The 57,671-nt window shown below is 38.4% G+C and carries 44 protein-coding genes and 3 tRNA genes (1 of these 47 running past the window's edge); 33 read left to right on the top strand and 14 right to left on the bottom strand.

Annotated features, from left to right (window positions below; translation table 11 throughout):
• Nucleotides 1–1,386, bottom strand: the beginning of a protein-coding gene (gene ileS / locus EYS08_RS20875) for an isoleucine--tRNA ligase (protein ID WP_131031925.1). Its footprint begins 2,016 nt before the window's first position; the window shows 1,386 of its 3,402 coding nt (coding positions 1–1,386); its start codon is at nt 1,384–1,386; its stop codon lies beyond the left edge, outside the window.
• Nucleotides 1,387–1,470: 84 nt separating this feature from the next.
• Here ileS and EYS08_RS20870 point away from each other — a divergent pair, with 84 nt between their 5' ends.
• The 8 genes from EYS08_RS20870 (at nt 1,471) to EYS08_RS20835 (ending at nt 8,216) form a co-directional block, all read left to right on the top strand.
• On the top strand, nt 1,471–1,659 hold the full coding sequence (locus EYS08_RS20870; RefSeq protein WP_131031924.1) for a hypothetical protein: 189 nt from the start codon (nt 1,471–1,473) through the stop codon (nt 1,657–1,659).
• Entirely contained in the window at nt 1,656–1,928 is a 273-nt protein-coding gene (locus tag EYS08_RS20865) for an isoleucyl-tRNA synthetase (RefSeq protein ID WP_208745922.1), read from the top strand. The genes EYS08_RS20870 and EYS08_RS20865 overlap by 4 nt, the downstream gene beginning before the upstream one ends.
• Nucleotides 1,929–2,040: 112 nt before the next feature.
• The gene (locus EYS08_RS20860) at nt 2,041–2,706 is read left to right on the top strand and encodes a DUF6134 family protein (RefSeq protein ID WP_131031923.1); all 666 of its coding nucleotides are present in this window, start codon (nt 2,041–2,043) and stop codon (nt 2,704–2,706) included.
• A 1-nt stretch (nt 2,707) separates the two neighbouring features.
• A complete protein-coding gene (locus EYS08_RS20855; RefSeq protein WP_131031922.1) occupies nt 2,708–3,712 on the top strand; it encodes an SDR family NAD(P)-dependent oxidoreductase in 1,005 nt (334 codons plus the stop codon).
• Between the two features lie 128 nt (nt 3,713–3,840).
• Nucleotides 3,841–4,632, top strand: a complete 792-nt coding sequence (locus tag EYS08_RS20850; protein WP_131031921.1) for an SDR family NAD(P)-dependent oxidoreductase — start codon at nt 3,841–3,843, stop codon at nt 4,630–4,632.
• Between the two features lie 199 nt (nt 4,633–4,831).
• Nucleotides 4,832–5,398, top strand: coding sequence for an RNA polymerase sigma-70 factor (locus EYS08_RS20845; protein ID WP_208745921.1), 567 nt, complete (start codon nt 4,832–4,834; stop codon nt 5,396–5,398).
• 4 nt (nt 5,399–5,402) lie between these two features.
• Nucleotides 5,403–6,353 carry a FecR family protein gene (locus EYS08_RS20840; protein ID WP_131031920.1) on the top strand — a complete coding sequence of 317 codons (951 nt, stop codon included), beginning with the start codon at nt 5,403–5,405 and terminating at the stop codon, nt 6,351–6,353.
• 6 nt (nt 6,354–6,359) lie between these two features.
• Nucleotides 6,360–8,216 (top strand): STN and carboxypeptidase regulatory-like domain-containing protein, encoded by a 1,857-nt coding sequence (locus tag EYS08_RS20835; protein ID WP_131031919.1) that lies wholly within the window; start codon nt 6,360–6,362, stop codon nt 8,214–8,216.
• A gap of 267 nt (nt 8,217–8,483) precedes the next feature.
• On the opposite strand, the gene EYS08_RS20830 is transcribed toward EYS08_RS20835, so the two are convergent.
• Nucleotides 8,484–10,835: an efflux RND transporter permease subunit gene (locus EYS08_RS20830; RefSeq protein ID WP_244216008.1), complete on the bottom strand. Its 2,352-nt coding sequence runs from the start codon at nt 10,833–10,835 to the stop codon at nt 8,484–8,486.
• Nucleotides 10,836–10,956: 121 nt separating this feature from the next.
• Here EYS08_RS20830 and recO point away from each other — a divergent pair, with 121 nt between their 5' ends.
• The 7 genes from recO (at nt 10,957) to EYS08_RS20795 (ending at nt 15,270) form a co-directional block, all read left to right on the top strand.
• Complete coding sequence (recO, locus tag EYS08_RS20825; RefSeq protein WP_131031918.1) at nt 10,957–11,682, top strand: DNA repair protein RecO; 726 nt, start codon at nt 10,957–10,959, stop codon at nt 11,680–11,682.
• A 95-nt stretch (nt 11,683–11,777) separates the two neighbouring features.
• Nucleotides 11,778–11,855, top strand: a tRNA-Val gene (locus EYS08_RS20820).
• A gap of 55 nt (nt 11,856–11,910) precedes the next feature.
• Nucleotides 11,911–11,985, top strand: a tRNA-Val gene (locus tag EYS08_RS20815).
• A gap of 114 nt (nt 11,986–12,099) precedes the next feature.
• The gene (locus tag EYS08_RS26695) at nt 12,100–12,351 is read left to right on the top strand and encodes a GIY-YIG nuclease family protein (RefSeq protein WP_131031937.1); all 252 of its coding nucleotides are present in this window, start codon (nt 12,100–12,102) and stop codon (nt 12,349–12,351) included.
• A 333-nt stretch (nt 12,352–12,684) separates the two neighbouring features.
• Nucleotides 12,685–13,596 carry a UbiA prenyltransferase family protein gene (locus EYS08_RS20805; RefSeq protein ID WP_131031917.1) on the top strand — a complete coding sequence of 304 codons (912 nt, stop codon included), beginning with the start codon at nt 12,685–12,687 and terminating at the stop codon, nt 13,594–13,596.
• Between the two features lie 79 nt (nt 13,597–13,675).
• The gene (locus EYS08_RS20800) at nt 13,676–14,299 is read left to right on the top strand and encodes a class I SAM-dependent methyltransferase (RefSeq protein WP_131031916.1); all 624 of its coding nucleotides are present in this window, start codon (nt 13,676–13,678) and stop codon (nt 14,297–14,299) included.
• Between the two features lie 74 nt (nt 14,300–14,373).
• A complete protein-coding gene (locus EYS08_RS20795) occupies nt 14,374–15,270 on the top strand; it encodes an NAD(P)/FAD-dependent oxidoreductase (protein ID WP_131031915.1) in 897 nt (298 codons plus the stop codon).
• Between the two features lie 14 nt (nt 15,271–15,284).
• On the opposite strand, the gene EYS08_RS25865 is transcribed toward EYS08_RS20795, so the two are convergent.
• Complete coding sequence (locus tag EYS08_RS25865) at nt 15,285–15,449, bottom strand: hypothetical protein (protein ID WP_165456533.1); 165 nt, start codon at nt 15,447–15,449, stop codon at nt 15,285–15,287.
• A gap of 209 nt (nt 15,450–15,658) precedes the next feature.
• Entirely contained in the window at nt 15,659–17,110 is a 1,452-nt protein-coding gene (locus EYS08_RS20790; protein WP_131031914.1) for an amino acid permease, read from the bottom strand.
• Nucleotides 17,111–17,703: 593 nt separating this feature from the next.
• On the opposite strand from EYS08_RS20790, the gene EYS08_RS20785 reads away from it, so the two are divergent.
• The 4 genes from EYS08_RS20785 (at nt 17,704) to EYS08_RS20770 (ending at nt 23,071) form a co-directional block, all read left to right on the top strand.
• A complete protein-coding gene (locus EYS08_RS20785; protein ID WP_055903176.1) occupies nt 17,704–18,039 on the top strand; it encodes a PadR family transcriptional regulator in 336 nt (111 codons plus the stop codon).
• Nucleotides 18,040–18,053: 14 nt separating this feature from the next.
• Nucleotides 18,054–19,793 carry a PspC domain-containing protein gene (locus tag EYS08_RS20780; RefSeq protein WP_131031913.1) on the top strand — a complete coding sequence of 580 codons (1,740 nt, stop codon included), beginning with the start codon at nt 18,054–18,056 and terminating at the stop codon, nt 19,791–19,793.
• A 187-nt stretch (nt 19,794–19,980) separates the two neighbouring features.
• On the top strand, nt 19,981–22,434 hold the full coding sequence (locus EYS08_RS20775; protein ID WP_131031912.1) for an outer membrane beta-barrel family protein: 2,454 nt from the start codon (nt 19,981–19,983) through the stop codon (nt 22,432–22,434).
• Nucleotides 22,435–22,708: 274 nt separating this feature from the next.
• Complete coding sequence (locus EYS08_RS20770; RefSeq protein ID WP_131031911.1) at nt 22,709–23,071, top strand: hypothetical protein; 363 nt, start codon at nt 22,709–22,711, stop codon at nt 23,069–23,071.
• Nucleotides 23,072–23,290: 219 nt separating this feature from the next.
• On the opposite strand, the gene EYS08_RS20765 is transcribed toward EYS08_RS20770, so the two are convergent.
• Both EYS08_RS20765 and EYS08_RS20760 read right to left on the bottom strand, forming a co-directional pair.
• Nucleotides 23,291–23,896: a hypothetical protein gene (locus tag EYS08_RS20765; protein WP_131031910.1), complete on the bottom strand. Its 606-nt coding sequence runs from the start codon at nt 23,894–23,896 to the stop codon at nt 23,291–23,293.
• Between the two features lie 270 nt (nt 23,897–24,166).
• Nucleotides 24,167–24,820, bottom strand: coding sequence for a hypothetical protein (locus tag EYS08_RS20760; RefSeq protein ID WP_131031909.1), 654 nt, complete (start codon nt 24,818–24,820; stop codon nt 24,167–24,169).
• A 521-nt stretch (nt 24,821–25,341) separates the two neighbouring features.
• Between EYS08_RS20760 and EYS08_RS20755 the strand changes: the two genes are divergently transcribed.
• Nucleotides 25,342–25,917 carry a dihydrofolate reductase family protein gene (locus tag EYS08_RS20755; RefSeq protein ID WP_131031908.1) on the top strand — a complete coding sequence of 192 codons (576 nt, stop codon included), beginning with the start codon at nt 25,342–25,344 and terminating at the stop codon, nt 25,915–25,917.
• 410 nt (nt 25,918–26,327) lie between these two features.
• Here EYS08_RS20755 and EYS08_RS20750 read toward each other — a convergent pair whose 3' ends face one another.
• The 5 genes from EYS08_RS20750 to EYS08_RS20730 all read right to left on the bottom strand — a co-directional run bounded on the left by EYS08_RS20750 (nt 26,328) and on the right by EYS08_RS20730 (nt 30,999).
• Nucleotides 26,328–26,519: a hypothetical protein gene (locus EYS08_RS20750; protein ID WP_131031907.1), complete on the bottom strand. Its 192-nt coding sequence runs from the start codon at nt 26,517–26,519 to the stop codon at nt 26,328–26,330.
• 378 nt (nt 26,520–26,897) lie between these two features.
• Nucleotides 26,898–27,974, bottom strand: a complete 1,077-nt coding sequence (locus EYS08_RS20745) for an FISUMP domain-containing protein (protein WP_131031906.1) — start codon at nt 27,972–27,974, stop codon at nt 26,898–26,900.
• 493 nt (nt 27,975–28,467) lie between these two features.
• Nucleotides 28,468–29,511, bottom strand: a complete 1,044-nt coding sequence (locus EYS08_RS20740; RefSeq protein ID WP_131031905.1) for an SMI1/KNR4 family protein — start codon at nt 29,509–29,511, stop codon at nt 28,468–28,470.
• A 151-nt stretch (nt 29,512–29,662) separates the two neighbouring features.
• Nucleotides 29,663–30,295: a hypothetical protein gene (locus EYS08_RS26145; RefSeq protein ID WP_208745920.1), complete on the bottom strand. Its 633-nt coding sequence runs from the start codon at nt 30,293–30,295 to the stop codon at nt 29,663–29,665.
• Nucleotides 30,296–30,669: 374 nt separating this feature from the next.
• The gene (locus EYS08_RS20730) at nt 30,670–30,999 is read right to left on the bottom strand and encodes a hypothetical protein (RefSeq protein ID WP_131031904.1); all 330 of its coding nucleotides are present in this window, start codon (nt 30,997–30,999) and stop codon (nt 30,670–30,672) included.
• 119 nt (nt 31,000–31,118) lie between these two features.
• Between EYS08_RS20730 and EYS08_RS20725 the strand changes: the two genes are divergently transcribed.
• The 13 genes from EYS08_RS20725 (at nt 31,119) to EYS08_RS20665 (ending at nt 52,907) form a co-directional block, all read left to right on the top strand.
• Nucleotides 31,119–31,191 (top strand) — tRNA-Lys (locus tag EYS08_RS20725).
• Between the two features lie 44 nt (nt 31,192–31,235).
• On the top strand, nt 31,236–32,057 hold the full coding sequence (locus EYS08_RS20720) for a class I SAM-dependent methyltransferase (protein WP_131031903.1): 822 nt from the start codon (nt 31,236–31,238) through the stop codon (nt 32,055–32,057).
• A gap of 201 nt (nt 32,058–32,258) precedes the next feature.
• On the top strand, nt 32,259–34,340 hold the full coding sequence (locus EYS08_RS20715; protein ID WP_131031902.1) for an FUSC family protein: 2,082 nt from the start codon (nt 32,259–32,261) through the stop codon (nt 34,338–34,340).
• Nucleotides 34,341–35,101: 761 nt separating this feature from the next.
• A complete protein-coding gene (locus tag EYS08_RS20710; RefSeq protein WP_131031901.1) occupies nt 35,102–35,761 on the top strand; it encodes a GDSL-type esterase/lipase family protein in 660 nt (219 codons plus the stop codon).
• A gap of 555 nt (nt 35,762–36,316) precedes the next feature.
• Nucleotides 36,317–39,235: a ligand-binding sensor domain-containing protein gene (locus tag EYS08_RS20705; RefSeq protein ID WP_131031900.1), complete on the top strand. Its 2,919-nt coding sequence runs from the start codon at nt 36,317–36,319 to the stop codon at nt 39,233–39,235.
• Nucleotides 39,236–39,496: 261 nt separating this feature from the next.
• The gene (locus tag EYS08_RS20700) at nt 39,497–42,640 is read left to right on the top strand and encodes a SusC/RagA family TonB-linked outer membrane protein (protein ID WP_131031899.1); all 3,144 of its coding nucleotides are present in this window, start codon (nt 39,497–39,499) and stop codon (nt 42,638–42,640) included.
• A gap of 11 nt (nt 42,641–42,651) precedes the next feature.
• Nucleotides 42,652–44,178, top strand: coding sequence for a RagB/SusD family nutrient uptake outer membrane protein (locus EYS08_RS20695; RefSeq protein ID WP_131031898.1), 1,527 nt, complete (start codon nt 42,652–42,654; stop codon nt 44,176–44,178).
• 86 nt (nt 44,179–44,264) lie between these two features.
• Entirely contained in the window at nt 44,265–45,671 is a 1,407-nt protein-coding gene (locus EYS08_RS20690; protein ID WP_131031897.1) for a glycoside hydrolase family 30 protein, read from the top strand.
• An 18-nt stretch (nt 45,672–45,689) separates the two neighbouring features.
• Nucleotides 45,690–47,441 carry a cellulase family glycosylhydrolase gene (locus EYS08_RS20685; RefSeq protein ID WP_131031896.1) on the top strand — a complete coding sequence of 584 codons (1,752 nt, stop codon included), beginning with the start codon at nt 45,690–45,692 and terminating at the stop codon, nt 47,439–47,441.
• 13 nt (nt 47,442–47,454) lie between these two features.
• Nucleotides 47,455–48,654, top strand: coding sequence for a multiheme c-type cytochrome (locus EYS08_RS20680; protein WP_131031895.1), 1,200 nt, complete (start codon nt 47,455–47,457; stop codon nt 48,652–48,654).
• 96 nt (nt 48,655–48,750) lie between these two features.
• The gene (locus EYS08_RS20675) at nt 48,751–51,075 is read left to right on the top strand and encodes a TonB-dependent receptor (protein ID WP_131031894.1); all 2,325 of its coding nucleotides are present in this window, start codon (nt 48,751–48,753) and stop codon (nt 51,073–51,075) included.
• A gap of 4 nt (nt 51,076–51,079) precedes the next feature.
• Nucleotides 51,080–51,889 carry a DUF4249 domain-containing protein gene (locus EYS08_RS20670; protein ID WP_165456532.1) on the top strand — a complete coding sequence of 270 codons (810 nt, stop codon included), beginning with the start codon at nt 51,080–51,082 and terminating at the stop codon, nt 51,887–51,889.
• Nucleotides 51,890–51,950: 61 nt separating this feature from the next.
• Nucleotides 51,951–52,907, top strand: coding sequence for a 2-hydroxyacid dehydrogenase (locus tag EYS08_RS20665; RefSeq protein WP_131031892.1), 957 nt, complete (start codon nt 51,951–51,953; stop codon nt 52,905–52,907).
• Nucleotides 52,908–53,052: 145 nt separating this feature from the next.
• Here the strand turns inward: EYS08_RS20665 and EYS08_RS20660 are convergent, their stop codons facing one another.
• The 3 genes from EYS08_RS20660 to EYS08_RS26140 all read right to left on the bottom strand — a co-directional run.
• Nucleotides 53,053–55,779, bottom strand: coding sequence for an alpha-2-macroglobulin family protein (locus tag EYS08_RS20660; RefSeq protein WP_244216007.1), 2,727 nt, complete (start codon nt 55,777–55,779; stop codon nt 53,053–53,055).
• A gap of 321 nt (nt 55,780–56,100) precedes the next feature.
• Entirely contained in the window at nt 56,101–56,733 is a 633-nt protein-coding gene (locus EYS08_RS20655) for a nitroreductase family protein (RefSeq protein WP_131031891.1), read from the bottom strand.
• Between the two features lie 656 nt (nt 56,734–57,389).
• Nucleotides 57,390–57,671: hypothetical protein (locus tag EYS08_RS26140; RefSeq protein WP_208745913.1), on the bottom strand; the 282-nt coding region annotated here is incomplete at its 5' end.

The raw sequence follows: 57,671 nt of genomic DNA, 5'->3' as shown, positions 1-57,671 counted from the left end.
ATATAAAAGTGGCTCATCAGTTCTCCAACTGTGTGGGTAACTGTGAACATATTTTTCTACCTTAAAAGCTTTATTTTCTTCTTTTAATAAAATAGCAATTTCTACATCAACCGATTTTTCGGGTGCTTCGGCAGCATTATAATATTCGTTTTTTACATATTTGCCTGCAAAAGGGCCAACATGTTTAGTGAATTTACCCTGTAAATCTACTAATGGAACAGGGGTGTCATTCTCGTCTAATACCAACATTGGTGGTACTTCTGGAATGGCTTCTTTAGCTACTTTAGCATCATCTGCACCAAAAGTAGGGGCAGTATGAACAATACCGGTACCATCCTCAGTAGTTACGAAATCTCCAGGAATTACTCTAAATGCATTTTCAGGATTTTGGTATGGTAAGGCGTAAGTTAAAAGTTGTTCGTATCTAATGCCAACCAACTTGCTTCCTTTGCACTCGGCAAGTATTTGGTAAGGAATTTTTTTGTCACCAGCTTTAAAATTTGTAAAATCTTCAACTTCATTGCTTTCAAAGAAAACTTTACTAAACTGCTTGCCAACCAGGTTTTTTGCCAAAATTACATTTGTTGGCAAGAATGTGTATTGGTTAAACGTTTTGACTAAAACATAGTCGATTTTTGGTCCAACCGTTAAAGCAGTGTTTGATGGTAAAGTCCATGGAGTTGTTGTCCATGCCATCAGATAAACATCTCCAAATGCTTGTAAAAAAGGAGGTAACGTATCCGCTATAGCCTTAAATTGAGCTACAATTGTCGTATCGGTAACATCGCGATACGCACCAGGCTGATTTACCTCATGCGAACTCAATCCTGTCCCGGCTTTTGGAGAATAGGGTTGGATAGTATAGCCTTTATAGATTAATCCTTTATCGTAAATCTGCTTCAAAAGCCACCACACCGATTCCATGTATTTCGACTTATAGGTAATGTATGGATCATCCATATCTACCCAATAGCCCATTTTTTCAGTCAGGTCGTTCCACACATCAGTGTAGCGCATTACTGTTTTTTTACAGGCTTCGTTATAGTCTTCAATGGAAATGGTTTTACCAATATCTTCTTTGGTAATCCCTAATTCCTTTTCAGTTCCAAGCTCAACAGGTAGCCCATGTGTATCCCAACCAGCTTTTCTTTTAACCTGATAACCCTTAATTGTTTTATAGCGGCAAAAAATATCCTTAATTGCACGCGCCATTACGTGGTGGATCCCCGGCATGCCATTAGCAGACGGTGGGCCTTCGTAAAAAGTAAACGGATTAGATTTAGGACGGGAAGAAATACTTTTTTCAAAGATATTTTCCTTTTTCCAAAAATCCAGTATTTCTTGCCCTATTTTGGCAAGTTCCAATTGTTTAAATTCGCTATACATCAATCAAGTACCTCAAAAAATTAAAGGTTGCAAAGTTAACAGAATTGACTGAATTTTGGTAGTTTTGATGTAAATACTTTTAATGTGAAATTATTTAATATCGGGCTTACATTGATGATTGTTGCCGTAATTGCCTTGCCAATTGTTGCGGTAATAAACCCTTCAGACCGGGATTTTGTACTTTATGCTTTTTATTTCTGCGGCTTGCTCGAACTAATCGGGCTTATTTTTGTTTTAATCCATATTGTAACACTAAAAAGAAAGAACCCATGATTAAGCTCTTAAAATTGCAGAAAGCCGTTTTTATCCTCATAGCTGGCATACTTTCTTTTATTGCCTATAAAATTTTGGATGCAAATGAGGTAATAGGAAGTATCTATTTACAGATGTTGGCAGGGGTGCTGGTTATTATTGGTGCGCTGTGGCTGTTGTATCCCATTTTATTTGCCAAAAAGGATAATGATGGTAATGCCGAAATCATTACCGATCCAACGGTCGAAGTTCCGGTAGATGAAGAGGATAAAAAGCCTGCATCCGAATAAACCTTACCTCATAGCCTTTGGGTTTAAACCCAAGCCATAAAAAAAATAAAATCCACGTAGGGGTAAATTTCCTGTGAGTTGTATTAGCTCTAAATAACAAATAGAGATAACTATGATTCCTGCATTAATTATTTGGCTCTGCAAGAAATATTTTGCTCCAAAAACCTACAAAACATTCTCTTCCAAAAGCCCAATCAATCCGAAAAGTGTTGCTTCGGTGCTCTTTCTTATCTGTTCATTTTCATCAGCTTTTGCACAGCAAAGTAAATTTAACATCAAGCGTAATGGCGAAGTAATCGGCCAGATGTATTTCCAGCAGAAAGACGATGGCGATAATGTTTATCTAAAAATAACTTCGAAAGTACAAACCCGTTTCGTTTTCAAAATTGATGTAGAAACGGAAGATGTAGCACATTTTAAAAATGGCAAACTCCTTTGCTCAAATGTAAATCGGGTAGTAAATGGCAATGCAAAAGAGGCTAAGAAAACGAGCTGGGTAAATAATGTTTACCAACTTAAAACCAGCGATAAAACCAGTACAATAAATCAGCCCATCAGTTATAATATGATGCTCTTGTATACTAAAGAGCCTGTTAATATCCCCGAAATTTACTCAGATAACTTTCAGTGTTTTATTCCCATTCAGAGAAACGGGGCACACCAGTATCGGATTAATCTTCCCGATGGGAATTATAACGACTACCATTTTGAAAACGGAATATGTAAACTGGTAGTTGTAAATCACTCCTTGTACACCATTAGAATGGAAAGGGTTTAATATGGAAACAGTAGCAAATAAATACCTGAGGGTTTTGGTTACGGGGGCATCAGGCTTTATCGGCCGAAAGTTAAGTTTTACCCTTGCAGAGATGGGCTACGATGTAGTAGCACTTTGTAGAAATGTCAAGCATCCCTTTCTTATTCAGCACCGAAATATCCAGTTTGTAAAAGGTGATGTTTTGGATCCTGAAAGTTTAGAAAGAGCCATGAAAGATTGTTATCAGGTTTACCATACGGCAGCCATGGCCAAAATGTGGTGCCGGAATGAGCAGGATTTTTACGATGTGAATGTAATTGGAACAAGAAATGTGCTCAGCTGTGCATTAAAATTGGGTATAGAAAAAGTTGTACATACCTCAACTTGCGGGGTGTGGGGACCAACACTTAATCTGCCGGTTTCAGAAAACGACCCAAGGGCAGTCGGCTTCCCGATCAACTATGAACGCACAAAATACCTCGCTGAATTAGAGGTGAAAGAATTTGTAAAAAAGGGATTGGAAGTGGTAATTGTGAACCCATCAAGAGTATACGGCGACGGACCGATAACTGATAGTAATACGGTTAGTAAAATGGTTACGGGTTATATAAAGGGTACATGGCATTTTATTCCTGGCGATGGAAAGGCGATTGCTAATTATGCTTTTGTAGATGATGTGGTAGATGGACATATTGCAGCCATGCAAAATGGCAGGAATGGCGAACGGTATATTTTGGGCGGTGTTGATGTTTCTTTTAATGGGTTTTTTAGCACATTAAGACAGATCACAGGTGAAAAAAGAAGTTTGTATAAAATCCCGGTAGACATTATTAAAGCTTACAGTTTGCTGGAGGCTTTAAAATCGAAATTTTTTAACCTTACCCCATTTTTTCTGCCAGAGTTTGCCGATAGGTTAAAATGTAATCAGCAATATTCGAGCAATAAAGCCATTGCCGAACTAAATTATCGGATAACGCCTTTTGCAATAGGTTTAGGTAAAACCATTAATCACTTTAAACATAATTAAATGCATTAACCACAACCAGTCCCGATTTTCGGGAGATAAAGAGCATGCACACGGGTAGGATTTTTGAGGCTTGGCAACCAAATCCGTGTTCATCTGTGTAAAACTGTGGCTAAAAACAACTAATATACATGAAAGAACTAAGCGTATTAATTACAGGTGCAAGCGAGGGCTTGGGGAAATCTTTCGCTATCGAATCGGCCAAACGTGGTTTAGGTTTGGTGTTGGTTTCGTTACCCAATAGTGGGCTGGAGCATTTAGCAAATTACCTGCGTGTAAACTTTAACAGTAAGGTATTTTGTATCGAAATGGATTTGACCAAAAACACTTCCGCAAGCGAAATTTTTGAAAAATTAAGCGCTCATAACATCGAGGTGAATGTTTTGATCAATAATGCGGGTTTAGGGAACTGGAGTTGGTTTGAAGATAAAAATGTCGATTTTTACAGAACACAGATCGACCTCAATATTACCAATACCGTTTTGCTTACTCGGTTATTTTTAAATCATATCGATAAAAGTGAGGCAAGCTATATTTTAAATGTTGGCAGTTTAGGCGGACATTTTATCGTTCCAAAAAAACAGGTTTATGGGGCAACCAAATCTTTTATCGGTTATTTTACCCGTTGTTTGCAGCTCGAATTAAGCGGTACAAATGTGCACATTAGTTTACTTAGTCCTGGTGGCATTAATACGAAACCCGAACTGTTGGTAATGAACAATGAATTAAAGGGTTTTGCAAAAGCGACGATTTTAGAAGCCGATTATGTTGCGAAAACAGCAATGGATGGTATGTTGAAAGGGAAAAAAGAAATTATACCGGGTTTTGCAAATCGTTTTTTGGTGGTGTTGGATAAAATTATACCGGGCTTTTTAAAAGAAATTATAATTAGGCGTAAATTGAAAGCGATTTTAACAACATAGCAATTAAATATTAACCACAGATAAAAAGGATAAACACAGATAGTGTTTTGTCTAAAAAGATGTTGGCTTAAACAAAGCGTTGGCCAGTCTCAGCGTAGTCGAAGACGCTTTCGCTGAGTTATGTAAATGACTAACCCGCATCCGTGTTTATCAGTGTCCATCTGTGGTTAATATAAAAATAGAAACATCATTAACAAGTTTGGAAAATAAGGATACCAATCTTATCGGATTAATTAAAAGCGGTAATAAACAGGCTTTCGACGAAGTGTTTTTAAAGCATTTCAAAAACCTGCATGCCTATGCTTTTGCGATAATCAAAGAAAAAGATGATGCCGAAGAAATTGTTCAGAATGTGTTTGTGCGCATCTGGACGAAGAGAGCGCAACTTAAAACAGATGGGTTTTTAAAACCACTCCTTTATCGTTCGGTGCACAACGAAAGTTTAAACTACCTCAAACATCAAAAAGTGAGATCGAATTTTAATGTTCACTATGCCGATGCCGTGAAAAACGATACAGGAAACTTAAATACAGAGATCATGGCAACAGAACTGCAAAGGAATATCCATCTGGCAATAAATGAGCTGCCCGAAAAATGCAGAAATGTATTTCAGTTGAGCCGGTTCGACCAGATGAAATATCAGGAAATTGCCGATGCACTAAATATTTCTATCAAAACGGTAGAAAACCAGATGGGGAAGGCCTTAAAAATTTTGCGCCTTAGGGTAGTAGATTTTTTAATCCTCATTTTTATTTTATTGAAATAAGCCCATGGATAAAAACTATACACCTATTAACGATGATTTGCTTGCAAAATACTTGCTTGGAGAGGCTACTGTGCCCGAAAGTAAGCAGGTTGAAGCGTGGGCAGCATCAAATCCTGATCACTTGAAACAGTTAGAAGATTGCAGGACGATACTAGAGAAAAGTAAACTGCAGATTGATCTTGGAATTGACGAGCATCAGGCTTTAGATCGGTTAAATGTCCGTTTAGAAACCGAAAAAAAAACAATCAGCTATACATTTATTTTACGTTGGGTTGCTGTGGTATTTATATTTTTTAGCGTCGGATTATTTTTATACAACAATTTAATCGGTAGTAAAATAAACGTAAATAGTGGCAAAAATACTTTAACGCAGGTATTGCCCGACGGTTCCACAGCAATCCTGAATAAACAATCTGAACTTTCTTTCGTGGGAGGATTTTTTAATAAAACCCGCGATGTTAAACTAAGGGGTGAAGCTTTTTTTAAAGTTAGCGCCGATAAGTCGAAACCATTTATCATTAGTGTTAACGATGTTCAGGTAACTGTTGTAGGCACCGCGTTTAATGTAAAAAGCGATGGGGCAGCTGTTGTCGTAATTGTAGAAAGTGGAGTCGTTAAGGTGAACAACCGAAATGATAGTGTACGTTTAACTGCTGGAGAGAAGGTAGAAGTAAGTCAAAATCAGCGGCATTTATCTAAAGGAGAAAATCAGGGTAAGTTGTATAATTACTATTATTCGAATGAATTGGTTTGTGATGGCACACCGCTTAGCGAACTAGTTGCCGTACTTAATCAAAAATTTAAATCCAATATCGTTATTGCAAATCCTGCATTAAAAACACTTCCTATAAGCACAACCTTTAAAAACGAATCGCTTAAAGAAACCTTGAATGTGATTGCCGAAACTTTTAAAATAAAAATAGAGTATGGGCAGGGTATAATTAAACTTAAATAAAAACCAATGCGTACGCTCAGAATAACTGTTATTTTTCTCCTTTTTTTCAGTTCCTTAATAAAAGCACAATCCAATCTATCCAGAAATATCTCACTTAATATTGAACAGCAAAAATTGAGTGCTGTATTGGCGATGATAGAAGAGAAAGGTGGCTTCAGGTTTTCTTACAACAGCAATATATTGCCGGTAGATAGTTTGATCAGTATCCACGAAAATAACCTGAATATTGCCGAAACACTGGATAAAATATTAAATCATAGGTTCGAATACCGCCAATCGGGTAATTTTGTAATAATCAGGTATGCACCGCTCGAACTGGTTTTGCTGGTTAACGAATCGGTCGGTAATCCCGAACTTTATACCATTACGGGCCAGGTTGTAGATAAACAGACCAATAAACCAATCCAAGATGCCAGTATTTATGAACGAAACCTGTTGGTTTCCGAAATATCGGATGGGAACGGTTATTTTTCGATGCGGTTAAAAAACATTACACAGCCTATATCGCTAACAGTAAGTAAAGAAAATTATAAATCGACCGTTACCCATTTTCTGGCCGAGGTGAACATTACCAATAAAAAAGAAAATCCAGGAGAAAGGTTTATCAGCGGCAATTTGGGCGATATAGAAAATACCTGGCTTGGTAATGCTTTGGTTACCGCACAACAAAAAATCCAGTCGATCAATATCGGTGGTTTTATCTCAAAAGCCCCGTTTCAGTTTTCGCTTATTCCTAGTTTAAACTCACATGGCTCATTAAGCGGCCAGGTGGTGAATAAATTTTCGCTTAATGTTATTGGCGCTTATAGCGCAGGGGTAGATGGAGGAGAAATTGGTTTTGTTTTTAATATTGACAAGAGTAATGTGCAGTATTTTCAATTTGCTGGGGCCTTTAATCTAGTCGGGGGGGATGTTCGTGGAGCGCAGATTGCTGGCCTGTTTAATTATGTTATAGGCGATGTTAGGGCGGCTCAGATCGCCTTGGCTTATAACCGCGTAGGTAAGAGTTTCGAAGGTTTTCAATTAGGTGGAATTTATAACCGCGTTAATGAGGATGTAAAAGGTATACAACTTTCCTTAGGTCTTAATGCCATAGGCGGAACCTTAAAAGGCTTTCAAACTGGGGCTTTAAACTTGGTTAGCAAAGATACCAAGGGTGTTCAAATTGGAGTTGGAGGTAATGTAGTAAGCGGTAGAACAAGTGGAATACAGATTGGCGGCATTGCCAACATCAATAAAGAAAGCAGTGGTGTAAACCTGGCCACGCTCACAAATTTTACCGGACAAACTGCTAGTGGATTGCAGATTGGCGCAATTAATTACGCTAAAAATTTAAAAGGAGCCCAAATTGGGATATTAAATGTTTCAAATGAAAATGATGGTTATTCAATTGGGTTGATCAATATTGCATTAAAAGGTTATCATAAATTTAGTTTCAGTACCAATGAAAGCACTAATTTTAATGTGGCTTATAAAGGTGGCAGCAAACGTTTATACAATATGTTAATGTTTGGCACGAACAAAAAATCAGCTGAGAAAATATATACCGGCGGCTTAGGTTTTGGAAAGGAAATGAAATTGTTTAAAAGCGTTTCTTTAAACCCAGAAATAAGTAGCCAGTATGTTTACCAGGGGAGCTGGGATTACCTCAATCTGCTGAATAAATTTGAGCTGCCAATAAATATCAGGATAAATAAATGGCTGGCCGTACAAGGCGGTCCATCGGTTAATGTTTATTACACCAAACAAAACACCAAAATTGGTGAATTTGGATTGTTGCAGGAAAAACATAAAGATTTCTCTTTTAACGATCCGAGATATACGGGATGGTTGGGTTGGAATGTGGGATTGGTGATTTTGTAGATTAATGGATCTATAGCTGACTTATATTTTTGTTATAGAGGGGCTGTTATTTGCTACTTTTTCTTACGCGATCGTCATCCTGATCCCCATGCCTCGGTATGTGTCTCCACGGACCGAAAACATAACTGATGGTTCGTGAGGACACGAACCATGGGAGAATTTTTATCTAAAATAAAATTGCCTTGGGTTTAAACCCAAGGCAATGAATGGTATTTATTCTGTTTCAGATTAGGCACCCTGAACTCCAAACTGAAAACTCCCAACTGATTAATGGTCAAACTCACCAGCATTCCTTGCCGATTCTTCATCAGATACCAGTTTCCTTACTTTCTTTTTATCTAACCATAATACCAGTGCTGGTAATAAAGTTAAATTGAAAATTAAAGCGACCAATAAGGTTATGGATAGGAGCAGGCCAAGTACTACCGTTCCTCCGAAAGTAGATGCCGTAAAAATTCCGAAGCCGAAGAATAAGATTAAGGCGATGTGTGTCATGCTCACGCCTGTTTCCGTAATTGTATCTGTAATTACTTTAGGTACGCTGAAATTGGTCAGGTTTAATTCCTGCTGGTAACGGGTTAAGAAATAAATGGTCTGATCGGAAGCTAAACCAAATGCAATGGTAAAAATTAATATGGTTGAAGGTTTTAAGGAAATTCCAAAATAACCCATAATCCCTGCGGTAATAATTAGCGGAACAATGTTGGGCAACAGTGAAATAAACATAATACCCAAACTCTTAAATTGTGCCAACCTTAAAAGGGAAATCAATACAATGGCAAGGGCTATACTTTCTACTAAATGCTTTAACATATAATCCGTTCCTTTAGAAAAGATAATGCTCGATCCCGTAAGTTCTACATCAAATTTAGATGGGGGCAAAATACTGTCGATACGCGGTTTCAATTCGGCCATAATGGCGTCTAAACGTTTTGAGCCAACATCAGCCATTTGAAAACTGATCCTTGTACTCTGATTACCCTTGCTGATAAAGTTGGTTAACAAACTTGCATTTCCTTTACCGCCATTGGCAATGTAGGCCAGGATAAAATTCTTTTCTAAATTATCCGGTAAACGAAAAAAGGTAGAATCATTATTATAAAAGGCTTGGGTAGCATACTTTAAGCCCATATTAACCGAAATAGAACGCGAAAACTCAGGATAGGAAGAAATCATTTTTTCCAGTTTTTCCATTCTTTTCAGATTGGTTAAATTGAAAACGCCGTTCTTTTTCTTCGTATCTACGCTTACTTCTAAGGGTAAAATACCTTCGAAATTTTTCTCAAAGAACTTTAAATCCGTTAAAATTTCGGAGTTTTTAGGCAGATCATCAACCACATAACCATTAACATTGATTTTCATCACACCAATAAAGGCAATGATGGATATGATAATCGTTCCCATATAAATCAATCCACTTTTGTGCTGCACCAGCGTATCGGTTTTGACTAATAATTTATGCAAAAATCCTTCTTCAATGTGGTTTTGTGCCTTAAGTTTAGGCGCTGGCAAATAACTGAAGATAATTGGAATTAAACATAAACACATTAACCAGGTAATCATTACGTTTATAGAGGCTACACTGCCAAATTGCATCAATAGCTCACTGCCTGTAAAATACAATACACCAAAGCCAATGGCTGCGGTAATGTTCGCAATTAGCGTTGTGATGGCAATTCTTTCTATGGTTACGCTCAAAGCACGTTGTTTATCGCCGTCTTTTCTAAGTTCATTCTGGTATTTATTCAGTAACAAAATACTGTTTGGAATACCGATGATCACAATAAGCGGTGGAATCAGCCCTGTTAAAATAGTAAGTTCGAAACCAAATAGTACCAATGTGCCGATACTCCAGATAACACCCATCACAACCACTAAAATAGGGAAGAATACGGCATAAAATTTCTTGAAGAAAAACAATAAGATTAGCGCAGAAACCAAAATAGATAAGCCCAAAAACAATACAAATTCGTTACTTACCAATTTACTTACCGCGGTACGGATATAAGGTAAACCTGAAATATGTACCTGTATCTTTGTTGCGGCCTGGAAAGCTTTGGCTTTGGCTTCAATTTCTTTTAAAATAGGGTTACGCTCAGCAGTATTTAAGATTTTAGTGTCAAAAGTAATAGCCATTAAGGTGGCATTCTGACGGTTGTAAACCAGTCCTTCGAAAAAAGGATTGCTATAAATGGTGTTCTTGATCGAATCCATCTCAGTGTCAGTTTTAACCAAACCACCAGGAAGCGGCTTTAAAACAAATTTTTGGTTTACAGTATCTTTTTCCAGTTGAAAAATCCTTCCTGATGATAAAACCTGTTTAATGCCTTTTAATTTCTGAATATCGTTAGAAAGCTGGACCCATTGGTTGTAAACTTCTTTTTTAAAAATATCAGGCGATTGTATTCCCACCACCATTACACTTCCATCTTCGCCAAAGGTCTTTTTAAAGGCGTTGTATTTTACGAATGCACTATCGGTAACGGGCAGAATTTTACTTCCTGTATAGGAGAGTTTTACATTTTTGGCCTGATAAGCCATGAAAATTGTACCTAATAAAAAAAATACGATGATTGCGATACGGTTCTGAAGAATGAATCTCGATAGCTTAACCCACATGTGCAGCTTAGTTTAATAATAATATTAACGGCAAAACTAATCTTATTTGTAAAACGTGATTACTTTTTGCGCAATTAAATTTGCACAAATAACATACTTTTGAAAAAAATGTTTTAACCTGATGTTGCACAAAGTTAGAGGCATTGTTTTAAAGACCACCAATTACAGTGAAAGCAGTGTAGTAGTGCAGGTGCTTACCGATAAATTCGGCATGCAGTCTTATCTCATTAATGGCGTTAAAAAGCCAAAAGCGAAGATTAAGATGAACATGCTGCAATCGCTCCATTTGTTGGATATGGTGGTTTATCATAAAGCAAATACCAATATTCAAAGGATATCTGAAGTTCGGCAAACGCCTGTTTTTAAAAGCATCCCTTACGATATGATTAAAACCAGTATCGTTATTTTTTTAAATGAGGTATTGTATAAAAGCATCAGGCAACAATCAGCCGATGAGAGTTTATTCGATTATATTTTTAATTCGATTGCCTGGTTTGATGAAATTGAAGAGATCAATCCCAATTTTCATTTGTCGTTTTTATTAAAACTTACCCGTTTTTTAGGTTTTTCGCCTAATGAGAAAAGAAGAAACGACCAGATTTATTTCGATCTGCAGGAGGGAGAGTTTACTTCCAGACTGCCAATCCACTCCAATTATCTCCTATTAGAAGATGCCATCGGGTTTATTTCGCTTTTTAATACACCACTCGAAAAAATTTCTGAAATAAAAATGAGCAACACGCAGCGACGATTTCTGTTAGATAAGATATTGGTTTTCTATACCTTACATACGGCGTCGTTCGGGGTGGTACAATCGCACAAAATCCTCGAAACTTTATTAAGTTGAAAAAAAAGAAAAAAAGATTTGCAGAACAGTTTTATAGCGCTATATTTGCATTCCCAAACGGAGGATGGGACATTAAGTTTGACAAAATTATAAAAGGGAAATTAGCTCAGCTGGTTCAGAGCACCTCGTTTACACCGAGGGGGTCGGGGGTTCGAACCCCTCATTTCCCACCAAGCCTTTCAGCACAACTGAAAGGCTTTTTTATAAAACTTTGAAATACATCCAATAGGGAAATTAGCTCAGCTGGTTCAGAGCACCTCGTTTACACCGAGGGGGTCGGGGGTTCGAACCCCTCATTTCCCACACCTAAAAGTCTTCAATAATATTGAAGACTTTTTTTTATTCTTATAGAAATCACCGTCCTATTAAGATTTCTAAAAACAATAGACATCCCGAAATAAATGATAATTATTAAAGATATTTTATACTTATATTCTTTTCTCCAAAATTAGCGATAAATATTATATCGGTTCTACTATTAATCCTAACGGAACGGTTAAAAAACACAATACCAACCATTCAGGTTTTACCGGACATACTGGCGATTGGTTTATTGTATGGTTCGAGATTTTCGATAACTTAAGAGATGCAAGGATTAAGGAAAGCCAGATCAAAAAATGGAAAAGTAGGGTTATGATAGAAAAATTGATTGCATCAATTGGTTTATAGCACCTCCTTTATACCGAGGGAGGCGTCCCGATTCGGATCGGGATCATTTCCCACTGAAGCCTTTCAGTACAACTAAAAGGCTTTTTTTGTGCTGTCATTCTGAACGCAGTGAAGAATCCTTGACGCCTAAAAATACCACCTGTGATTGATTCCTTTCCTTTGAAGTCCAAGATCGCTCCCTAAAGATTCTTCACTGCGTTCAGAATGACAATTTTGAGTTAAATTGCCAAACAATACTATTAGGTGCCAATAACGAGCATCAATTATTTTAACCAATATTATTTACCTTATTCAATTATATATCCGAAATTGCCAGTTGAAAAATTGCGGTAAATGTTTGGTAAAGTTATCAGGTTCATTTTTTTTGGAAACTACTTCGTGGGCATTTTAGCTGTTGCCTTAACGCTCGAAGCTACTTTCCAATTGAGGTTGCCACTTAACTCTTTAAATTATTACCTGCTGTTGTTTCTAGCGCCAACCATCTATTATACTTACGCTTACAACAAGGTTTCTATCAAACCATCTGCAACTAACCCACGCAATCAATGGTATTTCAAACATAAAACATTCATCAACTGGAGTCAGGCTATACTTTTTATTATCTGTATGCTGTTGGCTATAAACCTGCTTTATCAAAACTTTCAGCATATTCTAGCCCTGCCAATCGGTTATTGGGTAGCTATATTCATTATCATCATTGCAGGAGGATTATACTATGGTTTGTTGCCCAGATCTTTCCTCCAATTTAATCTGCGGAACACAGGCTGGTTAAAAGCTTTTGTAATCGGTTTTGTATGGGCCTGCTGTGCCAATGTGCTGCCGTTGATTATGCTTAAAATTGAAACTGGGGTTGGCTACCATGATTCTGTACTGTGGACCTGGCTATTTATTAAAAACTGGATGTTCTGCACCGTAAATGCAATCATTTTTGATATTAAGGATTATCCAACCGATGCCAATAAACATTTAAGAACATTCGTAGTACGTTATGGTCTGCGCAGAACAATTTTCAGTATCCTGATTCCATTGCTGATTATAGGTTTAGTTTCTTTAGGTATATTTGCGCGTTACAAAGGTTTTGGATGGCCACAGGTTTTATTTAACGTGTTGCCTTTTATCATGACCATTTACGTGGCCTATTCCATGCACCGAAGAAAAAACATCCTTTATTATCTGATGGTAATTGATGGACTTATTTTGTTTAAGGCGATATGTGGAATAATCGGGATGCAGTTTGTGCGATAGGGGTTAATTGTTTAAATCGGTTAACTGGTTAATCGGTGGTATGTCAATTAACCAATTTCAACAATTAAACAGTTAACCAATGAATAACAACTACGATAAAATTGCTGGTCATTATGATGCTTTAAGCCGTTTGGTGTTTTTTAAATCGCAGGTTAATGCGCAGATCAATCAACTTCCATATATTCAGGAGGGTAACAGTATATTGATTGTAGGTGGTGGAACAGGATGGATTCTGGAAGAGCTCTCGAAGATTTGTACCGGATTAAAGATTGTTTATGTAGAAATATCTGCTAAAATGATTGCGCTTTCTCAAAAACGAAACTATAAAAATAATCACGTTGAATTTGTAAATATTGGTATTGAGGATTTTAAAACTGATGTATTATTTGATGCAATTTTAACGCCCTTTCTGTTTGATAACTTTGCGGAACAACGCGCTGCAAAGGTGTTTGAACAGTTAAATGAGTATTTAAAGAAAGATGGATTATGGTTCCTGGTCGATTTTTCGCTCAACAAAACCAACGGGAACTGGTGGAAATGGTTGTTGCTCAGATCGATGTATGGCTTTTTTAAATTACTGGATATAGTAGAAGCGCATCAGCTTATCGATATGAATCCTTACTTCCTCAAAGCCAGTTATCTGACTGTTGAGGAGCGCTTGTATTATGGTGGCTTTATTAAGGCTACAATCTTCCGAAAATAAAAATGACATTCATTTAATGCAATAATGTTGCGTTTGATAATTCATTTCGGATCTTTGTAGTAAAAGATTTAGATATGGATTTTGATGTAATCATAATTGGTGGAAGCTACGCTGGCTTATCTGCTGCTTTAACTCTGGGTAGGTCAACCAGAAATGTATTGGTAATCGATGCTGGTAAACCTTGCAACAGGCAAACCCCGCATTCGCATAATTTTTTAACGCACGATGGCCATAAGCCTGCGGATATTTCTAAAGCTGCGAAGGCCGAAGTATTGAAATATCCAACTATTAGATTTTTGGAAGGGAAAGCTACTTCGACCAAACAAATAGATGGAGGTTTTAATGTTGGCGTAGAAAACGGCGAAAATTTTACTACACGAAAAATATTGTTGGCCACAGGTTTAAAAGATGTGCTGCCTGATATTAAAGGTTTGGCTGAGTGCTGGGCTATTTCTGCTATACACTGTCCTTATTGTCATGGTTACGAGGTGAAGAATGAAAAAATAGGCCTGTTAATGAATGGTGAGCATGCATTTGAGATGGCCAAAAACCTACACCTTTGGAACAAAGATTTAACGATTTTAACCAACGGTAAATCGCAACTAAGCGCCGAGCAGGCTGAAAAATTGAAATCTAAATCAATCACCATTATAGAAGATGAGGTTGTTGAGTTGCTGCACAACAATGGCTATCTCAAAGATGTTGTTTTTAAGGACGGCGAAAAATTGGCTTTAAAAGCTATATATGTAAAATCTGATGTTGAGCAACATCTCAATTTCCATGAACAGCTCGGTTTTGAATTAACAGATTTAAAAACAATAAAAGTAGATGAGCAGCAGCAAAGCACTGCCAAAGGCGTTTATGCCGCAGGAGATTGTGCAACCCTATTCAGGTCGCTATCTATCATTACAGCTGCAGGAACAATGGCCGCAGTGGTGATGAACAAGGAAATGATTTCTGAAGATTTTTGATCAACCATCGGAAATTAAAATAAGATTGCGCCAACAATTGTTGCAATAAATATCGCTGCTATTACGATTCTATCGGCAGTAATCCATTGCGCTCTTGTAAGTGGTGTAACACTTTTTTTTTCGCTTTCTGCTTTGTGTCTGGAAAGCCTGAAAACGGATGTGTCTAATTTAATAAGCATAGGAATGAGTTTAATAGGGTTAATCTTGTTAGGGCAAATCCCAAGCCAAAAGCTAAGAAAAATGTTGAATTGTTAATAACTTGTGCTTTTTTATTATTCGACTGATATTTATGCTTTTTAAAATACAATTGTGTGATAAATAGGCGCTTAAACTGTATAGAAAATCAAACAGCTTAAGCGTGCTATGTGTATAATAATGAGTTTATTAGCTATTGCGCTGCATTGTCTTCCTGGGTTTTTAATTTACTATTCTTTTTACCGTACCAAAAGTAAATAGCTAAGCCAATAATTAACCACACCGCTAGTCTAACCCAGGTTTCCCAAGGTAGAAATACCATCATGGCAATACAGGTTAAAATGCCTAAAATAGGAATTAAAGGTACAAAAGGGACTCTAAATGGACGTTTAGCTTCGGGATCTGTTTTTCTTAAGATCAAGATGCCAACACAAACCATTAAAAAGGCCAACAAGGTACCAATGCTTGTCATTTCGCCAACCACATTCATGGGGACAAATGCAGCAAAAAGTCCAATAAATACACAAAGTATAATGTTCGATTTGTAAGGTGTTTTAAATTTAGTATGTACATCAGAAAACATCTTTGGCAATAATCCATCCTTACTAATGGAGTAGAACATTCGCGATTGCGCCATTAAATCGATTAAAATTACAGAAGTATAGCCGATTAAAATAGCCAAAATAATGGCCTGACTTAACCATGAGTAAGGTGTTTTTTCGATGGCAATGGCTACTGGAGCACCACTGTTGGCAAATTCTTTATAATTGGCCAGACCAGTCATCACATGCCCGAACAGGCCAAATAAGACCGTACAAACCACTAATGATCCAATGATGCCGATTGGTAAATCTCTCGCTGGATTCTTTGTTTCCTGTGCCGAAGCAGCTACAGCATCGAAGCCGATAAATACAAAAAATACTAAACCAGCACCTCGTAAAACACCGCTCCAGCCAAACTGACCAAAGGTTCCGGTATTTTCGGGGATGTATGGATGGTAGTTTGCAGGATCGATATATTGCCAACCCAGTGCAATAAAAACCAACACCACTCCAACTTTAAGAAATACAATGATCCCATTTACAATGGCTGAGCCTTTGGTGCCGCGGATTAATATGGCCGTCATTAATACCACCACTAATGCTGCGGGAATGTTAATAATACCATTAACTGTAGAGCCATCGGCGAGTTTAGCAGTTTCAAAAGGCGATAAAGTTAACTGCGGAGGGAGATAAATATGCAGGCTGGCTAAAAATTTGGTTAAATACTGCGACCAGCTGATGGCTACGGTAGCACAACCAACAGAATATTCCAATACCAGATCCCAGCCTATAATCCAGGCGAAAAGTTCGCCCATGGTAGCATAAGAATAGGTATAGGCGCTGCCTGCAACAGGAATCATGGAGGCAAACTCTGCATAACACAAAGCTGCAAAACCACAGCCCAATGCTGCAATAACAAAAGATAGGGTAACTGCCGGGCCAGAGTGATTTGCTGCTGCCAAACCTGTAATGGAGAATAAACCTGCACCAAGCGTTAAGCCTACGCCAATTAAAATAAGGTTGATTGGGCCCAAGGTTCTTTTGAGCGTTCCTTCGCCGCTTTCGTTTGCTTCAGCAACAATGCTGGCAATAGATTTTTTCATGAAAATAAGTTAAGACGCTGCAAAATTATTAAAATATATTAAATCTATAGTATTTGTATATTTAATTCCTCGAAATCTGGTCAAGCATGTGTACGGGCAGAATTGAAAAAATCTAAAACGGTTACTAGTAATTCTTCTTTTCGAAAATCTACGTTCTGTTTTTCATAGGTTCTGCAGTCCCGCCATCGCTTGTAGTCCTCTCCCGATGAAAAATCGGGATGCGGGCTACCCACTCTGTCGGGTTTATTTACAAGGGACTGTTCTGGCATTATCCCAAAAACCATTAATAGTAACACCAGCCCCCCACCTTAAACTGATAGAACCAAATAGCTCCCGATTTTATCGAATATTTTATATTTAAAGGGTATCTAAATCGGGACTATAGGTGATAGCAGGACTGTAGAAACCTGAGCATTACAGGACCCTGCTTTACTAAAAAAAGCTATAAATATTTAGTTTTTATTCACTTAACCTTAAACATAAAATTTTTATTAAAAATTAATTACCTGATAATGAGTTATTTACTTGCTTGTTTTAATTTATTTTAGTACTATGTATTGCATGGTAGTATACAAAACATATATCTTTGTATTATGATAGCAGAAAATACGCAAACACAAATGCGGAAGGGAATTCTGGAGTACTGTGTTTTATCAATCATCTCACGGGGCGAAATATATGCTTCGGATATTATTGCCGAATTAAGGGCGGCAAAGCTATTGGTGGTTGAGGGTACATTATATCCATTATTAACGAGGCTTAAAAACAACGGTTTGTTAAGCTACAACTGGGTAGAGTCTACCTCAGGTCCACCGCGTAAATATTATACCTTAACCGAAGATGGTCGGGGTATTTTATCACAACTAGATCAAACCTGGCAGGAGCTGGCTTATGCTGTAGGTATTTCACAAAAAGGAGCCAATTCATAAATATTAAAAAGGAAATGGAAAAGACCATCATCATAAATATAGGGAACACGATTATTCATATTGAAGAAAGTGCTTACGAACTCTTAAAGGCCTACCTGAACGAAGTAAAACAATATTTTGCCAACCATGCAGATGACCTTGAAATTGTAACGGATATCGAAAACCGGATTGCGGAACTGTTAACCGAGCAATTGGAAGAGCAGAAAAAACAAGTGGTAGATTCGGCCAACGTAAATTCTGTGATTGCGCAAATGGGCAAGGTGCAGGATTTTGATACGGTAGAGGAAGGTGAAGAAGAGCCTGTAATCAATAACAACTATCAATACCAATACACGGAGAAAAAACTGTACCGCGATATGGACGACCGCGTGGTAGCGGGTGTTTGTGCAGGTATTGCACATTATGTAAACGCTGATCCTAAATGGATTAGATTGGCTACATTACTGATCAGCTTTGCCGGTGGATTTGGATTGTTGGTGTATGCCATACTCTGGATCATTATGCCAAAAGCCAAATCGCGTATCGAAAGGATGGAAATGAAAGGCGAACCTGCAAATCTTCAGGGTTTCCAAAAGAACTTAGATGAAGAGCTACAGGCCGTTAAGGAACGCTTGGGAGAAGTAAATAAACATGCTCAGCCAATATTTGCCCGTTTAGGGAATTTTATCGGAGAGTTTTTCGAATGGCTGGGCCGCTTTATTTCGGGCACCGGAAAGGTTATTTTTAAAGTAATTGCGGGTTTCATCGTTGTGTTTGGCGTACTCTTTTTAATTACTTTAATTATTGGTACGGCCGCTTTTCAGGGATTTTGGGATGCCAGTATTTACGAATACTTTCCATTTTCTATTATAAATGAAGGCAATAGGGGGGCAATTTTATTTGGTGCATTTATTGTTTGCTTTGTACCGATTTTAGCCTTGGTGTTATTCTCGATCAGGGTAGCTTTTAACAGACAGGCCATTAACAAAACACTTTCTTTTGCCCTGTTAATTATCTGGTTGGCTGGTGTAGCTATAACAGGTTATCAAGCGGCTAAAATATCATCAGAATTTAAGCAGCATGCAGAGCTAACACAAACAACCGACTTAAAAGCTCATCCGGTATATACCATCAACATCGATAAAAGTAAATATTTCAGTAAAGAAGATAGCGTGGCTTACCACATTGATGCGAACAACCGCCACCAGATTGTAGTTGATGATTTTGAAGACGGACCATTTGTTTCGCCGAACCATATCCGCATTGATATTAACAAAAGCGAAACCGGTATTACCCGTTTAACACAGAAGTACGAATCGCAGGGTAAAACTTTTCAAAGTGCCTTGCAAAACGCGCAGAACATTAGCTACAATTATGTAATGAAAGATTCGGAACTGATTTTTAGTCCGCGGTTTCAATTGAGGAAAGGAACCATTTGGAGAAACCAGGAAGTAAGGTTAAATCTTGAAATTCCGGTTGGAACAAAAGTGATCTTAAAAGAAGATTCATACAGGTATGTAAATAATTATGGAACCTGGGATTGCGGCGAAAAGGAAGGCGACAAAAATGATTACACTTCCTGGATCATGACGGAGGATGGTTTGAAATGCATCGCTCAGTTAAAAGAAGAGGCCTTAAAAAAGCAAAAGCTAAAAGGAGAACTATTCGATTTGGAACTATTGAAAAAGAGCAAACCTACGGATACCATTTATCAGGATTCTGTATCAAACAGGATTAGGGAAGTGAAGGAAGAGTTGGGTATAGCGACTGAATAATAGTTCCGTCATTTCGGGCGGAGAAACCTAAACAGGTTCGTCATTGCGAGGAACGAAGCAATCCTACTACAATGGGTGGGGAATAATTCAGTGAATAAATCCTAGCTAAAGCATTAAGATTGCTTCGTGCCTCGCAATGACGGATTTATCTCAGCACTAAAAATATAACACCTAAAAAGAAGAAGCCATGAAAACATTATTTACGCTAGTTGCATGCTTTATGGCATGTGGGGCTTCTTTTGCCCAAAAATTAAATAAACTTACAGGGAAAATTGTTGATGAAAAGACTGTTCCAGTGTCGTTTGCGATTGTTCGGGTTTTAAATTATTCAGATACCATGGTGGTTAAAAGTGTATCGACCAATATTGAAGGGGAGTTTGCAATTGATCAGTTGAAAAGCGGTGAATATGTGTTGTCGATCTCTATAGTTGGTTTCAAAAGTAAAAAGACCACTCATTTTTCGCTTAACGAAGACATGAAATTACCTGCCATCACGATCGAAAGTTTAACCAAACAATTGAAAGAAGTGAGCATTCAGGGCAAGAAACCTTTTATTGAACATCAGATCGATAAAATGGTGCTGAATGTAGAGAACAGCATTATTGCAACAGGTGGTACGGCGCTTGAAATTTTGGAGAAGGCACCTGGTGTACAATTAGACAGGCAAAATGACCAGATTTTATTGAACAATAAATCGGGTGTAATGGTGATGATTGATGGGAAGAACAATTTTTTATCGAGTGCCGATTTAACGGTTTATCTGAATGGCTTAAGCAGCAGCCAGATTGCTACCATCGAAATTATTACTAACCCATCGGCTAAATATGATGCTGCCGGCAACGCGGGTATCATCAACATTAAACTGAAAAAGAACAAAGCATTTGGAACCAACGGAAGTGTTTCATCAACCTATCGCAATGCAATAAGGGCTAACTTACCCACCAATATTTATGGATCGGAGCTTAACTTCAATTTAAATCACCGAGTAGAAAAGTGGAATTTTTTCACCAATGCAAATGCTTCAAAGAATAATAATTTCTCGAATTTATTTTTAGAGCGGAGCACCAATGCCAATGGTTTACAGAGTATGTTTAACCAAAATTTTCAGAAAATATATACCGGATCGAGGTTAGCCGCAAAACTAGGTGCAGATTATTACGCAGGTGAAAAAACAACCATTGGTATTATGCTTGATGGCAGTACGAACACACGTAAATTGGATAATTTCTCTCAAACGTTTATAAATGAAATTAAGGATGGAGTTGCAGGCAATAATTCGTTAATCCAATATTCTGATGCGAATACCCCAAACAAAAATTATAGTGCCAATTTTAATATCAGGCATGATTTTAAAAAGGAAGGTGCCAGCTTAAACTTTGATGCCGATTACTCCGGCTTTGATTACTCGGGTCTGGAAAATTTTAACACTAACTTTTACGATGAAAAAGGCACTGTTTACAACAATACAACCATTAAAAACGATAGTAAAACAGCCATTGATATTTATGCTGCAAAAACAGACTTTACCTGGCCTATATCAAAAACTATAAAATTGGAAACGGGTTTAAAAAGTGCTTATGTTAAAACCAATAACGATTTTTTATCATTGGCATTGGTAAATAATGAATGGCAAAATGTTTTAGGGCAAAGCAACAATTTTATTTACAAAGAAAACGTAAATGCAGCTTATGCAAATTTATCAAAAGATTTGGGCAAGTGGCAAGTTCAGGCTGGTTTAAGGGCAGAGTATACCCAATCTACCGGAACATCGGTAACCAATAACACATCGGTAAAACAACATTATTTATCATTATTCCCAACGGTTTTTATTAATCAGAAAATTTCTGAAAGTAGTAACCTACGTTACACTTATGGCCGACGGATAGACCGGCCAAATTATCAGCAGTTAAATCCATTTAATTTTTATATGGATCCTTATACCATAGCACAGGGAAATCCATACTTAAAACCCCAGTTTACCAATAATTTTGAGGTGAGTTATAATTATAAAAGTGGATTATTTTTTTCATTGAGTTATGCTAAAACAAAAGATTTAATTTTAGATAGTAAAACCGCACAAAACGATAGCACAAGGATAGTTACTGTAGGGCAAGGGAATATTGGCAGCGGGGAATATTACTCAGCCGGCTTATCTGTTCCGGTAACCATTGCCAAATGGTGGAATCTGCAAAACAATTTTAGGGTTTCTTATAATAAATTCAATGATGATAATTTAGAAGGTGCACCCTTTGCTTTAAGTAAAGTATTCTACAATTTTAATACGGTTAACTCAATTGTTTTAGACAATAATTGGGCATTAGAAACCAATTTCTGGTTAAACTCACCAAAAGTTAGAGGCTTGGAAAGGACTACTATTTATCAGTATGCTTTAAATATAGGTGTGCAGAAAAGTTTCTTGAATAAAGCTTTAAAACTTAAGTTAAATGTTGATGATATTTTTCAGACCAACTATTGGAAAGGAACGCTCGATTATCAAAATGTGAATTTAAGGGTGCAGAATAATTACATCAGTAGAAGGGTGTCTTTCAATATCAGTTATAGTTTTGGTAACCAAAATCTAAAATCAACCCAGGACCGGAAAACGGCGGCAGATGATATTAAGGGAAGAGCCGGGGGGTAGGCCGGAGTCCATAGTCCAGAGTCTAAGTTTGGAGTTTGGATTCGGAGGTCCGGGGTCGGAGGTCGGAAGTCTGGGCGAAAAACCAGTCTTCTTTTAAATGGGGTAGGGGGATGAAGTCTAGGTTTGGAGCCGGAAAGTCTAGGCGAAAAATCCAGTCTCCTTTTAAAGAGGGTAGAGGGATGAAGTCTAGGTTTGGAGTCGGAGAGCCCGGCGAGAATCCCAGTCCCCCTTCAAAGGGGGTAGGGGGAAGAAAAAAGAGTTAACCAACAAAAACATGAAAAATATAATATACAGCATCGCGATTTTATTAAGCGCTTTAGGTTATGGATGCCACAATAGCGGTGGTAATTTATCGCTAAGCACAACGGATAACAATACCGATTTTAAATTTGAAGCAAAATATGCCAAAGATAAAACAGGCAAGCTGGAGAAATACCTGGATAGTGTATTGAATAACGAACTTCGATTAGACCAAAATATCGACCTGTTTGTGAATTTAAATGGCAGCGATAAGTTTAACCTTAAAGCCAAAAAAGGTTGGTTAGTGATCGACTTTGATAAACGGAATAGTTCTTTGTCTGGCTACATGAAAGTGAAAAAACTTACTGAAGGGATTAAGCAGAAATTAACGGAATAATCGTGTTTTAACCGCAGAGATCACAGAGAGAAGGCACAGAGGACACAGAGTTGACTGATCTTCGACTACGCTCAGTCTGACAATTTACAAAGAAAAATCTGCGGATAGCTGTGTGATCTGCGGGAGAACCCCTTCGTAATTTTCTTCCGCAGATTTAACGTAATTTACGTTGAGTGAGATTTAAGGTCACAAAATCATATTAGTTTTTTATAATCACATTTATTTGTCCTTGCAGGTTTTTAAGTATTTTGTGTACTCATTCATAAAGCTGTTGCGTTGTTTTTTATAGTCGCTTAAACTTTCAAAATTTCTGTAGTCCGGTTTCATATTGTTAAAGTAGAAGTAAACCGTTACGCCATTTCCTGGAAACATAATAAATGTACCTAAGGTGCTGCCTGTTTCAATTGTTGCTCTGCTGATTCCGTAAACTTTAAAGCCATTAAACTCAAGTTCGATCAAATCTTTAGTTTCCATGCCCGTTGTATGTGAGTTTAAAAATTTCAGATTATCAATCAGGTTCTTTTTGTCCTGGTTATATGCTTTTTGTTCGGAAAGTTCAACTTTCAAGTTTACGAATGGAGCTTTCTTGTTGTTATTGTACAATATTCTATAACCATCTGTTCTGGTTACTTGAACTTGTCCAGCAGCCGTTGGTACAATCCTTACCTTTTCTGAACTTTCTGGCAATCTGTCTGCACTGGCAGCAGTAAGGTTCGTTGCCGTTTTAAATGAAATATAACATGGTGTAATTTCATTTGTGCTGGTAAAGCTTATTAAAAATGTTGCCAACAGAATGGCAGGAAACAAAGGCAATTTTGATTTCATGTTTTAAGATCTCGTATAATTTAGTGGCAACAAGATAAAGAATTTTTAAACTTTGGTGCAACTAAATCAAGAAGTGCTAGCGCTACTGGCTTCGGTCTTGTATAAAGGACATTGTGAACTTATGCTTTCCGAAATTTAGATAGATTCATTTGAGACTTTTAAAGCACAAGTCTGGCCTTTGCTTGGGTCGGGGCGCTAAGACTTGCGCTAGAATGGGGATATCTCTGTGATTTGTGGGGTATTTATCTATTAATATCTTATTCCGTAGTTTTAATCGTTCCAAATTAAAAGTCCGCCAATGTTTTCAATGTTTAATTTTTCGACATCGTTTATCTTATCAAGACGTTTTTCAAAATATTGAAGTGCTATTTTAACTTTTTCAACTGCCTTTCTGAGTTCATGTCGATCAATTGACAGCGTAATTTCTTGTGGTGTAGGTTGGAAGGGTTCATCAAATTCGGCAACCGAAAAATCAAATACGATATTGTCGCCATCAAATTTGATCTGTGGGGAAGGGTGTCCTTCGTAATAAGTATTTTGTAGCATTGAAAGTCTGTCCCAATACATGATATCACTCAGGCCTCCGCAACATTGAGGAAAATATTTGTCTTGCCTATCAATATTCAAAACATAACCGCCAAAAAATGTTGCAGCCTGTTGTCGTTCATATTTTCCATCTCTCATTTCTTGCGTGTGGTCAATGATGAGTTTGGTTAAGTTGTTATCAGTAATTTCTGAGAGTTTATAGAATGGAAAACCTTTTAAATAAGGTGTCAGTTTATCTTTAAAGCCCGCTTTTCGAAAGCATTCTTGGTGATAAGCGTTCCAAATTTCAGGATGCTCCCAATAAGGAAATTTGTCTGGTGCAGCTAGCCCTTGATTGTTATATCCGATTTCAATTACTGGTATCAACTCTATGAGCATGCTTGTTAATTTAGTTGCTACAAGGTAGAAATTTAGTAGATTTTTTAGGCAATCAGTTAAACAATTTAACCATATAAGAAATTTAAGGAACCGATAAGTTAAAACAATCGCTATTCAACCTAGCCAAGAGTTACAAGCCCTCCTCACTAAACCCCACAACAGCGGAAATCCTTTTTGTTGCCCCTTTCAATAGAATCAGGATAATAGTAACAAAAAGATTGTAGCGAATGGCGGGGCTGCGCTATCCGAAGAACACGGAACCATTCGTTTCCAAATCCTTTACCATTTTCAGCGGGACTTTTCAGTTAACCATTAACCATATAAGAAATATAAGGCCATATAAGTTAGAACATCCAAATGATGATCGTGTAAACGGTAAAATGGAAGATATATGGACATTCCAATACCATCTTACGTCCAATATAAATAGTCATAAAAACGCCTTTATATTGTCATGATTACCCCTCATGCTCGTAAGCCTTCCGTTGTAACTTTATCATCATCAAATCAATAGAAATTAGATGAGAAAGATCAAAATAATGGAACACATCTCGCTTGATGGCGTGATGCAGCACGAAAACAGCGCGGATTTCGCGCATGGCGGATGGACAACACCTTACCGGAGTTTGGAAGGCTTGGCAGCCGTACTGGAAGCTCAGGGTACTCACATCGATCTGCTGCTCGGCCGCAAAACCTACGATAGCTGGACGCAGTACTGGCCAAAGGCGGGCGATAATCCGATGGCGAACAGTTTAAATAATGGCAAAAAATACGTGGCTACCCATAGGCCCGACAGCCTCGAATGGGGACCTGTTGAAGATTTAGGTACAGACATCGTAACGCGTATTCGCGAACTCAAATCAACAGAAGGCCCTGATCTGATCGTGTATGGAAGCTCGACAGTGGTTGCTGTATTGTTAGAGGAGGGACTGGTTGACGAGGTGGTGCTGATGGTATACCCGGTATTGTTGGGCAAAGGCAAACGTTTCTTTTCTGAAACAGCCAATGCACGGGAACTGGCTTTTGTAAGTACGAAAACTACGCCCACAGGGGTGCAACTGAACACTTATCGGTATGTTGGAGATCTGGGAAGTTAATTAGTTAGGCGTTGAGCGTTTGGAGTTTGAAGGCCGGAACGTCATTGCGAACCGAAAGCTAGGGGTGGTGAGGTGGCGTGAAGCAATCTATTTTGTGGATTAGTCCGAAGTTTGCATTTCAAAAGAGAAAACTAAAAGAGATCAGTTTGGAGTTGAAAGGTTTTTTGGAGCGCATGGGCTGTGATCCTTGGGCTGGCTTCGGTCCTGCTGTCCGTTTCACTCCCATCAGGGCTATTTAACGATGGGCTGTACCCCGAACAAAGAAAACGTATGAAGCAATCTGTTGGGATATTAATCCGGAGTCAGGAGGTTTGGGGGGGCGAAACCTAACATCAAAAGATTGGATTTGGTAAATCATTAAAAAACGCCCATACTTTTCGGCATGAGCGCTAGCTGTTTGTTTATTATCTTTAATGTTTAACATCGGCTGGAGCATTGGTGGTCGAATCTGCTGTTGAATCGGTGCTTGTACTGTCGACCAACTTGTTCGTATCGGTGTACTTGTGCATACTGTCGGCATTTTCTTGATCGGCTTTTTTACCACTACAGGCTGACAACGCTAAACCAAAGGCAGCTACCAAGATTATTATTTTCGTTTTCATATCAAATGTTATTGGTGTACTTATATAATCCCTTTTAAAAGGCAATTGTTTTGATAATTGTTAAAAGAGGGGTTTTTGGTACAATATTGTGATTAGTTGGATTTCGGGGTCGGAGGTCCGAAGTCTGGACTCGTAAACCAAACGATAACCAAAGGAGGAATTGTGAGGTGAAGCAATCCAACTATTAAAAATAAACAATTTAAGCCCTATGGTTAAACACCAGCTTATATTTACTTCAATTCCTTGTATGGTCAAATACCACTTAAATTAGTTTTGGTTTGTTATTCCTTTAAACAAAATCAACCGGAAATCTCGATTATTCCCGGTTGAGTAAGCGATTTTGAACCTTTAAGTTCTTAAATATTATAATACCGCGAATTAATCTTTCACTAACCTTACCGCGGCACCTGTGGTTTTACTATAATCGGTTATCCGCGGTTCGCTGTATTTGTTAAAATCAAGGTAGTAGGCAAAGCTGTCGCCGCTTGATTTAGTAGTGCTCGACCACCAGTAGCTTAACCATACCCCGTAAAGGAAAGATTTTCCACCGCCATATTCATCACCACCCGCACTGCCATTTTGAAGTAAATTGAGACCTGATGAGTTATCGCCATTGCCATGCGCAAATTTGTAAGGATCTTTTATGTCCCAGCCAGTGGTAGCCCTCATTTTTTTACCGGCCACTTTTTCGCCGCCTAAAGCAGCAATAAGGGTTACGAATTCATTGCTGCTAGGCACATGCCAACCAGCAGGCGCTAAGCCGCGGCGATCGGTTACCGCATAAAAGTTGTACAGCTTTCCATATTTCTTTTCATTACTGCTATCGAAATTAAGGTAACAATAAGCCGGAATCTTTTCTCTGCTTACCTTTTCCCATTCTTTTTGGTTGGCCACGTAATAAATCTGCTCGCCGTTTCTATACGTGCTCACGTTTAAATTGGTGCTTGTCCACACCTGGTTACCAATTTTTACCGGACCTGTAATTTCAGGCGAGGCATTGTATATTTCTTTTAACGGTGCCGCTTGTGCTGCATTACAGCTCCAAACAAAGTTAGTAGGTTGTATGCCACCGCTTCTTTTCAAACATTCTTTCGTAGCTATTGCATCGGCCTCTTCTTTGGTTTTTGCTATGCCCCAGCCAAATGCGGTACCCACATTGCCGTTTATGGTGCGGTACGCTGCACAACCTGTACCCGAATAGGTTAGTACAATGCTACAAGATCCGCCACGTTTGTTGCATTCGTCAACCGCTCTCTTTTCTGCTTCTGCCCGGTTTGGCTGATCGAACGAAAAACCATAATAAAAACCATTAGATCGGTCTATAGCTAAAGCACCGTATTTGGTTTTAACCGGAACAGCCGTTTTGGTCGCCGATTTTTTTACCTGCGCAATTAAATTGGATGTGGTAACCAATTGCACAAGCATTGCCATTAATAGTAGTTTGTTTATTTTCATGCCTTTATTGTTTGTTTGTTATTGGCAAATTTCCCATTAGTATATGAGGCAATCAATACCGCTTAATGGGTATATTTTTATGTAGAAAGTCCGAAGTCAGGGGTCGGGTGTCAGAAGTCGGGGTTTCTTAAAGAGATGAGGATTAGAGAGGTTTTTGGAGCGCAAAGACAGTAATCCTTAGGCTGGCTTCGGTCCTGCTGTCCGTTTCTCCCGAAGAAACCTGTGAAACACGCAGGCACACAATAAAAAAGTAAAAACTAGTGCTTAAATCGGGATCCACTTCCATCAGGGCTATTTAACAATGGGCTGTAGCCCGAAGGCGAATGGAATGGATTAATTAAGCTATTTTGTTAGATTAGTCTGGGGCCGGAGGCCCGAAGTTTTGGTTTATAAAAGCGAAATTTTACGTCATTGCGAACTGAAAGCTAGGGATGGTGAGGCGGGGTGAAGCAATCTGTCTTATGATTTCGGCCACTTATATTCGCATCATGGATTAATCACGGGTTTTATTTAACCTGTCCCAAAAACTGTTGTTGTCTAATTTGCTGAAAAGACCTTCTGTGAGATATATTTCCAGAAATTTTAGAATAGAAGTGGTTTGTACTACCATTTCCTGAGTGCCATGATCGCCGTTTATAACTTCATATTGACCTCCTTCATAGAGTTGGATTAACCATTGGTCGCTGTAGATCATATATTCGGCAAAATGGAAAACATTGTTTGCTAACTCGCTTTTATAATCAACGGCCTCATGTACTGGAATTACCCTGAATAAGTGATCGTACGTATTGAATCCGTTGCAAAATGTATAGAATTCAATAAGATCTGGCGGAAGTGGGAAGCTTAGCTTTGATTCCAGGGCTGCAAGATCTTCATCGCTGCAAGGAGCGTTAAAGGTAATATCCAGTTCGTTCACTTCATCTTTCTTACTTTCAAAAAGTTGTTTGAACTTATTGATGCTTGTATCGATGCTCGGTTTTTTACTCAAATCATTCCCCTCATAATCAAATTTATAAACCCTGTTCTCAAAGTCTTTGGCCATAATAAAATGCTCACTTAGTTCAAAATCTTGTTCATCAGTAATTGTTGTGAAAATATCTGCACCACCTTGTTGCCAAAGTATTTTTCCGGCCCTGTCAAGTCGTGAAATTTCGAGTTCACCATGAATAATATATGTGTCCTGATATTTATAAATTTCGAAGCAGGTGGCTCCGTCGGCTTGCGTACGCCACAATAGGGCCAAATCAGGAATTGATAAACAAAAGATGGTGTCAGAACAACAGATTAAGAGCCTGTCATCTTCAATTATTGTTGAGGTTTTGTGAATTGATGTTCCACCACCAATAGCGCCTATAACTGCACTTTTGATTAATACGTTGTCTTGAAAAACTTTTATTCCATAAATTGATGTAGAGCGATATTTAGATTTTTCGAAATAAGCAAAATCATAATGGTTAACATTATCAATCGACCCCTCCGTAAATGCTTCATCATTGAAAATGTTAATGTGATATTTATTGGTTGTGTGGTTTTTCATATAATTGCCAATAACATTTTTGAATTGTTCTTGTATTGAATATTGAGAAGTAAAAGAAGAATTTATTCCTAATGTTTAATTGAAGAACGAATTTTTTGTAAAAGTACTTCAGATCCAATATCGAAAAATACAAGAAAAGACAGTTTTTAGTTCATCCTTCATTTATAATGTCGAACAGTGTTCCAAATGAACCCTTATTTTTAATGAATTCTTTTTCATCTTCTGTCAGTTCGTTTGTGCCAAACGCAATGTCTTCGCGTATTTTTCCATCCTTTCGTTTAAGTGCAAGTTCAATTGTTTCAATTTTTGGTTTCTTGTTCAAACCTAACATTGTCAGATCTATAAATTGGCCTTTTTTGATGTCTCCTTTCACAATTGTTCCAAGTAAGAAAAATTGTTTTCCCGTCAATTGAAAGGCACTGTCAAGCTTAAACTGAGCAACCGTTATTCCGTGCCAGTTATGGCCACAATGTCGGCATTGCCTAGCGTATGGAGTCCTTGCAAGTTTATTACACTTTGAACAATTGTTGAGAAATACCTTTTCAGGATTTTCCGTCATAATTCGTTTTGCGATGTTCAACTCAAATTCATCATAGCCGTCTTTTAGAAAGTTAAGTATTTCGGGTTCCGTTCTAATCCAACCCCTATTAGTCAAAATTCTTCTCATCTTAGGATCATCAGAAGTCTTATAGGTATGCATATGGTGTTTCAGTGCTAACTTTTCATTGTCAGTCATCAAGTTGCCAAAGTATGTTATAATATAGTTTGCTGTCTCTTGGTCCATGTTAGGTTTTGTCGCAGTTGCTACCAATGCTTATATAGCAACTGTTATTTTATCAATTTCGTGATTGAGTAAATGAATAGAATTTTATTTAAGTTAAATACAATGGGGTGTATTAATGTGCATTTAACGAACCCAACTCGTTAAGCTTTTTAGCGAGATTAATGTGTTGATTTATTTGAAAGCACAAGTCCTGCCTTTGCTTAGGCCAGGGCGCTAAAACTTGCAAGAGATAGGACTTAGAAAAGTTTCATGATTTACCAATGCTATCCCAGTAAGCGTTACAAATCTTATCAAATTCATTTAAAGACAGCTCAGTTTTCGCCTCATCATGAATAACTACATTCTCGCAGCTTATAATCAGATTTCCACCAATATTAAGATAGAGATTTCGATCTTTGATTGCAAGCAACCTGAACTTTGTCTTCCACAACTTTAGCTGAAAGAATTTCTAATTCGCCGGCAAATATTTCTTCAAGTTTAATAAGTATATCATTCTCCATAATATTATCCCACCAAGGCTCTAGCTCAACTATTCTTGCACCAACTAAATCAATAAAGAAAAAATTATAATCCGGATGAATCAACTCGGCTAGATATTGGCACGAGATTTTAAGCGTTAAAACATGTTCATTATTCAGCCATTTTTTAATTGAACCGTCATGCAGTATGTTAAACACATCCGCCACCTTATCTATTATTTGCATCTATAAATTGATTACTATCCAAGTATAATAAAAAAGTGCCACATTGCTCGGTGCTTAAACCATATTAACCAGAGTGTGGTTTTGTTAACTATCCTTTTTACCCTATATTTAATCTATCAGACTCCTTAGCTCAGTTGGTAGAGCAACAGACTCTTAATCTGTGGGTCCAGGGTTCGAACCCCTGAGGGGTCACAAAATCACTTATTGTATTTGAACGAAATATAAAATCAATCGTTATGAACGATACTTTGACTAAAGATCCTTCAGCTGATTTGCCGGAAGATACTGCCACTCGTTACGAGCAGTTTTTCGGCCCATTATTCTTTGAACCCTATGCTATAGAAGTTGCAAAGCGAATTCACTCCATTCCTGCTTCTGTTGTGCTCGAAATTGCGGCAGGGACGGGTCGTGTTACCCGTCATATTCGGGAGCATATTCCATACTCAGCAAAGTTAATCGCTTCAGATATTAGCGAGGAGATGTTGGCCGTAGCCAAAAAGACGTTAAGCCACCTTGACATTGACTGGCGAAATATTGATGCCCAGCAACTTCCTTTTAGCGATAATAGTATAGATTTGGTTGTTTGTTGCTTCGGGTATATGTTTGTTCCTGATAAATCGAAAGCGTTTGCAGAGGCTTATCGGGTTTTAAAACCGGGTGGCCTGTTTTTATTTACAACTTGGGATAAGCTGGAGAATAATGCTGCATCTTATTCTGCCAGATCCATTGCAATAGAATATTTAGAAGAGCCCTTGCCCGAATCGCATAATCTTGCAACCTCGATGAATAATGAAGCACTTATAACACCATTACTAAAAGATGCCGGTTTTGCAAAGATATCAATTGAAAAAGTAAAACTTTTTTCCGTAAGTCCAACCGCAAAAGAAGCTGCATGCGGTTTGGTAGAGTGGGGACCTGTTTATGAGGAGATCAAAAAACATAATCCTAACTGTATAGAGGAGATAAAAATTAAGGTGGAAAAAGAACTTGCTGAAAAATTCGGAACTGCTCCCATGATCGCTCCAATAAGTGCTGTATTCAGTCAGGCATGGAAATAATAAGAACCCCTTCCTCTCCGTAGTGTTCAGCGCAGCGTCACTACGGAGTAACACAGAAGATTAAGTTATGAACACGCAATTACTCTTCTAAAGCCCAAAGAACAGATTGGTATCTGGTTTTGTGTAGCTATTTGTTATGCATGCATTATAAATCTGTTATCTTTGCAGCTTTTATCAATTATCAGCATCATTAACATATACATGAGCAAAAACAGCATCGGCTCTACCATTTCGTATTTCTTTTTAGGCGAGTATTTTTCTGATGCCCTGCGCACCACCATTACCGTGGTATTGCCCATTATTTTATTCTTTTATCTAGGCAAGCCGGAGGCGGCAAAGGGAATAGGGGTTGGGGCGTTGTTAATTAGTTTAACCGACTTGCCCGATAACCGCCTGAACAAACTGAAAACAGCCCTGTGGAGCATTATTGTTTTTTTTGCCACTACATTGGTCGTTTCGTCGGTTTTAGATAATGTTTATTTAACCGCGGTTGTAGTGGTTATTGCTGCTTTCAGCTTTTCGATGTTTGCCGTATACGGACAGAAACTCTCGCTGATTGGTACCATGGCGCTGATTGTGTGCACCTTTGTGATGGGGCTTCACCCTGAACGACCGCTGTCTTTTAGTAGTTATATCCTGGTTGGTGGGGTTTGGTATTATGTGATCAGTTTAATCCAGATTTTAATTCGCCCTTATCGTTCGCTTCACCATGCTATTTTTGAATGTTTGATGAGCAGTGCAGTGTTTTTAAATGCTAAAGCCAAGAATTACGATGTTGATGTTCCGCTGGATCTGCAACAAAAGGATGCCATAAAACTGCACATTAAGGTTAACCAGAAACATGAGCTGATCAGGAATCTGTTGCTTACCGATAAATACGCCATGAACCCCGATAACCCCAAAGGTCAACTGTTGTTGGAGCGGGCGAGGTTACTGATCGATTTGTACGAGCAGTTGAATGCCGTACATTACGATTATGCTTTGGTGCGCAAAACGCTGGCAACAGGTCCGAGTTTAAAATTGATTGCCACCTTGATTGAGCTTTTGGCCAAAGAATTGGAACAACTGGGCAGGCACGTTCGGTCGGCTAAGGCTTATAAAGGAGAAGTGGCCACCAATATCGAATATTACCAGAAACGCGTATTGCTGTTGCAGGAAATGGAGCATTTAAACGAAACCCAGCGTAAAATTGTATTGAAGGTGGTTTCGAATATGAACGATATTGTGCGCATTATCGAAATGATCAGGGGCAACGAGCGCACGCCTGAAAAACACTTACAAGAATTGAGCGGATCGATTTCATACCCCTTGTTTATTACGGGCGATCGATTTTCGATCAGAGAACACCTTACTTTAAAATCGCCCATCTTCAGGTTTTCGCTGCGTTTAGCCATCTGTTTTCTGTTTGGTTTCTTGCTCATTTGGCAATTAGAACCGAGCAAATACAGTTACTGGCTTTTTCTCACCCTGGTAATCGTAGCAAGGCCCAAATTTTCTATTACCTGGAAACGGAACTTACAGCGTTTAAAAGGAAGTCTTGGCGGGGTTGCCGTCGGACTGATCATCATTTATTTTGTGAAGAGTCCGGCGGTGCTGCTTTCTTTTTCGGTGATTTTTCTATTGGGTTTTTATGCCTTTAACCGCTTAAATTATACCGTAAGTGTATTGTTTATCACCCCTGCGGTGATTTTAACATTGGGCAGTTACCAAGGGCATTTCGATCATATTGTACACGACCGGATTATCTTCACTGTGTGGGGTTGTGTAATTGCCATTTTTGCTACCTATCTTTTCCCCATATGGGATAGCCGCCAGTTGAAAGAGAAAATAAGCAAAGCCACGAAAGATAGTCTGCATTATTTACAGGTAGCGATAGAAAGGAAGGAGAACCTTGGCGAGAATATTTCGCGCATGGCCAGAAAAAATGCCAACCTAAGTTTATCGGCATTAAGCGAAGCGATTGAGTCGGCGAGTCAGGAGCCGATGCGTAAACACATTGATTTTAATGGTTTGTATGGGGTACAGTCTACCATTTACCAGATCAATGCGATTATTACTTCTATATATCTTTCACTTAACCATAAGCCCGAACAGGCCGATCCATTGTTGGTGAAGCAGATTGTAAGTAACCTCAGTAATGAAGATTTGCTAAAAAGTGATGATGTAGCAAATGTTGATGCAATGGAGGTTGATCATGACGACCATTCGACCAAACAGAAACTGGCGCATATTGCGGTTTTATCTTTCGATTTCAGGAGGTTTAGTGCTGGTTTTAGGGGCTAAATTTAATTGTTTGTCCGTCTGTCCAAAGGACTCCTACGGAGAGCGGAGTCGAAGACCCTGTCAATCGTCAACTTTTGAAGTGTAACTATCATAAAAGATCCTTCGTTGCACTATCATTGACATACTCCAATAGTGCGGTCGTCATTCCCGCGCATGCGGGAATCTTAATGCAACCTACAAACCCTACCAAGGCATTACGATTCCCAATCGAGTTGGGAATGACGATCTCTCGCAGCCTACGATTAGCAAAAAAAATGTCATTTATATTGATTTTTATAAAATAAATTATCCCTCAGGATGACAGATTCTAAAAATCGGCATCAGCGGGAAACTCTTTTATACTAATCATAGCAAATTCTTCGTTAATAACCTTCAACAGGCTTAGTTTGATATACTAGGATGGCTGCAAGGAGAATTCTTTGAGAACTTTTATTAAAAAGCTTCATTCCGGGGGTTGTTAAGCGTTCTTCTTTAAAATTAAAGGAATTGATTATTAATGTCTTACTACTTTTTTAGTTAAAATTTGTTAATTATTTAGAATAGTTCTAAATAAAGATCTATATTTGTTCATCATTATATTTGGTTAGTTGATGATAGCAAGACCTGTTTGCCTGCATTACTCAATGCAGGCGAATCAGGCACTACTCTACAGAAAACTTCAATCTATTTCTTTTACATATGTACAGTAATAAATTTGATTGAATTGATTGTGAAAAATAGGATATTGGTATATTGTGAGCCTTTACCAAATCCTTATGCGCATGAAAAAATCATTTTTAAGTTTCCTTTTGATTGCTTTTTTAACTGTAACTGCTTCTGCCCAAAAGAAACCTAATTTTTGGGATGATGTGCAAACCATAAAAAAGTACGATCAAATGTACAAACCACCCGTTCATCCAGTGTTATTTGTAGGGAGTTCATCCATTAGGAAATGGGATGACTGTACACGGATTTTTGCCAAATACAATGCTTTAAACCGCGGAATAGGTGGTGCTGTAATAAACGATATCACCTTTTATTTAAATGACGTTGTTTTCCCTTACCAACCAAAACAGATTGTACTGTATGTGGGGGAGAACGATTTACCAAACGAAACGGTTACACCTGATACTGTTTTAAACCGCACCATCCGTTTAGTGCAGGCCATTAGGGCAAAGTTGCCAACGGTACCTATTGTTTACATCTCGATTAAACCAAGTCCGAGTCGCGATAAATTTAAAGAAAAGGCAGTAGCTTCGAATGCATTGATCGCGAAATTTTTAGCTGGAGAAGCCAACGCGAAATTCGTTAATGTGTACCCGCTAATGTTAACTAAAGATGGGCAGCTTAGACCAGAACTTTTTGCAGGCGATATGTTACACATGAATGCGGCCGGTTATGCCATCTGGCGAAAAGCGGTAGAACCGTATTTAATGAAATAGTCATTTTCTACCAACTAACAGATGCTGATCAAAATATTTTTCTCTAACTATTTTTACCATATAAGACATGTAAGAACATATTAGCTTACATGTTCTTAAATTTCTTATATGGTTAGAAATCTTGGGACGTTGCACATTAAAAATAAAACAACCTCTTCTTTTTTCTTACCACCTTAGTCAATTAGGGCACCGAAACATTTCACTATATGTTTTTAATTTCATTGCACAGTCCCAGCAAACTAGCCCCGATTGAACGGAAAGCCCGCAATCCCGATTTTTCATCGGGAGAGGACTTGAAGTAAAAGCGGGACTGAAACAACCCTAAGGACTACAGGCTTTGCGCTCCAAAAAAATAAGATTAAATTTTCTCACCACCTCAGGCACATACCCCACCTTAGGAGTCAATTTTACCATCTAAGGCAACTTGGCAAACCTAAGAAAATAAACATTAGCTATTTCATACTTAAAATGATTTGTTTTAGTGGATGACGTAAGCAATATTAACCGGAATTAAAATTATATATTTATTATTGCGTGCGAATCATCCCTAACCATATGTACAAACTTCTGCTTGTTGTTACTTTTCTTCTGATGGGTTATCATGCTTCGGCCCAGGATCTTTTGGGCATTCCGCAGATTGTAAATTACAATAATGAGCAGTATAACGCGGGTATGCAGAACTGGGATGTTAAGCAGGATAAAAACGGGATTCTTTATTTTGGGAACAATGAGGGGCTGCTTACTTTTAACGGTCGCTATTGGAACCTGTTCCGCTTACCTAATTATACTTCGGTACGCTCCATCGGGATCGACTCTAAAAACCGGATTTACGTAGGTGGGCAGGATGAATTTGGTTTTTATTATCCTAATGAGAAAGGGATTTTAAAATATACTTCGCTTTTAGGCCTGCTACCCGAAAATCTGCGGAAACTGGCTGATATATGGGACATCTCGATTATCCACGATGAAGTTTTTTTCAGATCGAACAATTCCATTCTGCATTATAAGGATGGGGTGATTAAAAACTATAAACCCAGTAAGGCATGGCTATTTATGGGTATAGCCAATAATAAAGTATTTGCCCAATCGGAAGAATCGGTTTTAATGGTTTACGAGCAGGAAATGTGGAGACCTTTTTGTGCTGATCCGGTTTTCAAGAAATCTTCTGTTACAGCTATTTTACCTTATAGTGGCGATACTTTGATGGTCTCTACCTTAAAAGGCGGTTTTTTTCTATTGATTAATCATCAGCTTAAACCGCTAAAAACCAATCTCGATCATGTGTTTTTTAACGACCGGATTTATTTTGCCGATCAGATCAATCAAAATCTATATGTAGTAGGTACTACCTCTGGTGGGGTATACATTATGAACAAAGGTGGAGAACTGATTCAAAAATACAATTACAGGGAAGGTTTGCAGAACAACAATGTAAGAGGAATTCTGCAAGACAGGGATAAGAATATGTGGCTGGCTTTAGATGATGGCATTGCTTATGTGGCCATCAATAGTGCCATTAAAAGTATTTTCCCCGACAGGACTAAACAGATTACCAGTTATGCCTTCAGGAAATTTGACCAATCGTTTTACATGGGTACATCGAACGGCTTATATAAGACAAAAGTTAATCCTGCGGCTAAAGATTTAAGTTATGCCACCGCGAATTTTGAAGAGGTGAAAAATACCAAAGGGCAGGTTTGGGGGCTAGATGAGATTAACAGCCAGCTGTTGCTGGCACACGAGGAAGGCACACTTTTGGTGCAGAACAATATAGCTAAGCCGCTTTACAATTTACCAGGCACCTGGTTATACCAGACTTTAGATCGGGTTTACCCAAGCAGCGAGGTTATTGCAGGCACTTACTGGGGTTTGCAGCATTTAAATTATAAGAATGGCGTATTTAAGAATGGCGGAAGAATAGATGGGATAAATGAGCCGCTGCGGTTTATTGTAGCAGATAATAATAACCCCGATCATATCTGGGCATCGCATCCTTACCATGGGGTATATAAAATAGAATTGCAGCCCGATCATAAACGTGTACTGCATACCACCATGTATACTGACCGTGATGGATTACCCTCTAAACTGTACAATTATGTGTACCATATTAAAAACAGGGTGGTAATTGCAACTATAAACGGCGTTTATGAATACGATAACACAAAGAAAAAATTTGTCCCCTTAAAGCTATTGGCCAATGCGATAAAAGGGATTTCGGTGCAGTATTTGAAGCAGGATAACGACGGGAACATTTGGTTTGTAAGCAATAAAAAGGTAGGTGTAATCGATTTTAGCCGGCCATCGGGATCGAACCCTTTTAGTATCTTTTATCTGCCCGAGTTAGACGGGAAGGTAGTGGGTGGCTTCGAATCTATTTACCCCTTAGATAGTAAGAATATATTTATTGGGGCAAATAAAGGAGCTTATCATATTAACTATGAAAAATACATCGAAAACATAACCAAACCAATTGTAGTGCTCGGGCAGATTAAACTGCTTGGTAAAAAGGATAGTTTGGTTTTTGGTGGCTATTTTACAACCAAGAGCGTAATTTCTGCCAAACAGGATCAGAACGAGATACCAGAATACACCAATAATTTAAATTCGATGCATTTCGAATATTCCTCTACATTGTTCGAGCATGATAAAAACATTAAATTCAGTTATCAGTTGGTTGGTTTCGATAAGGAGTGGTCGGCATGGAATACGAAAAGCGAAAAGGATTATACCAATTTACCTGCAGGAAAATATACTTTCAATATTAAAGCCAGAACAGATATAGGTAACGAATCGGAAGTGGTAGCTTATACTTTTGTAGTGCTGCCAGCCTGGTACAATACCATATGGATGAGGATTTTTTACCTGATTTTGATTGTGCTGTTAATCAGGTTGATTATCAGGTGGCAAAAGCGAAAACACGTTAAGGAGCAGGAGCGGATGAGTTACCTTCATCAGCTGGAACTGGACCGGAACGAAAAGGAAATTGTTAGGCTGCAGAACGAAAAGTTAGAAGCCGATGTAAATTATAAGAACAAAGAACTTTCTACCATGACCATGCACCTGGTGCAACGCGGTAAGGTATTGGCAAAGATTAAAGAAGTGATATCGGCTGTAATTAAAAACCACGATATAAATGAGAGCTCGCCAAGTTTCAGGCACCTCATCAGGCTGATCAAGGATGTAGAAAAGAAGGATCAGGAACTGGATCATATGAGCGTTCACTTTAATCATGTAAACACCGAATTTTTCAATAAACTCAAAGACCTTTACCCTGATTTAAGTCAGAACGATTTAAAGTTTTGTGCCTACTTATCAATGAACCTATCTTCAAAAGAAATGGCACAGTTGATGAATGTAACCATTAAAGCCATCGAAGTGGGCCGATATCGCTTAAGAAAGAAACTCCAGCTTAAGCCGGAAACTAATTTATACGAGTTCCTGATCGACATTGCCCGCCAAAAAACACCTTAAAACTGGTATTTTTGTTACAATTAGAAACATTTTTAGTTAAAATAGCTTAAGTATCTGTTATTCAGTTTAATTGTGTTTTCCTTGTAGGGCTTATGTAGGCCTAAAAAACCCTTTTTTTTGTTAATTGAGTGCTGTTGTATGGTTTGTGTAGTAGCGTTAAATTGTTCTATTGCACCGCGGGGCTATAGATTTGATTTATGAAACGGGCTACCAAGAGCCCCGGTCACTAACTAACCAAATATTAACTTAAAACTAATTTCTATGAGAGGAAGATTTACATTCGTATTCTTCATTTACTGTATCATGGCATTTCCGCTGGCCTTATTGGCACAAGACATTCCGGTTACAGGAAAAGTAACAGAACAAAATGGTGCCCCTTTACCTGGCGTAACAGTTAAGCTTGATGGAACGACCAAAGCTGCATCTACTGATGCCAATGGTGTTTTTAGTATTCAGGCGCCTGTTGGCGGTAAATTAACCATCAGTTTAATTGGTATGGCAACACAAACGGTAACTGTACCAGAAGGAGGCCGTATAAATGTTTCGCTTGCAGCCGATTCGAAAGATTTAACAGAAGTTGTTGTGGTAGGTTATGGTACACAGAAAAAAGCACTTGTAACGGGATCAATCTCTAGCGTAAAGGCAAAAGATCTGGAATCGATGCCTATTAACAGGGTAGAGCAAGCCTTACAGGGAAGAACATCAGGTTTAACTATTGCCAGTGGTAATGGCCAGCCAGGATCTGCATCAACTGTGAGGGTAAGGGGCTTTACCTCTTTTGCATCTTCAGGTAATAACGATCCGCTTTGGGTTGTTGATGGTGTAATTGTTGATAATGGTGGTATTGGTTATTTAAATCAATCAGATATCGAATCTATTGAAGTTTTAAAAGATGCAGCTTCGCAGGCAATTTATGGTGCCAGAGCTGCAAACGGCGTAATTATTATCTCAACCAAGAAGGGCAAAGAAGGAAGGTTAGCTATAAATTACAATGGATTTTACGGTACACAGGCATCGGCTAAAAAGTTAAAACTGTTAAACGCAAGTGAATATGCGACGATTAGGAATGAAGCCTATTCAAATAGTTATAATGCTGCAACGGATGGCCCTTTAACACTTCCTTATGCAAATCCATCATCTTATGGAGAAGGTACTGATTGGCAATCGGTGGTATTTAACGACGATGCCCGCAGGCAAACCCACGAGTTTAGCGTTTCGGGCGGAACTGATAAATCTACCTTTTATACGTCTTTTGGTTACATAGATCAACAAGGTATTGTAGCCACACCGATTTCTAATTTTAATCGTGCTAACATTCGTATTAATTCTACATTTAAGCCTGCCAAGTGGATAAGTTTTGGCGAGAATTTAGGCTATAGCCATTCGGTTAACAGTTCTTTAGGTAATACCAATAGCGAGTTCGGTGGTCCTTTAAGTTCGGCAATCCATTTAGATCCTATGACCCCTGTCATTCAAACCGACCCAACTGCTATAGGGAAATCTCCTTATACCATCGCAAATATTATAAGAGACCCGGCAACAGGATTTCCTTATGGTATTTCAGGACCTGTTGGTCAGGAAATGAGTAACCCGCTGGCTTATATTCAAACCAGATTGGGTAACTATGGTTGGGATCACAACATTGTTGGTAATGCTTTCTTAGAAATTACACCAATTGAAAATTTAAAATTCAGATCATCACTGGGAACGAAACTTGCTTTTTATGGTTCGGAGTCTTATACCCCGTTATTCTGGTTAAGTCCTTCCAATACCAATTCTAAGACAAATTTCTATCGCGAGATGAATATGACTTTAAATTACAACTGGGAAAACACCATTAGCTATTCAAAAAGTTTTGGTAAACACCATGCATACGCAATTTTTGGGCAAGGCTATTATATGGACAACAATAACCGAGGCTTAAACGTAAGGTTTAACAATATCATTGCACAAGACTTTTATCAGAGTAATTTAAATTACAAACCGGCCACTGCCGATATTCAGGGTGATGGTAGTGATGCTACCTTGCATGTGGTTAACTCTTTATTTACCCGCGTAACGTATGATTATGATGAAAAATATCTGTTTACGGGTATTATTCGCCGTGATGGTTCTTCGCGCTTTGGTACAAACAACCGATTTGGTTATTTCCCCTCAGCCTCAATAGGCTGGGTGCCTACAAAAGAGGCTTTCTGGAAGGAAAACAATATCGTTAATTTCTTAAAATTACGCGGTAGCTACGGAATTACAGGAAACGATGCCATTGGCGATTTCAGTTACGTATCATTGGTGAATAGCGGACGTAATTATACTTTCGGTACTACAGATGTAAGTACGATCGGATGGAGCCCGGCTGCCTTGTCAAATCCTGATTTGAAATGGGAGGAAACTCACCAAACAGATATTGGTTTAGATGCTACGTTGTTTAAGGATTTTACGCTTAGTGCTTCTTACTTCAGAAAGAAAACGATTGGTGTACTGCAAACACCTTCTATTCCACTTTATTTAGGTGCAGCTGGTGGTGCCGCAGAAAATGTTGGCGATATGCAGAACACCGGTATAGAATTCGAATTAGGCTACAGAAAAAAAATCGGAGAGCTTAATTTAGGTATTAACGCTAATATCTCAACCTTGAAAAATAAAGTAACCAAGCTATTGCCCGGAAGAGAGTTTATAGAGGATAATGCACAGAGTTTTCAGGGCATGGGCAACTTCACCCGTACTGCAATTGGACGTTCATTCAATGAGTTTTATGGCTATGAAGTGGCTGGTATTTTTCAGTCACAGGCAGAAATTAACGCTTATAAAGGACCAGGAGGTACAGTATTGCAACCTGCTGCAAAACCCGGAGATATTAAATTTGCCAACTTAGATGGAAATGAAACCATAAATGGTAGTGACCGTACTTATTTAGGTAGTCCGCTTCCAAAATATACCTATGGTATTACCATTAATCTGGCATATAAAAACTTTGATTTTGTTGCCTTCGGAAACGGTGTAGGTGGAAATATGATCTTCCAGGGATTAAGGCGTTTAGATGTAACTTATGGAAACTGGCAAAATTCAGTTCTTGATCGATGGACACCTACAAATACATCAACTACTGTTCCCCGTGTTGCAGATAAGGATCTTAACGGAAACTATACCAAGTTCTCTAAAAATTATTTGGAAAAAGGAGATTACTTCCGTTTAAAAACCCTTCAGGTAGGTTACAACCTTCCAAATAATGTGATTAAAAAAATTGGTGCACAAAAAGTTCGGGTATATCTGATGAGTGAAAACCTCTGGACCATTACGAAATATACAGGTTACGATCCCGAAATCGGTGGAACTGTATTGGGTATAGATCGGGGGATTTATCCACAAGCCCGTTCGTTTATGGTAGGTTTAAATGTTGGATTCTAAAAAAAATTAAAATGAAAAAGAATATTTTAGCTATTGCAGCCCTTTTAACTGCTTCTCAACTAATCGTTTCTTGTCAAAAGCAATTGGACGTAAATCCACGTGAACGTATTTTGGAGACAAGTTATTATCAAACCCAGCAACAGGCTTTTACTGGTTTGGTAGCTGTTTACGATCAATTGGGTAATCAGTCTGGCGGCTACCTTACCAAACTTAATTTATTTAGCTCTGGATCAGATGATCATTTCGCTGGTGCCGATTCTCCATCAGATTTAGGAGATATGCAAGCGATGAATAATTATACGGTAAACTCATTATCGGGTGCCCCAAGTTATTTATGGAGTAAAGGTTTTACCGGTGTTTACCGTGCAAATGTTTTATTGAAAAAAATAGAAGGCATTACAATGGATGCTTCAACCAAGGCAAGGTATATTGCCGAAGCTAAAGCGTTGCGTGCTATATTTTATTTTGATTTGGTGCGTATCTTCAAAAATATACCATTAATCTTAGCACCTATAGAGCCGTCTGGCATGTTCGACGTTACGCAGGTTGCCCCTGGAGATGTTTATAAACAAATAGAAACAGATTTAACAGAGGCATTATCTGCTCTTCCTGTAACTATTCCTACTGCTGATGCAGGGCGTTTGAGCCAGGGTGCAGTTCATGCAGTTTTAGGTAAGGTTTACTTATGGCAAGAAAAATGGGGGCCAGCAGCAGCTGAGTTTGCATTGGTTAACGGTACTGCACCAGGTGCGAGTACTTATGGATATAAACTATTACCAAACTTTGCCGATTTGTGGAATTGGAAAAATAAATTCAATTCAGAGTCTATCTTAGAACTCAGCTACAATACGACCTCTAATATGGGTTGGGGTAACGTTGGGAGCCGTGAAGGTAATGTTATGGGCATTTTGGTAGGACCACGTAATTATGTGCCCGTAATTGCTGCACAAGCACCCGATTATGTTTCGGGTTGGAGTGTTATGCCAATAACCAAAGAATTATTTGACTTAATTCACTACGATCCGCGTAATAAACCTACGGTTGCCAATTTAGATAGTTTGGAGAAAGCAGGCATTGTAACCTACAAACATGCCAATGATAATACCGGGTATTTTGTTGAGAAATATGCTGGAAGAGTTTCTACCAAAGCAGCTGTTGGCCAGTTAGAATTAAACTTTGGTCAGAATATGTACGAAATACGTTTAGCTGATACCTATTTAATGGAAGCCGAAGCATTATTGAAAAGTGGTGCCGCAGTTGGTTCGGGTACCAGGGCTTATATTTTCCTCAATGCAGTAAGGGCCCGTGTAGGTTTAAATCCTGTTGCGGTAACCATGGATAATATCATGAAAGAAAGACGTTTGGAACTGGTAGCCGAAGGGCAAAGGTGGTTTGATTTGGTTAGATGGAAACTTGCTCCAACTAAACTGGCTTTTAAAGGATTTCAGGCAAATAAAAATGAGACCTTGCCGATCCCACAGGCTGAGTTAAACAATACCAAAATTCTTCAAAGCAAAGAATGGGGTGGAACAAAATAAAATCTCTATGCACGCTTAATGTTTAATTGTTAACAGGGGAAAGCAAAATCTTTCTTCCTGTTTTTTAATCTGACCATCATTTATCTATGCTTTCTACCAAAGCCTTTCGCCTTTTTGTTACTGGTGTTTTTATCTTTTCTTCGTTTGCTGTTATTGCTCAAAACCAACCAGAAGTTTGGCTTACCAAAGCCGATCGATCTGTTTTATTTGCCAAACAAGCAAGTAAATTAAGTTTTACTGCAGCTAAAAACAATCTGCCAACCATTACTGTAAATAACAAAGAAACTTATCAAACAATTGATGGCTTCGGTTATGCCTTAACAGGTGGAACTGCGCAGCATATTATCAAAATGTCGGCACCCGCCAGAGCTGCTTTATTAAAAGAATTATTTGCCACCGATGGAAACAACATTGGGGTAAGTTACATCAGATTAAGCATTGGCGCTTCTGATTTGAATGAAAAAGTATTTTCTTACAACGATCTTCCCGAAGGGCAAACGGATTTAACGCAGGCCAAATTTGATCTCGGCCCGGATAAAGTGGATGTGATTCCGGTAATGAAGGAAATCCTTGCGATAAATCCAAAACTAAAAATTATGGGTTCGCCATGGTCTCCTCCCTTATGGATGAAGACCACTTACGATGCCCGCGGCGGGATGTTAAAGCCTATATATTACGATGCTTACGCCAAATACTTTGTGCGGTATGTGCAGGAAATGCAAAAAGAGGGGATTCCTATTGATGCGATTACCGTTCAGAATGAACCTTTACATCCGGGTAATAATCCCAGTTTGCTCATGGTTGCACCAGATCAGGCACTTTTTGTAAAGAAATTTCTCGGGCCTGCTTTTGCCAAAGCCAATATTAAGACCAAAATTATTGTTTACGATCATAATGCCGATCGCCCGGATTACCCGATTAGCATTTTAGATGATCCGGAGGCCAAAAAATATATCGATGGATCGGCCTTTCATCTATACGGAGGAAAGATCGAAGCTTTAACCGATGTGCACAATGCCCATCCTGATAAGAATATTTACTTTTCTGAGCAAATGGTAGTAGAACAGCCAGATGCTACGGATATTAAAATTGTTAATCCGGTTAAGCGTCTAATCATTGGTGCTACCCGTAACTGGAGCAAAAATGTGCTCGAGTGGAATCTGGCCGCCGATCCGGAAAATAAACCTTATACTGATAGGGGCGGCTGCTCGATGTGTCAGGGCGCAGTAACCATTGATAAAGATTCTTATAGTAGAAACCTGGCTTATTATTCCATTGCGCATGCTTCTAAATTTGTTCGGCCAGGAGCTGTTCGCATTGCTACGAACAATTTAGCCGACTTGCCAAATGTTGCCTTTAAAACAACTGATGGGAAACATGTTTTAATTGTAGCCAATAGCGGGAAAAATGCCGCTAAGTTTAATATTAGCTTTAACGGCAAAACACTTGTTGCAATGCTCGATAAAGGCTCTGTGGCCACATACATCTGGTAATTACTTAATCTTATTCTTATGTCTTTTACAAAATCAATCTTATATATTTTTCTGCTTAGCATGGTTTCGTTTACAGGGTTTAGTCAAGGCTTTTTAAAAGCCGAGGGTAAAAAAATAGTGAACGCAAAAGGCGAGAATGTTTTGCTCCGCGGCTTTGGTTTAGGTGGCTGGATGTTGCAAGAAGGTTATATGCTCAAAATTAACAAAGAGGCACAACAGTACCGCATCCGCGAACGGATAGAAGAACTGATGGGGCCAAAACAGACCCAGGAGTTTTACGATGCCTGGCTGGCCAACCACATGCGTAAAATCGATGTCGATTCGATGAAACGCTGGGGTTTTAATTCCATCCGTTTACCCATGCACTACAATTTATACACCCTGCCGGCAGATAAAGAGCCTGTTGCGGGCAAAAATACCTGGCTGGAGAAAGGTTTTACTTTAACCGATAGCTTGTTAGCTTGGTGTAAGGCCAATAAAATGTACCTGATTTTAGATTTACATGCTGCACCTGGTGGACAAGGGAATGATTTAAACATTGCCGACCGCGATCCATCAAAACCATACTTATGGGATAGTGAAGCCAATCAGGAGAAAACCATTGCACTCTGGAAAAAACTGGCCGAGCGCTATAAGGATGAACCTTACATTGGCGCATATGATATTTTGAACGAACCCAACTATGGTTTCACAAACCCAAAAGAAGATAAAAACGGAACGAAAGAAAAAGTGAACGCGCCTTTGCGTAAGTTAATGGTGGAGATTACCAAAGCCATCCGCGAGGTTGATCAAAAGCACATCATTATTATCGAAGGAAATGGCTGGGGGAATAATTACAATGGCATTTTTCCGCTGTGGGATAAAAACATGGTGTTAAGTTATCATAAATACTGGAATTATAACGATCAGGCTTCGATTGCACACATTATTAAAGCCAGAGATGAGCAAAATGTTCCTGTTTGGCTCGGTGAAACAGGAGAAAATTCTAATGTTTGGTTTACGGATGCCATCCGCCTTTTAGAAAAAAACAATATCGGCTGGGCTTGGTGGCCATTGAAAAAAATAGGAGCGAATAATCCGATGGAAATTAAATCGAACCCTAATTACGATGCGCTGGTAAAGTACTTCAATAACGGAGGAGACGAACCTAAAGATAGCAATGTATACAGCGGTTTAATGGAACTGGCTATTTATTCGAGATTAGAAAATACCATCATTCGCAGAGATGTGATAGATGCGATGATCCGTCAGCCCTTTAGTGATGAAACCAAGCCGTTTAAGCCCAGTTTAATTAAAGGTAAAAGCATTGTGTATGCTGTAGATTACGATTTAGGTAAAAACGGCAAAGCTTATTTCGATACAGATACTGCCGATTATCATACTTCAACAGGGAAAAGAAGTGCAGGTAACCGCGGTCGGATTTACCGAAACGATGGGGTGGATATTGCAAAAGATTCTGCCCAGTACGAAAAGTATTATGTAAACCATATCGAAAAAGGAGAGTGGCTGCAGTATACCGTAAATGTTTCGCAAAAAGGAATCTACACTTTAACAATAAATGCTGCGGCAGATAATGCTTTAGGTAGAATTACCATTTTGATCGATAACAAAGTAGTGGCTAAAGATATTGCGGTTCCAAATACCGGAGATAATAAGAAGTTTTCAACCTTTGAAGTAAAGAATGTCGTGTTAAAAGCAGGCAAGCAAAAAATTAAGGTGTTGGCAGATGTAGGTGGCTATAATTTTAGTTATATTCAATTTGTAAAATAAACAAAACATCATCTTGAAAGGCATAAAACGTATCCTGCTTATTTTGGCCGCAATTGCCATTGCAGTTGTTGTTCTTTCGAGATGTATGAATGTTACCGACCAATTACCTGAAGATGCGAGGGGCAGGGATTATACCGGAGCGGCTACCTGTGTTAAATGCCATAAAGATTTATCTCAGTCTTATGCACATAGTCCGCATGGTTTAACCTCTATGCCGGTGGTAGATGCAGCTTTATCAAAAATTTTCGACCCTGATTCGAACAGTTTCCAATATGATGCAAATCAAAAAGTAACCATAGAAAAGAGAGACAGCGGTATATTTCAGGTGGCTTATCAGGATGGCAAAGCAGTTTGTTCCCAAAAATTCGATTTCCAATTCGGCTCGGGTGAAAAGGCTTTTACTTACGCCTATTGGAAAGGAAAGAAACTGTATGAGTTGCCCTTATCGTATTTTTCAACCATTCAGAATTGGGCCATCAGTCCTGGTTTTCCGAAAGAAAGTTTTTATTATGACAGGGCCATAACCAGCCGTTGTTTAGAGTGCCACGCCTCTTATGTTGATATTAAAGTCACGCAACAATCTACTTTTTCAAAGGATGAAGAAATGGAGAAAGGTTCTGTTATTTACGGAATCGATTGCGAGCGCTGCCATGGGCCAGGTAAACAACATGTTGTTTTTCATATGGAAAACCCTGAAGAAAAGACGGCGAAGTTTATAACACTTTATAAAACACTTACGCGAAAACAAAAGATGGATGTTTGCGCTGTTTGTCATTCGGGCAATACTTTGGTGGCACAGCGATCTGTATTCGGTTTCCAGCCTGGCGACGATTTAGAAGCTTATTATTCGCAGGATTTTACAGGTTTTGGCGGCGGTAATATTGATGTACACGGTAACCAAAGTGCCATGCTAAAAGGCAGTAATTGTTATCGGAAAAGTGAAATCATGACTTGCCAATCGTGCCACAATACGCACGAAAATATTAAAGGTAACTTAGGCCTTTATTCGCAGCGCTGCATCAATTGCCACAAAAGTACCAATCATAGCAAAGCCACTTTAGCTAAAGGATCGCTAAGTAGCAATTGTATCGACTGCCATATGCCTAAGGAATCTTCAAAACTGATTACCTTTCAACAGGCGGGTAAGGATCATTTGAGTCCATACCGGTTGCGCTCACACCATATTGCCATTTATCCCGTTATTAATAAGTAAAACCCAAAGTTGTATTAAGAAATTCCCCACTATCCATTAATAGGACTTGGAATTCGTACATTTGGTTTCCACGTTAAAAATTAGATAGTAGCCAATATGCTCATAAAACACTACTTAACTTTATTCTCCCTCCTTTTTCTTTCTACCTCTATTTTTGCTCAAAAGAAATTTACCCTTAGTGGCACTATTCGCGATGCAAGTACAGGCGAAACCTTAATTGGTGCAACGGTAAGGATTTCTGGAGCTTCGTCTGCTGCAACCTTAACCAATAACTATGGATATTTTGCTTTAACACAGTCCGAAGGAACCTACACTGTGGCGGTAAGTTATACGGGTTATACATCCATTGTTAAAACCATCAATTTAACAAAAGATACCAAGTTGAATGAAGAATTAAGAAGTGCAAACGATCTGGAAGAAGTAACTGTAAGTGCCAATAACCGTAAAAACGATAATGTTAAAAGTGCGCAGATGGGTTTGGAAAGAATCGATATGAAATCGCTTAATTCTATACCGGTACTGCTTGGCGAAAAGGATATCTTAAAAACCATTCAGCTGTTGCCTGGTGTAAAATCGGGTGGCGAGGGGAATACAGGTTTCTATGTGCGCGGCGGTGCTGCCGATCAGAATTTAATTATTCTGGATGAAGCGGTGGTATACAACTCCTCTCATTTACTTGGCTTTTTCTCTACTTTTAATGCTGATGCGATTAAAGATGTAAGTTTATACAAAGGTGGTATGCCTGCACAGTATGGTGGCCGTTTATCGTCGGTTTTGGATGTTAAAATGGATGATGGGAACAATAAAGAGTTTAAGTTTCAAGGCGGCATTGGTTTAATTGCTTCGCGTTTAAAAGCAGAAGGGCCGATTGTAAAAGACAGGGGTTCATTTATGGTGAGTTTTCGCAGAACCTATATCGATCTGTTTTTAAGGGCTTCGCCAGATTCATCTGTGAACGGTAGTACCTTAAATTTTTATGATATTAATGCAAAGGCAAATTATAAAATCAATGATAAAAATACCATTTACATTTCTGGCTATTTTGGTAAGGATAACATCGGCGTAAAGGACCTTTTTGAGAACAACTGGGGCAATGTAACCACCACCATCCGCTTAAACCATATTTTTAGCGACCGCCTGTTTTCAAACACCTCGTTAATTTACAACAACTACAATTATACCGTTCGCCTGTTAAATGATGCTACCAATTTTAAGGCCACCTCATTGGTACGGGATTTTAATTTTAAAGAAGATTTTCAGTATTTCAGCAATAAACATACACTTCGTTTTGGTATCAATGCCACACAGCATCGTATTTCGCCGATCGATATTGATAGCGATGAAGCATCGCAGGTAAATTCGCTTACACAAGAAAGACGTTATGGGATAGAGTCGGCAGCTTATATTTCTGATGAATGGGCAGTAAATGAACATTTGAATTTTTTATATGGGGTGCGTTTAGCTGCTTTTTCTTTAATGGGGCCAGGTAATTTTAGCACTTACGATGCTGATGGGAATATCGTATCAACTGAAAATGTTGCTAAGGGTAAATTCCATAAAAATTACTTTAACCTCGAGCCGCGTTTTTCGATGAGTTATCTGTTTAACGAAGAGAATTCGATTAAGGCATCTTACAACCGCAATACACAGAACGTACATATTTTAACCAATGCCACCTCTAGTTCGCCAACCGATCAGTATGTGTTGAGCAGTAATAACATTAAACCCGAAATTGCCGATCAGGTAGCCCTGGGTTATTTTAAAAATATGGACGACAATAATTATGAGCTATCTGGCGAAATTTATTATAAATGGCTTCAGAACCAGATCGATTATAAAAATGCGGCAGAACTGTTGGCCAACTCAAATGTAGAATCCGAATTGTTGTATGGAGTAGGCAGGGCTTATGGAATGGAACTGTTTTTTAAAAAGAAGTTTGGTAAGCTGAACGGTTGGGTGGGCTATACCTTATCGCGTACTGAACGTAAATTTACAGAACTTAATGACGGTAAATATTTTCCGGCAAGGCAAGACCGTACACATGATGTTTCAGTGGTTGGAATATACAACATGAACAAAAGGTGGACTTTCTCTTCGAGTTTTATTTACAGCACTGGTAATGCCGTTACCTATCCGGCAGGAAAATATACTGTTGGTGGCCAGGCTGCTTATTATTATACGCAAAGAAATGCAGGAAGGATGCCTTACAACATGCGTTGGGATGTGAGTGTAACTTTAGAAGGGAAGGTGAGGAAGAAATACCAATCGAGCTGGAATTTTGGCATCTATAATCTATTGGCCCGCAAAAATCCTTATGCGATTGAGTTTATCCCAGATCCGAACGATCCGAATAAAACTGCCGCTCAGCAAACTTCGCTTTTCGGGCTTATTCCATCAATTACCTGGAACTTTAAATTTTAAAAGAATGAAAAAACTGATTATATACTTTTCGTTGTTCACTTTCTGTTTTACAGGTTGCAAGAAAATTATTCAAATTGAAACTGAAAATGCCGATCCTCAACTCGTAATTGAAGGTAAAATTAATGATCAACTGATCGATCAGCAGATTAAGATCAGCAAAACCATCGGTTATACCGAAGCCAATATTTTTCCGAAAGTTTCGGGAGCAAGCGTAACTGTGACCGATAATAAGGGAAATACTTATGTTTTTAAAGAAGGTACAATGCCAGGAACTTATGTCAATAAAATGAAAGGCGTGCCGGGTGTTACCTATAATTTAAATGTTACTACCGAAGGCCAAACTTACACCGCCAGTTCGAAAATGCCTAATGTGGTTAAAATGGATTCAATAGGCGTGATTAACAACTTTTTCTTTGGCCGCGAACGCAAAACTGCTGCTGTATTTTTAAAAGATCCAGTCAACGAAACCAATTTTTATCATTTTAACCTTTATGTAAATGATATTTTATCGGAACGTTTTTATGTAAATAACGATCGTTTAACAAATGGAAACGACTTAAGGATCCAGTTATTTTTTAAACCTCCTACTAACGACCACGACAGTGATGAGTTGAATACTAACGATAAGATTAAAATAGAAATGGAGTGTATCGATTCCAATATTTTTGATTATTGGTATGCTTTAAGTCAGCAATCTAACCGGGGGCCAAACCAGGGCACTACGCCTGCTAATCCCACTTCCAATATTTCTAATCAAGCACTGGGCTATTTTAGCGCCAACACTTATCAGGTGTTATCAGCAACTGTGAAATAGTACCCTAAAGGTCAATTCGTATTATCCAAAACTCCTTAGAATTTTTAGTGTTAAATAAAACATGAGAGTATTTATAAGTGGCAATATTGCTTCAGTTGGAATAAAAGAACTGGAAGAAAACAATATATCCATCACCCAATGGAAAGAAAACCGACAGATTACGGCTGAAGAACTGATTGAAGCTTGTCAAGGTCAGGATGCCTTGATCAGCGTTGGGCCAAATAAAATTAATGCCCAATTTTTAAAGGCCTGTAGTCATTTAAAGGTTATTGCTTTACATTCTGTAGGTTACGATCAGGTAGATATAGCTGCCGCCAAAAAAAATAATATTCCCATCGGAAATACGCCTGGTGTTTTAAGCGTGGCAACTGCTGATACTGCTTTTTTATTGATGCTTGCCGTATCGCGAAAGGCCTTTTTCTCGTACAAAAAAATCATTAAAGGCGAGTGGGAAAACTATGAACCTTCACCCGAGCTCGGAATTGAGGTAAACGGTAAAACCCTCGGTGTTTTTGGCTTGGGAAAAATCGGATTGGAGATGGCCAAAAAATGTAAAGCTACCTACAAAATGGAGGTAATTTATCACAACAGATCGCGTAACGAAGAAGCTGAAAAAGAAATCGGAGCCAAATATGTTTCGTTCGAAGAACTTTTGGCGCAAAGTGATGTTTTATCCGTGCACACCGCGCTAACGCCAGAAACCAAGGATAAATTTACGCTTGATGTTTTTAAGCAGATGAAATCCAATTCGATTTTCATAAACACGGCCAGAGGCGGCATTCACAATGAAAAAGATTTAATCCAGGCGCTGGAAGAAAAGATTATTTGGGGAGCAGGCTTAGATGTAACCAATCCTGAGCCAATGGATAAAGATAATCCTTTGCTATCGATGGAAAGTGTTGCCGTTTTACCACATATTGGTTCGGCTACCGAAGAAACTAGAGCAGCCATGGCACAGATTATTGTAAAGAATATTGTAGCAGGTTTACGAGGAGAGAAGTTACCGTTTGAGGTATGAGAGGAGAGTGGAAATTTTCTGTTGGCTTAATAGTTAATGGCTTATAGTCTGATGGCCACGATCTCTTAATTACCGAGATTTAAAATGATTGATAGTCTGTTAGCTATTGGCTATGGACTATCAACCATGGACCGTCTACATTAATTTATTTTACGGTGTACTTAAATACCGACCTTCCTAAATTCCCGTTTGCATCTATTCCCTCAATAATTACTTTATACTGGCCTTTGCCATCTGCATTGTAATATTCGAAAGAAGCATTACCTGTCGCATCAGTCACAATTTTTGGATTCCAATAAATCGTGGTTCTTAAATCGTTTCGGTTCATGCCGGCAGGAACATCATATCTTGGAGAATAGAATTGTTTTTCTTTGTTGTAGCCCTGTGGTGAAAAAGTAAGTTCGTAGTATTTGGGTAGCATATCCATCAGCTGCGCTTTAGATATTTTAGTGCCTTTAGGCGCTTTCTTTTGGTTGAATACAATAACCCCATTTACATTATTTGCGCGGTTTACCAAGCCTAATTCGTCTCTTAAAAATACTTCTACCGATTCCAGCTGATTCGGGTCTAAAGTATTGATCTGGTTTACATCCACGTTCATACCATTGATAAAAATACCCATCGGGATTTTTTTGCCCTGGTTGTAATCTCGGGTTACGTAAAAGTTATTATCGGCAAAAGTAACCCCTGCTAGCATACCCTGTAAACAGTTAATCAATAAACCACAGCCTTTAAATCTATCGCCACTAACTTCATGGTCGGCCATTTGGCTTAGTCCGCTCAATGCCGGGTAATCTTTATGGCTTACTTTCGGAACTACCGCTGCTCTAATATTTACATCTTTTAAAGTGTGTAAATAAGCGTATTGTCTTTTGCTGTTATCTAAATAACTGGTTAAAGCACTGTCTATATTTAAAACCTCTTCGGCAGCACTAAAGTTTCTGGTTAATTTAGGCACTGGTGCACCATTTAAGCTTAAAGTCATGTTTTTATAGTTTACATTATACTTAGCCGTAATGGTAACTTTAGATGAATCATTAAACATCAGGTTTTGGAATTTAAAATTCCCTACAGGATCTGTGGTAGCTTCTAAATTAAAACGTTTGTCGGGAATGGTTAATAACAATGCCCCTTTTCTAACTGGTATACCGTTGTTCTGTCGTAAAATACCCGAAATTTCGATTCCTTGTTCTGGTAAGAAATCAATTTTAGGTAATTTATTGGCAATAATATCAGTGTATTTGAAACTGCGATAGCCCTGGGTAAGCAATAATACATCTAAATCTGCATTTTTCTTCGCATCAGGAGCATTAAAATAATAATTTGCTTTTTCGATATAACCCTTAACATCGCTGCTTAATAATAAGCCTGTTAATATCGTACTGGTTGCATCTTCGTTTGATGGAACCTTTGATTCATCTACAACAGCTACCGAGAAGCTACCTTCTACAGGGGCGCCATCTTTTTTGGCTGCCACATTTATTTTAACCTTTTTCTTGATTCCGTAAGTAGTTGCAGCACTGGTTAAAGTTACCGCCATGGTATTTTTATGCTGAACAAAAACCAATCGCTCGCTTAAGGGTTTACCAAATTCATTAAATAAGGTAAACTGCGCAATTCCATTCGGGAATTTAGATTTAAGTACGGTGGTATTGTACGTTTTGTTTGATAATGCGGTTTGCGCACCATAGCAGATAACACCTTTACTCTGCGCAATTAAATAAAGCTTTTTGCCCTGGTTTTGCTCAAAGAAAGCATCGTTAGCCGAAATTTTTATGGCTATATTATCTGCGCTGCTGTTATCTATATTTACTGCAACGCCATTTGCTGCAACTGTTGGTAAGTTATAGGTTTGAGTAGTACCATCAGCATAAGTAACTGCGGCTTTATAGGTTTTTCCGGCTTCAGTCAATAAGTTGAAACTGCCCATTCCTAAATGCTGAGCGGTAAAAGTAGCTACAGTTTTGCCATCATTATCGGTTACCGTACCTTTTGAGTTAATGCCTAAACCATCACTTTTAATGGCTTTAAAGGCTACCTTGTTGGTTAAGCCGGCAATTAAACTTCCACCTTCAGGAAAAAACTGAAAATCTTTGCTTACGATAGCATTTTTAAGTTGAAAGCTACTGCTTGCCACATCTTTATCAGTTGTATTAATGCTGGTAATCAGTTCACCTTTTTGTAATTGATATTCTGCCTTTTGTGCATTGCTCATGGCTATTGTTAAAAAACCATTGGCATCTGTTGTACCCCTTCCTTTGGCAATAACTGTATAGCTCGTAACCACTTGCCAGCTTACATTTTTATTGGCATATGGTTTATTATTGGCATCTTTAAACTGCACCCTGGCATCAATTTTTTCTAACTTATCAGTAGACGTGTTTTTATAAGTGATATGGGTTTTTACTTCTTTATCAATGGCTTCCCCTACATAAAAAGTCTTGTTAAAATAAGCAGGATCTTCACTGTTAAGCATCCATAAAGTATAAGCCCTGATATGATAGTTGCCTTGTTTGTAATTAATCTGATCTAAGGGGAAACTGCCGTAAGCGAAACCACCTGTAATCGGTAATTTTAGTGTTTGAATAAGGGAATCTTTCTGATTGATCACATCAACATAGATGATTTTGCTGATTCCGGATAAGAAATTCTGGTTTTCGGTAACATAAGCTTTAAACCAAACCGTATCGGCAACAGCGTAATAGGGTTTATCGAAATGAAGATAAATTTTTTCAGTAGGGTAATCACTCAGCACCTTGTTGGTCTTGCTAATGATGCTGTTTATGCTAATGGTATCGGTTTGTGCCGACGACGAAAAACTTAGTGCTGATAGAAGTGACAGTATTATAAACGATAATCTAAAAATCTTCATGGATTGGATATTAAATGCTAAGCCCGTAAATATATCCAATTATAAATAGAGCACATAAAATGTGATGATGTTTAACATTTTTTTACAAAAGATTTAAGTTCATTGGTCATTGGTTCACTGTTCATTGGTTCATTCCCCGCATACCGTCCTCCTGAACTTGTTTCAGGATCTAATATGTGAGTACTTTTTAGGTTAACCGGTTAATTGTTTAAATCGGTTAATCGACTCCAACCGCCAAACTCCCAGCGCCAAACAGACTCCCCTAAAACAAAACAAGCCACTAAATAGCGGCCCATTTTAAATTATGATGTTGTTTACCTGTTATTTAAACTCGATCAAAAATTCTTCCTTAGGTGAACGTACTTTTTTAAGGTTTACCAACCAATCGCCAGCTTCATCCCTGTTTCCTAATGGCAGTAGGGTAACACTTTTTAAGCCTTTTTTATCTAAACCTAAAAGTTCATCTAAAGCAGGGCCATTAAAGCCTTCCATTGGCGTAGCATCTACCTTTAACAAAGCTGCTTCTGCAATTGCGATACCGAAACCGATATAAGCCTGACGGGCAGCATGGTTAAAGTTTTCTTCAGCTGTTCTAGATAAGATCATGCCTTTTAATTGTGTTTTGTATGCATCCGTTGTATTTTCGGGCAAACCGCGTTCTGCATTCATTCTGCTAAAAACGGTATCAATACCCTCTTCTGTATAATTTTCATTGGCTGCAAAAATTAACAGGTGAGAAGAATCGATAATTTGTGATTGGTTAAAGGCAATCGGTGCAATTTTTTCTTTTAATTCCTGGTTGGTTACCACAATAACCTTAAATGGTTGTAAACCTGATGATGTGGGTGCCAAATGTGCTGCAGCAATAATTTTATCAACCTTTTCTTGTTCAACAGGCTGACCGTTCATTTTCTTAACGGCATAACGCCAGTTTAGGGCATCTATTAAGCTCATATTTTTGAAGATTTTTTTTTAAATTTTATGAAGCAAATATGGAGATAAGGAATAAACCTATTGTTGATGTATGGTAAGAAAATAAAATAGCTAGTAATCTGGTCGTCATGGCATCAAGCTTATATGTGGCTTATATTTCTTATATGATTAATGTTGTTTCATTATTAGGAAATGAATGGCTTATGGTTATTGGCGGTTTTCAGTCCCGCTTTACCCTTTACTTCGTTGCACTTCGTGTTCGCTCCAATCAGATTTAGGAACAGGTGGTTGTGCGCCCTGCAACCTCAAAAATGAAAAACTGTTTTGGCCACCTAGCCCCGGTTAAAGCGTTATCCTGCAGCAACGAGGTACGAGGAAGCGAAGCGTAAAAGCGTAAAACGGGAAGAAACTTCTTGTTTTATACAGGCCTTGCGCTCCATATAGAAATCGATAATTTTTAATAAGGAAATGAGCAGTTCGGTGTTCTTGGAGGTTTTCAGCCCCGCTTTCGCTTATAGTCCTCGATGCACTCCGGGCTATTTCCGCTCAATCAGGGTTATAAACAAGGGTTCTGCGCCCTGCAGCCCAACAAATGAAATACTGCTGCGGCCACCTAGCCCGGTTAAAGCGTTACCCTGCAGCAACGAGGTATCCCGAACTTTCGCATTAGCGTCAAGTTAAGCTGAAAATAGTTGGCTTAAATTAATTCTGTGGTTTCTTTTTTCATATTTACAGTACTTATCTATAATATCTCTGAACTGCTTTCTACCTGTAGCGATTACCTCTTTCATGTTCAATACAAAGAACTTTACACATTTGATCAAGCTAACGGAGCCTTTGGCATATCTGACAACTGGCAAAAATATTTTTTGCATAAACAGGCATATAAACATCAACAGGAGGTATATATTCGTGCTAATCCGTTTTTCATTGGTACAGCCATTATGTAGCAACTGCTG

The sequence above is a fragment of the Pedobacter kyonggii genome (assembly GCF_004310665.1).
Lineage (GTDB): Bacteria > Bacteroidota > Bacteroidia > Sphingobacteriales > Sphingobacteriaceae > Pedobacter > Pedobacter kyonggii.
Note: the sequence above shows the minus strand (reverse complement) of the source record. Positions and strands in the feature narration are given on the sequence as shown.

Bases quoted from the DNA above. Each gene is read 5' to 3' on its own strand.
- EYS08_RS20865 (WP_208745922.1), top strand. From the start codon at position 1,656: ATGATTAAGCTCTTAAAATTGCAGAAAGCCGTTTTTATCCTCATAGCT.
- EYS08_RS20860 (WP_131031923.1), top strand. From the start codon at position 2,041: ATGATTCCTGCATTAATTATTTGGCTCTGCAAGAAATATTTTGCTCCA.
- EYS08_RS20855 (WP_131031922.1), top strand. From the start codon at position 2,708: ATGGAAACAGTAGCAAATAAATACCTGAGGGTTTTGGTTACGGGGGCA.
- EYS08_RS20850 (WP_131031921.1), top strand. From the start codon at position 3,841: ATGAAAGAACTAAGCGTATTAATTACAGGTGCAAGCGAGGGCTTGGGG.
- EYS08_RS20840 (WP_131031920.1), top strand. From the start codon at position 5,403: ATGGATAAAAACTATACACCTATTAACGATGATTTGCTTGCAAAATAC.
- EYS08_RS20835 (WP_131031919.1), top strand. From the start codon at position 6,360: ATGCGTACGCTCAGAATAACTGTTATTTTTCTCCTTTTTTTCAGTTCC.
- EYS08_RS20830 (WP_244216008.1), bottom strand. From the start codon at position 10,835: ATGTGGGTTAAGCTATCGAGATTCATTCTTCAGAACCGTATCGCAATC.
- recO (WP_131031918.1), top strand. From the start codon at position 10,957: ATGTTGCACAAAGTTAGAGGCATTGTTTTAAAGACCACCAATTACAGT.
- EYS08_RS20805 (WP_131031917.1), top strand. From the start codon at position 12,685: ATGTTTGGTAAAGTTATCAGGTTCATTTTTTTTGGAAACTACTTCGTG.
- EYS08_RS20800 (WP_131031916.1), top strand. From the start codon at position 13,676: ATGAATAACAACTACGATAAAATTGCTGGTCATTATGATGCTTTAAGC.
- EYS08_RS20795 (WP_131031915.1), top strand. From the start codon at position 14,374: ATGGATTTTGATGTAATCATAATTGGTGGAAGCTACGCTGGCTTATCT.
- EYS08_RS25865 (WP_165456533.1), bottom strand. From the start codon at position 15,449: ATGCTTATTAAATTAGACACATCCGTTTTCAGGCTTTCCAGACACAAA.
- EYS08_RS20790 (WP_131031914.1), bottom strand. From the start codon at position 17,110: ATGAAAAAATCTATTGCCAGCATTGTTGCTGAAGCAAACGAAAGCGGC.
- EYS08_RS20785 (WP_055903176.1), top strand. From the start codon at position 17,704: ATGATAGCAGAAAATACGCAAACACAAATGCGGAAGGGAATTCTGGAG.
- EYS08_RS20780 (WP_131031913.1), top strand. From the start codon at position 18,054: ATGGAAAAGACCATCATCATAAATATAGGGAACACGATTATTCATATT.
- EYS08_RS20775 (WP_131031912.1), top strand. From the start codon at position 19,981: ATGAAAACATTATTTACGCTAGTTGCATGCTTTATGGCATGTGGGGCT.
- EYS08_RS20770 (WP_131031911.1), top strand. From the start codon at position 22,709: ATGAAAAATATAATATACAGCATCGCGATTTTATTAAGCGCTTTAGGT.
- EYS08_RS20765 (WP_131031910.1), bottom strand. From the start codon at position 23,896: ATGAAATCAAAATTGCCTTTGTTTCCTGCCATTCTGTTGGCAACATTT.
- EYS08_RS20760 (WP_131031909.1), bottom strand. From the start codon at position 24,820: ATGCTCATAGAGTTGATACCAGTAATTGAAATCGGATATAACAATCAA.
- EYS08_RS20755 (WP_131031908.1), top strand. From the start codon at position 25,342: ATGAGAAAGATCAAAATAATGGAACACATCTCGCTTGATGGCGTGATG.
- EYS08_RS20750 (WP_131031907.1), bottom strand. From the start codon at position 26,519: ATGAAAACGAAAATAATAATCTTGGTAGCTGCCTTTGGTTTAGCGTTG.
- EYS08_RS20745 (WP_131031906.1), bottom strand. From the start codon at position 27,974: ATGAAAATAAACAAACTACTATTAATGGCAATGCTTGTGCAATTGGTT.
- EYS08_RS20740 (WP_131031905.1), bottom strand. From the start codon at position 29,511: ATGAAAAACCACACAACCAATAAATATCACATTAACATTTTCAATGAT.
- EYS08_RS26145 (WP_208745920.1), bottom strand. From the start codon at position 30,295: ATGGACCAAGAGACAGCAAACTATATTATAACATACTTTGGCAACTTG.
- EYS08_RS20730 (WP_131031904.1), bottom strand. From the start codon at position 30,999: ATGCAAATAATAGATAAGGTGGCGGATGTGTTTAACATACTGCATGAC.
- EYS08_RS20720 (WP_131031903.1), top strand. From the start codon at position 31,236: ATGAACGATACTTTGACTAAAGATCCTTCAGCTGATTTGCCGGAAGAT.
- EYS08_RS20715 (WP_131031902.1), top strand. From the start codon at position 32,259: ATGAGCAAAAACAGCATCGGCTCTACCATTTCGTATTTCTTTTTAGGC.
- EYS08_RS20710 (WP_131031901.1), top strand. From the start codon at position 35,102: ATGAAAAAATCATTTTTAAGTTTCCTTTTGATTGCTTTTTTAACTGTA.
- EYS08_RS20705 (WP_131031900.1), top strand. From the start codon at position 36,317: ATGTACAAACTTCTGCTTGTTGTTACTTTTCTTCTGATGGGTTATCAT.
- EYS08_RS20700 (WP_131031899.1), top strand. From the start codon at position 39,497: ATGAGAGGAAGATTTACATTCGTATTCTTCATTTACTGTATCATGGCA.
- EYS08_RS20695 (WP_131031898.1), top strand. From the start codon at position 42,652: ATGAAAAAGAATATTTTAGCTATTGCAGCCCTTTTAACTGCTTCTCAA.
- EYS08_RS20690 (WP_131031897.1), top strand. From the start codon at position 44,265: ATGCTTTCTACCAAAGCCTTTCGCCTTTTTGTTACTGGTGTTTTTATC.
- EYS08_RS20685 (WP_131031896.1), top strand. From the start codon at position 45,690: ATGTCTTTTACAAAATCAATCTTATATATTTTTCTGCTTAGCATGGTT.
- EYS08_RS20675 (WP_131031894.1), top strand. From the start codon at position 48,751: ATGCTCATAAAACACTACTTAACTTTATTCTCCCTCCTTTTTCTTTCT.
- EYS08_RS20670 (WP_165456532.1), top strand. From the start codon at position 51,080: ATGAAAAAACTGATTATATACTTTTCGTTGTTCACTTTCTGTTTTACA.
- EYS08_RS20665 (WP_131031892.1), top strand. From the start codon at position 51,951: ATGAGAGTATTTATAAGTGGCAATATTGCTTCAGTTGGAATAAAAGAA.
- EYS08_RS20660 (WP_244216007.1), bottom strand. From the start codon at position 55,779: ATGAAGATTTTTAGATTATCGTTTATAATACTGTCACTTCTATCAGCA.
- EYS08_RS20655 (WP_131031891.1), bottom strand. From the start codon at position 56,733: ATGAGCTTAATAGATGCCCTAAACTGGCGTTATGCCGTTAAGAAAATG.